This window comes from Mesorhizobium sp. B2-6-4 (assembly GCF_006441495.1).
Taxonomy (GTDB): Bacteria; Pseudomonadota; Alphaproteobacteria; order Rhizobiales; family Rhizobiaceae; genus Mesorhizobium.
In genome coordinates this window covers 1-57491 of the sequence record NZ_VFUE01000029.1, presented here as the reverse complement: position 1 = coordinate 57491, position 57491 = coordinate 1, and the positions used below count along the sequence as shown (strand labels likewise).

Sequence of the window (57491 nt, the reverse complement as noted above, 5' to 3'; positions counted from 1 at the left end):
GCCTTGGGCCCGTTGTTGCCGGCGGCGGCGACAAGAACCATGCCGAGCGCGCGTGCATTGCGGCAGGCGATGCCGAGCAGGTCGTTCTTCGGACCGACGAAACTCATATTGATGATGCGCACGTCCTGCTCGGCCGCCCAGTCGAGCGCAGCAAGGATGACGTCCATTGTCGACTTGCCGCCTTCGAAGGCACGTGCGTGATAGATCCTGGCGCCGGGCGCCATGCCCTTGAGCGCGCCGACGCCGGCGATCAGCCCATCGACCGAAGTGCCGTGGTCGCGCTTTTCGACCGGCACGTCGGGCATGGCGTCGAACTGGCCGGCGATGACCCCGGCCAGCGTCGGATTGGTGTCGTCGATGCCGGTATCGATTACCGCGACGCGGACGTTCTCGCCGCTCGCCTGGCTGGGTTCCAGCGCGATGCGCTCGAACGCATAGTTGACGATGCCCGCCGCCTGCTGAAGCGAATAGATATGGTTGGGCTCACGCCGCTGCGTGCGGCTGTCGGCGGCAAGCTGCGCCAGCACCACGCCGACGGGGCGGCGGTCGGGAATGCCGAAGCGCACAAGCGTGGTGCCGAGCAAAAATGATTGCCGCTGCGAGCGCACATCGAGGCCGAAGGAAGCGGCGATCTGCTGCACGGCGCCCGCATCGCCATCGACGGTCACCAGCACCTCGTCGGGCACGAAATCGCCGGCCACGGCGCGTGGCGGCTGAACGGCGATGAGATCGCTTGGCGAGACGATCGGCCCGCCCGAAGGCGGTCCGGCCTGCGTGCCGGCGGGCGGCGCCGCCGGGTCCGGCCGTGGCGTCGGCACCGGTGCCGCGGGAGCGGCCGGATTGGGGAACAGGTCGACGATCAGGGCGGGAAGAAACACGGCACCGGCCGCGCTGCCGCTGTCGCCGCCGTCCTTGCCACAGTCGGCGCCTGCCGCATCGGTGCCGTCGCGGCAGTCGATCTTTCGGTCGGCATTGGCGTCGTTGCCCTGCGCCGACGCAGGCCCGATGGCGATCGTCATCGCCGCCGCAAGGATTGCCGCAAATCGAATGACCGCCTCAGCCGCCATCGGCCGGTTTCCTTCCCTCGATCACGGTGTCGGTGAAAGGCTGGGCGGCAACAAGGCCGAGTTGCCTGGTGTAGTCGGCCGCGTTGGCGGCCGGAATGCCGAGCCGGAACACGCCCTCGGCGGTCGGTCCGTCCAGGATCTTCAGTCCGCTGCTGCCGAGAAAGGCGGCGATGTCGGACATTTTCGCGTCGGGCCTGAACTTGACCAGGGCGAACGGCATCTTCGCCATCTCGTCCTGCGCGCCCGCGATCTCGAAATTGCCGCCCTTGCCGCCGGGCTGCACGAACGACTGCACCATGACCAGCGCCAGCAGAGCCGCGGCCGCCGCCCAGGCGACGCCGACCGGCAGCGCCATGAAGCGGCTCCAGGCCTGCGCCAGCCAGGACGAACCGGCGGCGGCGCGCGCCGGGCCAGCCTCGGCATCGAGCGCCCTGGAAAAGCGGCTCAGCGCATCGGCCGGCGGACGGATCGCCTCATTGGCGGCCGCGGTGCTGGAGAATTCAGCCTCCGCCTCGCCAAGGGCGGCCATCGCCGTCGGATCGCTGGCCAGCCATTCCTCGACGGCCTCCAGTTCCGAGCCTTCCAGCGAACCGTTCAGGTAGAACGGCAGCAACGTTTCCATTTCGTCGCGGCGCGACATCTTTTCAGCGGCGCTCATGGCCACCCCCTGTCGTAACCGGCGGCCTTGAGGGCTTCGCCGAGTTTCTTGCGGGCATAAAACATGCGGGTCTTGACGGTCGCGACCGGGATGTCGAGCACCTCGCCGATCTCGGTCACCGATTGCCCCTGATAATAGGCGAGATCGATGACCACGCGATGCTCGCGCGGCAAGGCATCGATGAAGCGGCGCAAGGCAGTGCTCTTGTCCTCCTTCATGGCAACGATCTCGGGCGTATCGGCGCCGTCGGGCACCGCGGCTGCGGCCTCGTCGTCGATCCAGTCTTCCTTTTTCTTGCGCAACAGGGACAGCGCCTTGAAGCGGGCGATGCCGAGCAGCCATGTCGAGACTTCGGAACGTCCCTCGAAACCCGGCGCCTGGCGCCACAGTTCGAGGAACACCTCGTTCGCGATGTCGTCAGCCATCATTTCCGATCCCGTCTGGCGCGCCACGAAGCGGTATATCCGCGCGTGGTGGCGCATGAACAGGAGCCGCACGGCGGCCCGGTCGCCCTTCGCGACCCGCTCGACAAGCGCGCGATCGGTCTCCATCGCGCCGGTCATGACCGATCGAGCCGCCTGGCTCCTGCCTGCTCTGTCGCTGATCGGCTCAAAAAGGTTCATCCTCCGCCAAGGAATTTGCGGAGGCTAACCGAAGAAGATGAGCCTTGCCAGTGGGTGAAGGGGAAGCTAGCTCAGGAAAGGCTTCGCCTTCATCGTCGCCGGCACCGACACCCCCAGTCGGCTTAGAACCGTCGGCGCCAGCTGCAGCTGGTCGAGCAGTGTGTCGGCATCCGGTCCCTTGCCGGCGCCGAAATAATACAGCGCGAAATCCTGCATCTCCTCATCATGGCCGCCATGGTGGCCGCGGTCGGTCTGGCCGTGATCGGCGGTGACGATCACTTCATAGCCGGCGTCGCGCCAGCGCGGCAGGAAAGCGGCCAGCATGCCGTCCATCGCGTAGCACGCATGGTCCATCTCGTGACAGTCATGGCCGAAACGGTGGCCCATCGAGTCCAGCGTGCAAGTGTGCAGGATGCCGTAATCGATGCCGTGGCGGCTGCTCAGCATGGTCAGCGTGGCGAACAGGTCGACGTCGCTCGGCGTCATCTGGTTGCGCGCGTTGTAGCCGGTCATGGTGTGGAAGCGGCCATGCGTGATCGGCCCGCCCGGCTCGTCATACTCCATGTCCTCGACGAGGTCGAACGGGTAGGAACGGAAGAACTCCGACCAGTAGGAGTGGGTGACCGCGCCGGTTATTCCCCCGGCCCCGGTGACCTCCGAGAAGATGTCGGGCTGGCTGACGCGGAAGCGGTTCTCGTTGGAAAGAATGCCATGCGCCTGCGGCGGCACCCCGGTGTGGATCGAAGCATAACAGCAGGCCGAGGTCGACGGCAGCACCGAGCGCATCCTCCATACCCGCGCTTCGCCCGACTGCACCCAGCCTTCGAGGTTGCCCATCAGCCGGCGCCAGTTCCGGTAAGGCACGCCGTCGAGGATGATCAGCAACAGTTTGGTCTTGAGCGCCACGAGCTGCTCCATGCGATTGTGGGGGGAACGAGCACGCCGCGTGTCGCACGGACACGCGGCGTGCTCGGCAGGAACTTGATGTCAGGCGTTCAGCCAGCATTCGGCGAGCGCGTAGCCGTCCATCATCTCGCCGATCGGGCTCTTGGCGAAGCCGCCGATCTTGTTGGTGGCGGCGTCGATGAACTGGTTGAAGAAAGGCACGATCAATCCGCCTTCGTCGCGCATCAGCACGGCCATGTCGTGATAGATCGCCTTGCGCTTGTCCTGGTCGAGCTCGCCGCGCGCTGCAAACAGCATCTTGTCGAACTCGGGCCGCTTGAAACGCGTGTCGTTCCAGTCGGCGTTCGACACATAGCCGGTGGAATACATCTGGTCCTGCGTGGCACGCCCGCCCCAGTAAGACAGCGAGAAAGGCTGCTTGTTCCAGACCTCCGACCAATAGCCGTCGCCAGGCTCGCGCTTGATCTCGATCTTGATGCCGGCCTTGGCGGCACTCTGCTGATAGAGCTGTGCCGCATCGACGGCCCCGGGGAAGGCGACGTCGGAGGTGCGCAGCAGGATCGAGCCGCTGTGGCCCGACTTCTTGTAGAGCGCTGCAGCCTTTTCCGGGTCGAACTTGCGCTGTTCGATGGCCGAAAACAGCGGATAGGCCTCGTTGATCGGGAAGTCATTGCCGACCGAACCGTAGCCGCGCAGGATCTTTTCCAGCATCTCGTCGCGGTCCATGGCGAGCTTGAGCGCCATCCTGAGATCGCCGTTGTCGAAGGGCGCGGTGTCGCAGAACATGTTGAACGGGTAATAGCCCTTGCCCGAAACGTTCTCGATGCTGACGCCGGGGATGCGCTTGACGAGATCGACCACCTTCGGCTCGACGCGATTGATCATGTGCACCTGGCCGCCTTGCAGGGCCGCCAGCCGCGCCGTCGCATCGTTGATGACGACGATCTCGACCTGGTCGGCATGGCCCGCCTTGTCGCCCTGCCAGTAATTGGCGAAGCGCTCGCCGCCATGGCGCACGCCGGGCTGGTTGACGGTCACCTTATAGGGGCCGGCGCTGATGCCCGCGTTCGGATCGTCCTTGCCGCCATTGGGCTGGATGACGAGATGATAGTCGGCCATCAGATAGGGGAAGTCGGCATCGGCGTCGGCAAGCGTGACGACGACCTCCTTGCCGTTGGCCTTGATGCCCTTGATGTTCTTGAGAATGCCGAGTGCGCCCGACTTCGACTTCTCGTCGGCGTGGCGCTCGATGGTGGCCGCGACATCCTCCGCGCCGACCGTCTTGCCATTGTGGAACTCGATGCCGTCGCGGATCTTGATCGTCCAGGTCTTGGCATCCGGGGAAGCGCCGATGTCCTCGGCGATCAGGTTGACCAACCTGTTGTCGGGGGTGAGGCGAACCAGATATTCGCCCCACTGCTTGCCGAAGCTGAAGGTGACCTGGCTGAGGTTCAGCGCCGGATCGAGGCTGTTGGTCGATTCGCCGCCCTGCAGGCCGGCCTTGAGAATGCCGCCCTTGACCGGCGTCTGCGCGAAGGCTTTCCCGGCCAGCGTCGTTGCCAGCGCCGCCGACATGCCCAGCGCCGCGGTGCGCCCGAGAAAGTCACGCCGCGATATCCGGCCTTGGCCGGCGAGTTCAGCGAGATGGTCGAGTTCAGTCTTCATGTCCTACCCCTTTTTGAAACAACCGCACACAGGCGATGCCGTCCGAAGGACGTCTGGCCCTCCAGTGTTGCATCCGGATGACGTTCGTCATCTCCTTGACTGGCGAACCGCTGGCTAGTTCCCGGCGCTCGCCATGCGTCGCCCCTTGATCGCCTTTTCCAGCCAGCCGATCTCCATTTCCGGAACCGAGGACAGCAGGAGGTCGGTATAGGCATCGAAAGGCGGTGTGAGCACCTTGCTTTTGGAACCGTAACGGACCACCTCGCCGCGATACATCACCGCGATCGAATCGGCGATCGACCTTACCGTCGCAAGGTCGTGGGTAATGAAGAGATATGCGACCTTCTCGTGCTGCTGCAGGTTCAACAAAAGCTTGAGAATGCCGTTGGCCACCAGCGGGTCGAGCGCCGAGGTCACCTCGTCGCAGATGATCAGCTTCGGTTTGGCGGCGAGCGAGCGGGCGATGCAGACGCGCTGCTTCTGGCCGCCCGACAGCTCCGCCGGATAGCGGTCGAGGAAGCCTTTGCCCATCTCGATCTCGTCGAGCAATTCGGCGACGCGCCGGTCGCGCTCACGTCCCCGCATGCCGAAATAGAACTCCAGCGGCCGGCCGATGATGGTGCCGACGGTCTGGCGCGGGTTCATGGCCACGTCGGCCATCTGGTAAATCATCTGCAGCTGCCGCAGATCCTCCTTCGGCCGGTCGGCAAGCCGGTTGGCAAGCGGGCGCCCGTCGAAGGTCACCGTGCCCTGTTCGGGCGGCAGGAGCCCTGTGATGGCGCGCGCCAGCGTCGACTTGCCGGAGCCGGACTCGCCGACCACCGCCAGCGTCTGGCCGGGATAGATATCGACGGAGACGTTCTTCAGCACCTTGACATGACCGCCGCCATAAGCGGCGGTGACGTTCTTCACGGACAGGAATGGCGAGACGCCGGGTTTCTGCTCGGCGTGTTCGATCTCGTGCACTGACACCAAAGCGTTGGTGTACTCCTGGCGCGGTTCCTTGATGATCTGGCGGGTGCCGCCCCATTCGACCAGACGGCCGTGGCGCAGCACCATGATCTCGTCCGAAACCTGGGCGACGACGGCGAGGTCGTGGGTGATGTAGAGCGCGGCCACATGCGTGTCGCGGATGGCGTCCTTGATCGCCGACAGCACGTCGATCTGCGTCGTCACGTCGAGCGCCGTCGTCGGCTCGTCGAAGACGATCAGGTCCGGTTCCGAGCACAGCGCCATCGCCGTCATCACACGCTGCAGCTGGCCTCCGGAGACCTGGTGCGGGAAACGCTCGCCGATGGTTTCGGGATTGGGCAGGCTCAGCTTCTTGAACAGCGCGACGGCGCGTTTCTCGGCCTCCGCGCGCGTCGCCCTGCCGTGCAGGAGGGTGGCTTCGACAACCTGGTCCATCAGCCTGTGCGCCGGGTTGAACGCCGCTGCCGCCGACTGCGCGACATAGCAGACCTCGCGGCCGCGCAGCCTGCGGAAACCTTCCTTGCCGCCCTTGAGGATGTCGCGGCCGTTGAGGAGCACCTCGCCGCCGGTGATGCGCACGCCGCCGCGCCCATAACCCATCGAAGACAGGCCGATGGTCGACTTGCCGGCACCGGATTCGCCGATCAGGCCGAGCACCTTGCCCTTTTCCAGGGTCAGCGAGACGTCGTGGACGAGCGTGATGGTCTTTGGCGCTTCGCCCGGTGGGTAGACCATGGCTTCGATGCGCAGGTTGCGGATATCGAGGAGCGGGCTGGATTTCGCTTTGCTGTCGGCCATCATCCGCGTCCTCCTTTCAGGCTTGTCGTGCGGTTGAGCACCCAGTCGGCGACGAGATTGACCGAGATCGCAAGCGCCGCGATCGCGGCCGCCGGTATGAGCGCCGCGGCAATGCCGAAGACGATGCCGTCCTTGTTTTCCTTGACCATGCCGCCCCAGTCGGCATCCGGCGGCTGTACGCCGAGGCCAAGAAAGGAGAGCGTCGACAGGAACAGCACGGCATAGATGAAGCGCAGGCCGAGTTCCGAGACCAGCGGCGACAGCGCATTGGGCAGGATCTCGCGGAAGATGATCCAGGTGCTGCCTTCGCCGCGCAGCTTGGCGGCTTCGACATAGTCCATGACGTTGATGTCGACGGCCACCGCGCGCGACAGGCGGTAGACGCGGGTCGAGTCGAGAATGCCCATCACCAGGATCAGCGTCACCAGGTTTGTCGGCAGCACCGAGAGCACGACAAGGCCCATGATCAGCGTCGGGATCGACATCAGAAGATCGACGAGGCGCGACAGCAGCGTGTCGAACCAGCCGCCGAACACCGCCGCCGAAAAGCCGAGAATGGCGCCAAGCGAGAAGGACAACGCCGTGGCGAGCACTGCGATGAAAAGGGTGATGCGCGCACCATAGATCATGCGCGACAGCAGATCGCGGCCAAGGTTGTCGGTGCCCAGCCAGTGCGCCGCCGACATGGGCTCCCAGACGTCGCCGACGATCTCGCCATTGCCGTGCGGCGCAAGCCACGGCGCGAAGATGGCCGCCAGCACGAACAGGGCCGTCAGCACCAGGCCGACCAGCGCGGGCACGGGGATGCGTTTGATGTCGAGCATGCCCGCCCTCTTCATTTGGGATGCCTCAGGCGCGGATTGGCGACGATTGCCGCTATGTCAGCGATGATGTTGAGGCCGATATAGACGGCGGCGAAGATCAGTCCGACCGCCTGCACCACCGGCACGTCGCGCTTGGTGACGTGATCGACCAGATACTGCCCCATGCCGGGATAGACGAAGATCACTTCGACCACGACCACGCCGACGATCAGATAGGCGAGGTTGAGCATGACGACGTTGATGATCGGCGCGATGGCGTTCGGGAAGGCATGTTTGCGGATGACCGCGAAAGCCGAGAGCCCCTTGAGCTCGGCGGTCTCCACATAGGCCGATTGCATGACGTTTAGGATCGCAGCGCGCGTCATGCGCATCATATGGGCAAGCACCACCAGCGTCAGCGCCGCCGCCGGCAGCGCGATCGCCTGCATGCGTTCACCGAAAGGCATGCCGTCATAGACGGTCGAGATGGCGGGGAACCACTGATGCTGAACCGCGAAGTAGAAGACCAGCAAGTAGCCGATGAAGAATTCCGGGAAGGAGGTCGAGGCGAGCGCCAGTCCCGAGATCAGCTTGTCGACCCAGCCGTTGCGGTAGCGCACCGCGATCAGGCCAAGCGTTATGGCCAGTGGAATGGCCACGATCGCCGCCCAGAAGGCGAGGAAAAGCGTGTTCCACAGCCGGCCCTTGATCGATGTTGCGATATCCTGTCCGCTCGACATGGCGGTCCCGAGATCGCCGGTCAAAACGCCGCCGAGCCAGCGGAAATACCTGATATAGGCCGGATCGTTGAGCCCAAGCTGCTCACGCAGATTGGCGAGCGATTCCGGTGTCGCCGACTGCCCTAGGATGGCTTGCGCGACGTCGCCGGGCAGGATCTGTGTGCCGGCGAAGATCAGGACCGAGACGGCCAACAAAAGGAGGATGCCCAGCGCGACGCGCTGGGCCACCAGTTTCACGATGGGTGAGGACATCTGGGCAAGGCCGGCTCAGGCTTCGAGCCAGCACTTTGCCAGGGCATAGCCATTCATCAACTCCTGGTGCGGATCGTCCACCCAGCCGCCCACCTTGGCGCCGGTGGCGTCGATGAACTGGTTGAACATCGGCAGGATCAGGCCGCCTTCGTCGCGCACCATGACGGCCATGTCGTGATACATCGCCTTGCGCTTGGCCTCGTCCAGCTCGGCGCGCGCCGCCAGCACCATCTTGTCGAAATCCGGGCGCTTGAAACGCGTGTCGTTCCAGTCGGCGGTCGACAGGTAGGCGGTCGAGTACATCTGGTCCTGGGTCGAGCGTCCGCCCCAATAGGAGGCGCAGAAGGGCTGCTTGTTCCAGACCTCGTTCCAGTAGCCGTCGCCCGGCTCGCGCTTGAGCTCGATCTGGATGCCGGCCTTGGCCGCGCTCTGCTGGAAAAGCTGGGACGCGTCGACGGCGCCGGGAAAGGCGACGTCGGAGGTCCTGAGCAGCACCGCGCCGTCATGCCCCGACTTCTTGTAGTGGAACTTGGCCTTGTCCGGATCGTATGTGCGCTGCTCGATCTCGGTGAACAGCGGGTAGGCGGCATTGATCGGGAAATCATTGCCGAGCGAACCGTAACCGCGCAGCACCTTCTTCAGCATTTCTTCGCGGTCGATCGCCAGCTTCAGCGCCATCCTGAGGTCGTTGTTGTCGAACGGCGCCGTATTGCAGTGCATGATGAAGACGTAGTGGCCCGGTCCCGCATGGTTGCGGATGGTGACGCCCGGCACGCGTTTGATCAGGTCGACGATCTTCGGCTCGACGCGGTTGACCATGTTGACCTGGCCGCCCTGCAGGGCGGCCGTACGGGCCGTAGCGTCGTTGATGACGATGATCTCGATCTGGTCGGCATGGCCCATCTTGTCGCCCTGCCAGTAATTGGCGAAGCGCTCGCCGCCATGGCGCACGCCGGGCTCGTTGGTGGTGACCTTGTAAGGGCCCGCCGAGATGCCGGCATCGGCCTTGTCCTTGCCGCCATTGGGCTGGACGATCAGGTGGTAGTCGCTGAGCAGGTAGGGCAGATCGGCATTGGCCTCCTTCAGCGTCAGCACCACTTCCTTGCCGCTGGCCTTGATGCTTTCGATGCCTTTCATGTAGCCGAGCGCGCCGGACTTCGACTTCTCGTCCGAATGACGCTCGAGCGTGGCGGCGACGTCTTCGGCGGTCACCGTCTTGCCATTGTGGAATTCGACGCCGTCGCGGATCTTCAGTGTCCAGACCTTGGCATCGTCGGACGAGCCGATCTCCTCGGCGATGCGGTTCTCGAGCTTGCCCTCGGGGGAAAGCTCGACGATCAGTTCGCCCCACATCTTGCCGAAGGCGAACGGCACCTGCGTCATGAACAGGGCTGGATCCAGGCTGTTGGTGGACTCGCCGCCAACCAGGCCTGCCTTGAGCGTGCCGCCCTTGACCGGGCCGGCTGCGCGCGCCGCGCTCGAAAGCAGTGAGTTGGCGAAGGTCGCGGTGACGCCGAGCGCTGCCGCCCGGCCGAGAAAATCCCGACGGCTGAGCTTGCCTGAGGCGACGCGTCGGCTAAGGAATTCCAGTTCGTTTGACATTTTGAGTTCCTCACTCTGTTGGTTCGACCTTAGTGATCGTTTTCTTGTTTCTTGTGAGGGGAATAATGACCGCAAGGGAAAGCGGTAAGCAAGACCGAATGCGACATGCCGTGGCGTAAATGGCACGTCGCAATTGGACCAATGCCTTGCCGCTCAAACAAGCGAGCGCGGAACCGCCTGTTCAAAATCGCGTTCGAAGACGAGTTTTTCGCCTTCGTAAGCTTCAATTCGGGCGCTTACGATGAAGTTTTTGGCGTCCGAGCGTATTTCGGCCGATGTTTCGGTGCGCACCGACCATCCGCTTCGCGACAGGGTTTGCGTCCAATGCGTCCGTCCCCCAGCCGACAACGGATCGTCCGGATGGATCGTCCAGGTCTCGCGGGCGATGCTGCCGTTCGCCAGGCCATGTGCAAGATCGCGCACCTCGCCGAAATCGTCTTCTATGGAAAGCGTGACGATGCCGGTCTTCTCGTCGCGGTCGACGCGGCGTTCCGAATTGGCCGGGCGGATCGTCTCGGTTGCCCAGGGGGAAGCAGCCTCCGGCGCGGCGAACGTGACCTCGTCGCCCGTCGCCAGCGGGCGCAGCGGCAGCTTCAGCGTCGCCGCCGACAGGCTCAGGCGGACCGGCTCCGGCGAGGGCCAGATCATGGGCCAATAGGCGTTCGAGACGGCTATGCGCAAATGGTGGCCGGCCGGCACGCGATAGGCGCACTGGTCGAGCACGACGCGTGCCGAAACGCTCTCGCCGGGGACAAGCGCTTGCGGGAATTCGTGCGAGAGGCGATGCGTCAGGTTGAGCACGCCATAGGAGATCAGTTCGGAGGCGCCATCGGGATGCACGTCGCAAAGCCGCACCGCGATGTTGGCCTGCGGGCGGTCGCAGGATAACCGGACGTCGACTTCCGGTGCGCCGACGACGTCGATCGCCTCGGCGAGTTCCGGCTGGTCGAAACACACCGACAGCGCGTCGTCGGGACGCTGGTCGCCCGGCAATTCCGGGCCGAAGGTGAACGGGAAATACTCACCGCCGGCCAGCCCACAGCTTTGCGGCGAAGCGATGGTGACGGATTTACCGCCCGCCGGGATCAATTCGATCGTTCGCGTCTTGATGTCGGGCGAAGGCCACTGCCGCTCCGCCACCCAGCGGCCCGGCCGTTCCGGATGCCAGCGCGCTGGCCGCACGCTGTCCATCACATAGGCGCGGTAGGCCGGGTCGGCCTCGACGCCGGTCTCGACGCCCTTTAGCCAGCGGTCCCACCAGCGTAGCGCTTCCTGCAGGAAGCCGATTGCCGGCTGGGGCCCGGCATAATGCGGGTATTTGTGGATCCAGGGGCCGACGATGCCTTTGACCGGCGCCTCGATGTTGGCGACGAGATGCGAGATGGTGTTGCGGTAGCCGTCATGCCAGCCGCCGATCGACAGCACCGCGGCCTTGACGGCGGAGAAATCCTCGCAGATCGAGCCGCGTTTCCAGTAGGCGTCGCGGTGCTGGTGGCCAAGCCAGAGCGGCAAAAGGAACGACTGGTTCTCCAGTCGGCTGAGCCACAGGTCGCGCCATCTGTTGTCGCCCGCCAGCAGCGGGTCCGGCGGCCGTGACGAATAGGACAGCATTGTCGAGGCCCAGCCGAAATTTTCCAGTAGCAGGCAGCCGCCCTTGTAGTGGATGTCGTCGGCATAGCGATCAACGGTCGAGCACAGGCTGATCACCGCCTTGAGCGCCGGCGGCTGCATGGCTGCCACCTGCAGGCAGTTGAAGCCGCCCCAGGAAATGCCCATCATGCCGACATTGCCGTTGCACCAGGGTTGGGCGGCCGCCCAGGCGATGACGTCGCAGGCATCCTGCAATTCCTGCTCGGAATATTCGTCGTCCATCAGCCCTTCGGAATCGCCATTGCCGCGCATGTCGACACGGATCGAGGCATAGCCGTGGCCGGCGAAATAGGGATGCGTCAGCTGGTCGCGAAAGATGGTGCCGTCGCGCTTGCGGTAGGGCAGGTGCTCGAGGATGACAGGCACCGGATCGTCGCCGGCATCTTCCGGCATCCACACCCGCGCCGACAGCCGGCAGCCATCCGGCATGACGATGTCCATATCAGGGAATTCGACGACCTTGCGGGGAAACTCGGTGACGGTTTTCATGGCGCGCATAACGCCTCGCGGCGCGGCAAGTTTCAATCGCCATTCGCGACTGGAGCAGCGGAATATGCGACCTGTGCCGCTGCTTGGTGCCCTCAGTTCAGCGGAATGTCGTTCTCGGCCTTGTTCGCCTGGTAGTCGCCAGAGAGCGCTTCATAAAGTGCTGCAATCTTGCCGATGCGCGCCTCCAGCCGCCCGCGTTCCGCCTCGGGCAGCGCCCGCACCAGCTTGCGGATCGAAAAGCTCTTCCAATAGGCGTTCTCGGCATTGTAACCGCCGGGATCGAGGGTGAAGACCTCTTTCAGGATTTTCAGATCGTGCGGGATGGCAAAACTGTCGCGCGAATCCTCGTGGCTGAACAGATAGTAGAAATTGTCGAAACCGGTCCAGGTGATCGCCGACAGGCAGAGCGAACAGGGCTCGTGCGTGGCCAGGAAGATGGCCTCCTTGGTGTCGACACGTTCGGCTTTGGGCATTTCGTAGAAGCGTTTCAGGCAGTGCACTTCGCCATGCCAGAGCGGGTTTTCGATCTCGTTGTTGGTTTCGGCCAGCACCAGCGAGCGGTCGCCTTTCTTCAGGATCGCCGCGCCGAACAGCTTGTTGCCATGGGCGACGCCTTCCTGCGTCTTCGGCACGATGTCGTGCTCGATGACGTCGAGCAGGCGGTCGATCAGCGAAATGTCGGTCATCAAAGGATCTCGTCGGGGAGATGAATCTCGTAGGCGTGCGAAAAATGGAATTCTTCGAGATTGGAGCCGTCGCCGCCACGGTCGACGATCAGGAAATCCTGGGGCTCACCCAATGGCGTCAGTACGCCGTGCCATAGATTGCGTGAATAATTGATGCCTTGCCCTGGCTTGGTGATGAAGGCATGCGGCTCGGCCGGACCGTCCTTGCCGTCATGGCAGACGACGACCAGGAACGGTCGTGGCGACAGCGGGACAAAGGCCTGGCTGCCGAGCGGGTGACGCTCGACCATGGTCAGCGCCAGCGGCAATTCGTAAGGCGTGCCGCGCACCATCGAGATCAGCACGCGCGCATTCGGCCCCACGGCCTCGGCGGTCGCCAGATCATGGTAGCGCTCGGCCTTGCCGCCATTGATCGGGTAGTGGTTGTCGCCGCCCATGTCGATGACATCGCCGAACGGGGCAAAGCCCTCGCGGGTCAGCGGCCGCGCGACGATGCGGGTCACGGCGCACGCCCTGCGATCCCGGCACTGCCGAGTTTGGCGTGCCGGTTGACGTCCTTGTAGAGCAGATAGCGGAATTTTCCCGGTCCGCCGGCATAGCAGGCCTGCGGACAGAAGGCGCGCAGCCACATATAGTCGCCGGCCTCCACCTCGACCCAGTCCTGGTTGAGCCGGTAGACGGCCTTGCCTTCCAGGACATAGAGCCCGTGCTCCATGACATGGGTCTCGGCAAAGGGAATGACCGCGCCCGGTTCGAGGGTGACGATGGTCATGTGCATGTCATGGCGCATGTCGGCCGGATCGACGAAGCGCGTCGTCGCCCAACGGCCGTCGGTACCGGGCATCGGCGTCGGCCCGATGTCCTGCTCGTTGGTGAAGAAGGCTTGCGGGACCTCGAGGCCGCTGACGGACTCATAAGCCTTGCGTATCCAGTGAAAGCGGACAGCCGCATTGCTTTCGTTGCGAACAGTCCAGCCGCTCGACGGCGGCAGGAAGGCGAAGCCGCCCGGCCGCAAGACATGTCTTTCGCCGGCAAGCAGGACGGTCAGTTCGCCTTCGACCACGAACAAGGCGCCCTCGGCGCCGGCATCGGGTTCCGGCCGGTCGCTGCCACCGCCGGGCGCGATCTCGACGATGTACTGCGAAAACGTCTCGGCAAAGCCCGACAGCGGCCTCGACAATATCCAGACGCGGGTCTTGTCCCAGAATGGCAGGGCGCTGGTGACGATGTCCTGCATCACGCCCTTGGGGATGACGGCATAGGCCTCGGTGAAGACGGCGCGGCCGGTCAGAAGCTCACTCTGGCCGGAATGGCCGCCATGTGGAGCATAATAGGTTCGCTCGGGCATCCTGATCGTATCCATGGGTTCAAACCTATTGCGGAAGCATGTCCTTGAGGCGGAAGAGCGCGATGCGCTCGACCTGTTTGCAGGCGGTCTCGAATTCGACGCCGCGGCTGTTGCCGATGCGCCTTTCGAACTCCGCCAGGATTTCTTGCCTGGTCTTACCCTTCACCGCGATGATGAACGGGAAACCGAAGGTGGTGACGTAGGCGGCATTGAGCTTGGAAAACAGCTCGCGCTCCTTGTCGGTCAGCTCATCGAGGCCGGCCGAAGCCTGTTCCCTGGCCGATTCAGCCGTCAGCCGCCTGGCCCTTGCCAGCTTGCCGGCAAGGTCGGGATGGGCGTTGAGCACGCCGAGCCGCTCCGTTTCGCTTGCGGCGCGGAAAACGCGGCAGAGCGCATTGTGCAGGCCGCCGGCGCTGTCGTGCGCCGGGCCAAGTTCCAGCTCGTAGGCGCGCTCGGCTATCCACGGCGAATGTTCGAAAACGCCGCCGAAAGCATGCACGAAGGCCTCGAATTCCATCCTCGAAGGGCGCAGCACCGGCTGCTTGTATGGATGGGTCTCGCGCCAATGCCTGGCGATGTCGATACGCCGCGCCAGCCAGACCTTGTCGTGCGACTTCACATAGTCGACGAAGCGCTTCAGCGCCGCCACCCGCCCCGGCCGCCCGACGAGGCGACAGTGCAGGCCGATATTCATCATGCGCGGCCGCCCAGCCTTGCCTTCGGCATAGAGCGTGTCGAAACTGTCCTTCAGATAGGCGAAGAACTGGTCGCCCGAGTTGAAGCCCTGCGGCGTGGCGAAGCGCATGTCGTTGGCATCGAGCGTGTAGGGGATGATGAGCTGTGGCCTGTCGGTCCCCTCATCCGCGAACCAGTAGGGCAGTTCGTCGTCATAAGTGTCTGAGACGTAGTCGAAGCCGCCTTCCTCCGCCACCAGCCGCACGGTGTTGACCGACGTCCGGCCGGTGTACCAGCCCGTCGGGCGCGCGCCTGTCACTTCGTAGTGCAGCCGGATCGCCTCCTTGAGGTCGCGGCGCTCGTCCTCGGCGCTGTGGTCGCGGTAGTCGATCCATTTCAGTCCGTGCGAGGCGATCTCCCAGCCGGCATCCTGCATCGCCGTCACCTGATCGGGCGAGCGGGCGAGTGCCGTGGCGACGCCGTAACAGGTCACTGGCACCTCGGCCTCGGTGAACAGGCGAAGCAGCCGCCAGAAGCCTGCCCGCGCCCCATATTCGTAGATCGATTCCATGTTCCAATGGCGTTGGCCCGCCCAGGGAGCCGCGCCGACGATTTCCGACAGGAAGGCTTCCGAAGCCTTGTCGCCATGCAGGACGCAGTTCTCGCCGCCTTCTTCGTAATTGACGACAAATTGCACGGCCACATGCGCGCCACCGGGCCATTTGGGATCCGGCGGATTGGCTCCGTAGCCGCGCATGTCTCTGGTGTAACGCATCGTCCCTCCCACGGGGCATCGCCCGAAGTATGATCAGGATATCGAAAGGGTGCTTCTCGCATTCCCCCGAAAATTTTTGAAAGTGTTTTTGTCGCACTCCGCTCGACCGGGACTTATGCATCGCCTTTAATTGGCGCACAATTCATCAGCAATGTTTGGCTGTACCGGCCGGTTTGTTCGTATTGGAATGGGAGGCGGACAATGGCAGAAACGTCGAAAATCGATGGCGGGCGTCTGACGACCCATGTCCTGGATACGGCAACCGGCAAGCCCGCGGCGGGATTGTCGATCGCGCTCTACCGGATCGATGGCCCGGCCAGGACGCATCTGAAGACGGTCGCCACCAACGCCGATGGCCGTTGCGACGCACCGCTTTTGGCCGACGCGGATTTCCAGACCGGCGAATACGAGCTTGTGTTCGCCGCTGGCGACTATCTGCGGCGCCAGGGAACGAAACTGCCCGAGCCGGCCTTCCTCGACACCGTGCCGATCCGCTTCGGCATGGCGGATGCCGTGCACTATCATGTGCCGCTGCTCGTCTCGCCCTACGGCTATTCGACTTACAGGGGGAGCTGAGACGTGGCCGAGGTCAAGATCCGTAACGATATTCGTTTTATCCTCAACGGCAGGGATGTCGTGCTGTCATCCGTGGCGCCTGACGCGACCTTGCTCGACTGGCTGCGGCTCGACCGATCGCTGCGCGGCACCAAGGAAGGCTGCGCAGAGGGCGATTGCGGCGCCTGTACCGTGCTGGTCGGCAGGCTTTCCGCCGGCGAACTGGTCTATGAAAGTGTCAACGCCTGCATCCGCTTTCTGGGTTCGTTGGACGGCACCCATGTCGTGACGGTCGAGCATCTCCGTGGAACGCCGGGCCAGTTGCACCCGGTGCAGCAGGCGATGGTGGATTTCCACGGTTCGCAATGCGGCTTCTGCACGCCAGGTTTCGTCATGTCGCTTTACGGCTTGTGGATGAAATCACCGGAACCGTCGGACGCGGCCATCGAAAAGGCCTTGCAGGGCAATCTCTGCCGCTGCACCGGCTATGAGGCGATCATGCGCGCGGCTCGCGCCATCTCCAGCTACGGCAAAGCACAGAAGGATCCGCTGGCGCTGGAGCGTCAGTCGATCATGGCCAGACTCGAGGCGATGGGCGACGGCGCACGGATCGAGATCGGCGCCGGCAAGGCGCGGCTCGTCGTGCCGGCTGACGTTGACGATTTCGCCGCCGTGCTCGACAAGGAACCGGGCGCCACCATCGTCGCCGGCTCGACCGATGTCGGTCTCTGGGTGACCAAGCACATGCGCGATATTTCGCCTGTCATCTTCATCGGCAATCTCGACGGGCTGTGCGCCATTGCCGAGGACAAGGACGTGATCTCGATCGGCGCCGGCGTCACCTATTCCGATGCCTTCGCGATGCTGTCGAAACGCATCCCGGCGCTCGGGCCATTGTTCGATCGCATCGGCGGCGAACAGGTGCGCAACATGGGCACGATCGGCGGCAACATCGCCAATGGCTCGCCGATCGGCGACACACCGCCGCCATTCATCGCGCTCGGCGCGCGGCTGACGCTGCGCCGTGGAAGCAAGCGGCGCACGATCCCGCTCGAGGATTTCTTCATCGCCTATGGCAAGCAGGACCGGCAGGCCGGCGAGTTCGTCGAGGCCGTGCATGTGCCGGTTCCGGCAAACGAAACGAAGTTCGGCGTCTACAAGATCACCAAGCGCCGCGACGAGGATATCACCGCCGCCCTCGGCGCGTTTTTTCTGACCTTGGCCAGGGACGGCACCGTGGCCGATATCCGCATCGCCTATGGCGGCATGGCGGCGACGCCGAAGCGGGCTGCGGCGGTCGAGAAAGCTCTGCTCGGCAAACCCTGGACCGAAGAAACAGTCGAGGCGGCGATGACCGAATACCCAACGGATTTCACGCCGCTCACCGACATGCGGGCAAGCGCTGAATATCGGGCTTTGGCGGCGAAAAACTTGTTGCTGCGTTTCTTTGTCGAAACCACCGGCACCAGGGCACCGTTCCAGGTGTCGCGCAACGAGGCGGCATGATGAACAAGCACGCCAGCGCCAATTTAAAGGCCGAAAAGATCGTCGGCGGCGTCGCCACAGACCAGCGCCATGATTCCGCGCACAAGCATGTCAGCGGCAGCGCCGTTTACATCGATGATATGCCCGAACCGGCGGGCACGCTGCATGGCTGCCTCGGTTTGGCCACGGCCACGCATGCCACCATCGCCAAAATGGACCTGTCGGCGGCGCGCGCCGCCCCCGGCGTGATCGACGTGCTCACGGCAAAGGATGTGCCGGGCGAGAACGACATTTCGCCGACCGGGCGCCATGACGAGCCGGTACTCGCCGACGGCGAGGTACAGTTTTTCGGCCAGCCGATCTTTTGCGTGATTGCCGAGACGCGCGAGCAGGCGCGGCGCGCCACCAGGCTGGCAAGGGTCGAATACGAGGAATTGCCTTTCGTCACCGACATCGGCACGCTTGATCCGACCAGGGACAAACTCGTCACGCCGCCTCTGACGCTGAAACGCGGCGACGCGGCTGCTGCGATCCGTCAGGCCCCCCGCCGGCTAAAAGGAAAAATGCGCGTCGGCGGCCAGGAGCATTTCTACCTCGAAGGGCATATCGCGATGGCGGTTCCCGGCGAGGATCAGGACGTCACCATCTATTCCTCGACGCAGCATCCGAGCGAAGTCCAGCACATGGTTGGTCATGCACTCGGCGTGCCGAGCAACGCCATTACCGTGGAAATGCGTCGCATGGGGGGCGGCTTCGGCGGCAAGGAAACGCAGGGCAACCAGTTTGCAGCGCTGGCCGCGATCGCCGCCAAGAAGCATCATCGGGCAGTGAAAATCCGGCCCGATCGCGATGACGACATGATCGCCACCGGCAAGCGGCACGATTTCCTCATCGACTACGAGGCCGGCTTCGACGATGAGGGCAATATTCTCGGCGTCAACTTCATGTTCGCGGCGCGCTGCGGCTTTTCTGCGGACCTTTCCGGGCCGGTCACCGACCGCGCGCTGTTCCACTGCGACAATACCTATTTCTGGCCGGCTGTGCATGCACAGTCGGCGCCGCTCTACACCAACACGGTCTCGAACACCGCCTTTCGCGGTTTCGGCGGCCCTCAAGGCATGGTCGGCGCCGAGCGTATCATCGACGAGGTGGCGTTTGCCGTCGGCAAGGACCCGCTTGAGATCCGCAAGCGGAATTTCTATGGAACCGCCGACCGCAACGTCACGCCCTACCACCAGGCGGTCGAGGACAACATCATCCACCGCATCGTCGCGGAACTGGAAGAAAGCGCCAGCTATGCAAGGCGCCGGCGCGAAATCTCGGCCTTCAACAACAACAGCCGCTTCATCAAGCGAGGCCTCGCACTGACGCCGGTCAAATTCGGCATCTCGTTTACCGCCACGCATTACAACCAGGCCGGCGCGCTGGTGCATGTCTACACCGACGGTTCGGTGCATCTGAACCATGGCGGCACCGAGATGGGGCAGGGCCTCAACGTCAAGGTGGCGCAAGTGGTGGCGCAAGAGTTCCAGATCGATCTCGACCAGGTGAAGATCACCGCGACGACCACCGGCAAGGTGCCGAACACCTCGGCCACCGCCGCGTCGTCCGGCACCGACCTCAATGGAATGGCGGCGCAGAATGGCGCCCGCCAGATCAAGGACCGGCTGACCGATTTCGCCGCCGAGAAATACCAGGTGCCACGCGACCAGGTGCTGTTCCTGCCCAACAGGGTGCGAATCGGCAACCAGGAGATACCTTTCGCCGACCTCGTCAAGCAGGCCTATATGGCCCGCATCCAGCTTTCGGCGGCCGGCTTTTACAAGACGCCGAAGATCCACTGGGACCGCGACAAGGGCGAGGGCCGTCCTTTCTATTATTTCGCCTATGGCGCCTCCTGCTCGGAAGTCTCGGTCGACACGCTGACCGGCGAATACATGGTCGAACGCACCGACATCCTGCACGAGACGGGCCGCTCGCTGAACCGCGCCATCGACCTCGGCCAGGTCGAGGGCGGCTTTATCCAGGGCATGGGCTGGCTGACGACCGAGGAACTGTGGTGGGATGACAAGGGCCGGCTGCGCACGCATGCGCCCTCGACCTATAAGATCCCGCTGGCGTCGGACCGGCCCAAGATCTTCAACGTGACACTGGCCGATTGGCCGGAGGCCGGTGAGCCGACGATCCATCGCTCCAAGGCGGTCGGCGAGCCGCCCTTCCCGCTCGGCATGTCGGTGCTGCATGCCCTGTCCGACGCGGTGGCAAGCGTCGCCGACCACAGGATCTGTCCACGTCTCGATGCGCCTGCGACACCGGAACGCGTGCTGATGGCGATCGAGCGGCTGAAGAAAGAGGCGAAGACCTGACTCCGGCAAAACGTGCAAAACAGGCCGAAAAGGCCTATATTTCCCGACAGGGAATGTAAAAAATGAACACGACTGTGCAAAGCCTGAAAGCCTTTCTTGGCCAAACCGGCCGGGTCGCGCTCGTCGAGGTCGCGGCGACGAAGGGCTCGACGCCGCGCGAGAAGGGCGCCTTCATGCTCGTCTCGCAAGCAGCGACATCGGGCACGATCGGCGGCGGCCAACTGGAATATATGGCCATCGACAAGGCACGGCAGATGCTGGGCTCTTTACCCTCCTCCTTGCGGGGAGGGTCGGCGAGCGGACGCCGCGAAGCGGCGTCAGCGAAACGGGGCGGGGGAGCGGCGTTCACAGATCCCTCGACGACGACGTCGTCCAACCCTATCCACAACGGGGAGGGTGAAGAGACCCGCCCCGACGCCCGCGTGATCCTCGACGTGGCGCTCGGTCCGGAGATCGGCCAATGCTGCGGCGGGCGCGTCGAGGTGTCGATCCGCCTCGTCGATGCGACGTTGGCGCAGGAGCTGATTTCGGCCGCGGAAATCGAGCAGGCTGAACTGCCTTATGTCTACATCTTCGGCGGCGGCCACGTCGGGCAGGCGCTGGCCTCCGCGGTAGCGCTTCTCCCTGTGCGTGCCGTTGTCATCGAAACACGGGCCGACGCGCTAGACGGAATGCCGGAAGCCGTCGAGACGCGGCTGACCCCGATGCCTGAAGCCGAGGTGCGCAACGCGCCTGCAGGCAGCGCCTTCGCCATCCTCACCCATGATCATGCGCTGGACTTCCTGATTGTCGCCGAAGCCCTGAAGCGTGGCGACACCGCCTATGTCGGCATGATCGGCTCGAAGACCAAGAAAGCGACGTTCAGGAACTGGTTGCTGAAATCGGCGGAGGGTACGGAAGCGCAGTTTGCCCGCCTCGTTTCCCCAATTGGCGGTGACGCCGTGAAAGACAAGCGCCCATCCGTCATTGCCGCGCTAGCGGCCGCCGAGATCATGACGGCGCTGGTCAATCACGGCGCCGCGTCAAATGCCGGACGTCAGATGCCGCATGATAGGACGTTGGCCGGGTAAGGTCACGTCGCGGCTATACCGGTTGCTTCAAGCCCAGATGATCGCGCAGTGTGCGGCCCTCATAATCCCTACGAAACAGGCCGCGCCGCTGCAGCTCCGGCACGACCAGGGTGGCGAAGGCATCGAGTTCGCCGGGGAAATATGACGGCATGACGTTGAAGCCGTCCGCCGCACCGCCCTCGAACCGGGCCTGGAGTTCGTCTGCGATCTGCACCGCGGTCCCGACGATGCGCCAATGGCCGCGTGCGCCAGCGAAATGGCGGGCAAGCTGGCGGATGGAAAGGCCGTCGCGGCGCGATTGCTCGATGACCAGGGCCTGCCGGCTTTTCATGCCTTCGCTCTCCGGCAATTCGGGCAGCGGCCCGTCGAGCGGATAGCGCCGAAGATCGGAGATGCTGAGATAGCTGGACAGCAGCGCTACGCCGACGTCATCGGGGATCAGCTCCTGCAGCTCCTCGTATTTCGCCCGCGCTTCCGCTTCGGTTTCCGCCACCACCGGGGCGACGCCGGGCATGATCTTGATGTCGTCCGGTTCGCGTCCATAGGCCGCCAGACGGCCCTTGAGATCGTCGTAGAAAGCCTTCGCTTCCGCGAAAGTCTGCGCGGCGGTGAACACCACATCGGCGGTGCGAGCGGCGAGATCGCGGCCGACATCCGAGGCGCCGGCCTGAACCATGACCGGGGCGCCCTGCGGCGAACGCGGCAAATCGAGTGGATCGCACACCGAAAAGCTCTGGCCGTCATGGCCGGAGGCGCCGAGCTTGCCGTGCCAAAGCCTGGTGACGACTTCGGCGAATTCTCGTGCCCGTTCATAACGATCGGCGTGGGGTTTGAGACCCGTTGCGCCGAAGTTGGCGGCCTCGATCGGGCTGGCCGACGTGACCAAGTTCCAGCCGGCGCGCCCGCCGCTCAGCTGGTCGAGCGAAAGGAAGGTTCGTGCCAGCCCGTAAGGCTCGTTGTAGCTGGTCGAAGCCGTGGAGACGAGGCCGATGCGGCTGGTCTGGACAGCGAGTGCGGAAAGCAGGCTGATCGGCTCGAAGCCGATCGAACGCGAGGTCTGGCTGGCGATGCTGACATCGGCTTCGCGCAGGCCGGCCGCATCCTCGCAGAACAACAGGTCGAATTTCGCCGCTTCCGCCGTGCGCGCCAGCGCGACGTAATGATCGATGTCGATCCCGGCCTTCACATGGGCCTGGGGATGCCGCCAGGCGGCGATATGGTGGCCCGTCGCCCACAGAAAGGCGCCGAGCTTTATCTGGCGCGGGGTCATCGGTCGCCTCCGCCGCTGAGTCCCAGATGCGAGCGCAGCGTTGTGCCCCCATAGCTCTGTCGAATCACGCCGCGCCGCCGCAGCTCCGGCAGAACGCGATTGGTGAAATCGTCGAGCGCTGAAATGTGCGCGGACAGCCGGATGTTGAATCCGTCGCAATTGTTCGCCCGGAATTCTTCCTCCATCCTGTCGGCCAGCCCGGCGACGCCGTTGGCGGCGAGGGATATGTCAGCCAATATTCTCACGGCATCCGGTTCGCGCCCGGACGCGGAAACGCGGCGCCTGAATTCGTCATGGCGTGCCCTGCGCCGCGCTGCCTGCCTTTCGTCCAGCAGGATGACATCGGCTGTGCGCGCGGCAATGTCGAGGTCGCCTGCCGCCAGGCCGGACAGGACCAGAACCGGCGTATCCTGCGGCGAGCGCGCCACGTTCAGCGGTCCGCGCACGGCGAAGAATTCGCCCTTGTGGTCGAGTTGGTGCATTTTTCCGGGATCGTGAAAGCGGCCGCTGTCTTTGTCGAACAACAGCGCGTCCGCCTCCCAGCCATTCCACAAGCCCTGGACGATGCCGATGTATTCCTCGGAGCGGCGGCGAAACTCGTCGCTGGAAAATCCATCCGGCCGGCTGAAATTGGCCGCCTCGCTCGGCGCCTGCGCCATCGTTGCGTTCCATCCGGCGCGACCGTGGCTGATGATATCGAGCGAGGCGAACCGGCGCGCCAGATTGTAGGGCTGGTGGGCAACCATCGACGCGGTGGCGACCAGCCCGATCCTGCTCGTCACGGTCGCCAGTGCGGCAAGCAGGGTCGTCGCTTCGAACGGGTTGCCCGACCCGGCCCTGCCCGGCGGCGCATCGTCGAGAACAATCATGTCCAGCCCGGCCGCTTCCGCCCGCTGCGCGAAGCCGGCCAAGTCGCTGAAGGTGAGCGCGCCGGCCTGCCCGGCCGTGGAGGCAATGTTGAGCGAAACGGTGAGATGCATTGTGGCTAGCTCGTCAGTCGGCGCAAAGCCCATCGGCCATGAGGCGGCATCCGCGAACCTAAGTTCGCCTTCGCGCAAGGCAACCCTTGCGACTGGGCCAGGAGCCGCTCACTTGCCGACCAGTATGTCCTTGATCAGCCGCTGGCAGCGCTCGGCCATGAAATCCAGCAGCAGGCGCACCTTCGGGTCCTGCAGCTTCTTGTGCGGATAGACGGCGGCGAACTGCACCGGCGTCGGCGGCGTGCCGGCCAGGATGATCCTCAGCCGCCGGTCGCGGATGAACGGCTCGACCTCGAAGCGCGGCTTGTTGATGATGCCGCGCCCCGACAGCGCCCAGCCGGTCAGCACGTCGCCATCGTCCGTATCATAGGGCCCGTGCACCTCGAATTTCTGCGGTCCGTTCGGCGTCTGCAAGGTCCAGACATATTCGCGCGCGCCGGAATAGCGCAGCATCAGGCAATCGTGCTTCCTGCTGATCAGTTCCTGCGGCTCGGCCGGCTCTCCGCGCGCCTCCAGATATTTGGGTGCCGCCACCAGCACCCGCTCGCATTCCATGATGCCGCGCATCCTGAGGCTGGAATCTTCGATGATACCGAGTCGGAAGGCGACGTCGATGCCCTCTTTCATGATATCGACATTGTGATCCGAGAGCCTCAGCCGCACTTCGATATCAGGATATTTGTCGTGGAAATCGGGAATACCCGAGGCGACCAGGCGGCGGCCGAGGCCGAGCGGCGCGGTCACGCGGATGGTGCCGCGCGGCTGACCGGAAAGGGCCGAAACCGCGGCCTCCGCCTCGGTGATCGCTTCCAGCACCTGCTTGGCGCCGGTGTAGAACACCGTGCCATGCTCGGTCGGCATCAATTGTCGTGTCGTGCGGTTGAACAGCCGCACACCAAGGTGCTTCTCCAGCTCCTTGATTCGGTTGGAAGCAACCGCCGGCGAAATGCGCATGTCGCGCCCGGCCGCCGACAGATTGCCGAGCTCGACCACGCGGACGAAGACGGCGATGTTGTCGAGATAGGCCATGCGGTTCAGGGGCTTTCAATCAAGCTGTGTGCGAGCAACCTAGTATTTTCCAATTTTTTTTGAAAGTCATCGCACACCTCGCCTCTTTCCGTTTGCGCGCCACACCGTAAAGTCGCTTCATCGGCAGGGACGACTTCAATGATGGATTTCGCTATTTTCTGGGACTGGCTGAGCTTTGCCGTGCGCTGGCTGCACGTCATCACCGGCATCGCCTGGATCGGCTCGTCCTTCTATTTCGTCGCGCTTGATCTCGGTTTGCGCCAGCGACCGGGCATGCCTGTCGGCGCCTTCGGCGAGGAGTGGCAGGTGCATGGCGGCGGCTTCTATCACATCCAGAAATACCTGGTCGCGCCGGCCGAGATGCCGGAACACCTCACCTGGTTCAAATGGGAATCCTACGCCACCTGGCTGTCCGGCTTCGCCATGCTGTGCGTGGTCTACTATGCCGGGGCCGACCTGTTCCTGATCGATCCCAACGTGCTGCCGATGTCTGTGCCGGTCGGGATCGTCCTGTCGATGGCGACGATCGGCGTCGGCTGGGTGGTTTATGACCTGCTCTGCCGTTCGCCGCTGGGCAAAAGCGATACAGGCCTGATGCTGGTGCTCTACTGCGTGCTGGTGTTCATCGCCTGGGGACTGACCCATCTGTTCACCGGCCGCGCCGCTTTCCTGCATCTGGGCGCCATCACCGCCACGATCATGTCGGCCAATGTCTTCATGGTCATCATCCCCAACCAGAAGATTGTCGTCGCCGACCTCATCGCCGGCCGCAAGCCGGATCCGAAATACGGCAAGATCGCCAAGCAGCGCTCGCTCCATAACAATTACCTGACGCTGCCGGTGCTGTTTCTGATGCTGTCGAACCATTACCCGCTGGCGTTCGGCACTGAGTTCAACTGGATCATCGCCTCCCTGGTGTTCATCATCGGCGTGTTGATCCGCCACTACTTCAACACCGTGCACAAGCGCGCCGGCAACCCGCACTGGACCTGGCTGGGCGCCCTTGTCCTGTTCCTCATCATCGTCTGGTTGTCCACCGTGCCGAAGGTGTTGACCGGCGAACCAAAGGCGTCCGCCTCGGCGCAAGTCTATGTCGCCTCGGCCCATTTCGCGGCCGTGCGCGACACCGTGCTCGGCCGCTGCTCGATGTGCCATGCCCAGGAGCCGGTCTATGAGGGCATCTACCATGCGCCCAAGGGCGTGATGCTGGATACCGACGTCAACATCGCCGAGCATGCCCGCGAGATCTATCTGCAGGCCGGCCGCAGCCATGCCATGCCGCCCGCCAATGTCAGCCAGATCACAGACAAGGAGCGGGCACTGCTGGTGGCCTGGTTCGAAGGCGCGGGGAAATAAGCATGACATCGACGCTTCTGCGTGGCCGCACGCTGTCCTTCGCGCGCTGGCCTGAAAGCATCGATGATCATTCCGCCTGGCGCTACGAGGAGGATGGCGGCCTGCTGATCCGCGACGGCAGGATCGTCGCCGCGGGCGCTTACGTCGATGTTGAAAGGCAGGCAGGCGAGACAGCGAGAAGGATTGATCACCGGCCGCATCTGCTGCTGCCGGGCTTCATCGATGCCCATGTGCATTTCCCGCAGATGCAGATCATCGCCTCCTACGGCGCCGAACTGCTCGACTGGCTGAACGCCTACACTTTCCCGGAGGAGACGAAGTTCGCCAATGCGCAGCATGGCCGGCGCGTCGCGCGGCTATTCCTCGACGAGATGGTGCGCCACGGCACCACGACGGTTGCCGCCTACTGTTCCGTGCACAAGGCCTCCGCAGAAGCTTTCTTCGCCGAGTCGCATGATCGCAACATGCTCAACATTGCCGGCAAGGTGATGATGGATCGCAACGCGCCCGATGGCGTGCTCGACACGCCGCAATCGGGCTATGACGACAGCAAGGCGCTGATCAGCGAGTGGCACGGCAAGGGCCGGCAGCTTTACGCCATCACACCTCGCTTTGCGATCACCTCGTCGCCGGAGCAAATGGAGATGGCCGGCGCGCTGTGCCGCGAATACCCCGACCTGCACATCCAGACGCATCTGTCGGAAAACCATGCCGAGATCGCCTTCACGCAGGAGCTTTATCCGTGGTCGCGCGATTACACCGACGTCTACGAGCATTACGGGCTGTTGGGGAGAAAGAGCCTGCTCGGCCATTGCATCCATCTGTCGGAGCGGGAGGCGGACGCGCTTTCGGACAGCGGCTCCGTAGCCGTGTTCTGCCCGACCTCGAACCTGTTCCTCGGCTCCGGCCTGTTCGATTATCAGCGCTACCGCACCCGCGATAAAGCCCTCCGCATCGCCGCCGCCACCGATGTCGGTGGCGGCACCAACTATTCCATGCTGCGCACCATGGACGAGGGCTACAAGGTGATCGCGCTGAACGGCGAGAAGCTGAACCCGTTCCAGTCCTTCTGGCAGGTCACGCGCGGCAACGCCGAGGCGCTGTCGGTGGCGCAAAGGATCGGCACGCTGGAGGAAGGCACCGATGCCGATATCGTCGTGCTGGACGCCAGGGCGACGTCGTCGATGCGGCTCAGGATGGAGACCGTCGAGACGCTGGCGCAGGAACTCTTTCTCTTGCAGACGCTGGGCGATGATCGCGCCGTGCGCGAGGTCTATGTGGCGGGTCGGCCGGCAAAAACCGATTTGGCAATTTAGAACGTGACGGCGCGTTCCTTGCTTGACCCGGGCTTGACCCAGCGGCAACCATCCGTCAAAGCGTGCGGCGACGTTGAAAGGGGAACGACATGGCCGTTGCCGAAGACATCGCTCTGATCAAGAGACAGGAGGAAGTCCTTGTCTTTCCCGCCTTCGACGAGGCAGTCGCGTTCAGTATCGGGTCCGCGATCCGCGACAGGGCGCTCACCGAGAATCTCCCGGTCATAGTCGACATCAGGACCTTCGACCGGCCGCTGTTCTACGCCGCCATGCCGGGCTCGAACGCTTCCAATCCCGACTGGGCGCGGCGCAAGATCAACGTCGTCAAGCGGTTCCTGAAAAGCACTTACCGCATGGTGCTGGAACAGCAGCGCCCCGACCGCACTTTCAAGATCGGCGAGGGCCTGGATATTGCCGACTACGTGCTGGCCGGCGGCGGCTTTCCCGTCACGGTCAAGGGTGTCGGGGTCATCGGCGTCATCGCCGTCTCCGGGTTGCCGGAGCGCGAGGATCACGGCGTGGTGGTCGATGCGCTGTGTAGTCATTTGGGCATCGACAAGCGCGAGTTTTCGCTGCCGCCCGAGGAAAAATCGTGACGTTGACGCCGCCCCTCATCCGCCTGACGGCACCTTCTCCCCGTATAGTGACGGGGAGAAGGGATGCGCACCAGCGCCGGCGACCCCCTCTCTCCGTCTCTTTACGGGGAGAGGGTGAGGGGCAGCGCCGACGGTTGCTCAATTCGAAAGACGCCGATGGCGCCAAAGGATGACCTTGTTCGACCCCAAATCCTTTCTCGTTTCAATCTTCGACGCGGCCGTCGCCGCCGCCGATCCGGAAAAGACCATCCGCGATCATTTGCCGGCCAGGCCCAGGGGCCGCACCATCGTGATCGGCGCCGGCAAAGGCTCGGCGCAGATGGCGGCGGCCTTCGAGAAAGCGTGGGACGGTCCGATCGAAGGACTGGTCGTCACCCGCTACGGCTATGGCGCGAAATGTGAGCGCATTGAGATCATCGAGGCGGCGCATCCGGTGCCGGACGCCGCCGGGCTCGAGGCTTCGCGGCGGCTGCTCGGGAAGGTGCAAGGGCTGACCGCCGACGATCTGGTGGTGGCGCTGATTTCCGGCGGCGGTTCGGCGCTGCTGCCGTCACCGGCAACCGGCCTGACATTGGCCGACGAGATCGCCGTCAACGAGGCGCTGCTGGCGTCGGGCGCGCCGATCGCGGCGATGAACACCATCCGCAAGCATCTTTCCACCATCAAGGGAGGCCGGCTGGCCGCCGCCGCCTGGCCGGCCAAAATGGTGTCGCTGGTTGTCTCCGATATTCCCGGTGACAATCCGGCGCTGGTCGCATCCGGCCCGACCGTTCCCGACACCGGCAGCCGGGCGGATGCGCTGGCGTCGATATCAGCCTACGGCATGAACCTGCCGGCCTCGGTCATGGCGCATATCAATTCACCGGCCGCCGATGCACCAGTTCCCGGGGATGAGCGCTTTTCGCGCAACGAGGTGCATCTGATCGCCTCCGCCGGCGTGTCGCTCGAAGCAGCCGCAGCGGAAGCGAGCCGACAGGGCATCGAAGCTGTCATTCTCTCGGATGCCATCGAAGGCGAAGCCCGCGAGGTGGGCGGGGTTCACGCGGCCATCGCGCGCGAAGTAGCGACACGCAATCGGCCTTTCTCAAAGCCGGTGCTGATCCTGTCCGGCGGCGAGACCACGGTGACGCTGCGTGCCAAGGGGAAAGGCGGCCGCAACTCCGAATTCCTGCTCGCCTTCGCCATCGGCATCAATGATGTGAAGGGCATTCACGCCCTGGCCGCCGACACCGACGGCATCGACGGCTCTGAGGACAATGCCGGCGCCTTCGCCGATGGTTCAACGGTCTCGCGCATGCGCGCGGCCGGCATCGACGCCAAGGCGATGCTGGCAGGCAACAATGCCTGGACGGCTTTCAACGCGGTCGGCGATCTGTTCGTGCCCGGTCCGACCGGCACCAATGTCAACGATCTCAGGGCCATTCTGATTCGCTAATCGTTTGGATCAGGCAGCCATCAGCCGCTTCACCTGCTTCATGTCGTCAAGGAACCGTTCTCGCTCGGCCTCCTTGTCCGCACGGTCACGGATGCGCAGGATGAAGGAGGGATGGATGGTGATGAACACACGCATGCCATCTTCCCGCTCGATCGCCTGGCCGCGCATCTTCGTCACCGGAACCGCCTTGCCGAGCAGCGACAATGCCGCCGTTGCGCCAAGCGCCACGGCAAGGTTCGGTTTGATCAGTCCGAATTCCTGGTCGAGCCACCAGCGGCACGCCTGAATCTCGCCGGCGTTCGGCTTGGAATGAATGCGACGCTTGCCGCGCGGCTCGAACTTGAAGTGCTTGACCGCATTGGTGACGTAGACTTTCTGGCGGTCGACCCCGGCGTCTTCCAGTATGGCGTCGAACACCCTGCCGGCCGGGCCAACGAAGGGAGCGCCGGCGAGATCTTCCTGATCGCCGGGCTGCTCGCCGACGAAAATCACCTTGGCGCCGTCAGGCCCTTCGCCGAACACGGTCTGCGTCGCATCGCGCCACAGCGGGCAGCGGTGGCAAGCCTTCGCTACCTCACGCAGCTCCGAGATCGAGGTGACATCTGGCAGTGGCTCGTCGGACGGCCCGGAAATGCGCCTGGCCGGCCTCTTCGCTTCATGCGTTTGGCCTGTGGTCGCCATCATCCTGTCCTGTCGGTTCTGACACTGAAATGGACGGGAAGGGCGATGGTTCCTCCGAGGGCTCAGACCTCGTGCAGATAGAGGTGATAGTCCAGCTCGCTGACCGTGCGCGCCACGCGCAGGTATTCGGACTGCTTGATCGCCACGAAGGTGCGGTGCAGGTCTTCGCCAAGCGCGGCTTTGAGGAAGCTGGACGCTCTGGCCGCCTCGATCGCCGCGCGCCAGTCGACCGGCATGGTCGTGCGCGTCACCGCCGCCTCATAGCCGTTTCCGGTCGTCTCGGGGCCGGGGTCGAGGCCTTCGTCGAGCCCTTTGACGATGCCGGCAAGCACGGTTGCCGCGATCAGATAGGGGTTGGCGTCGACGCCCGACGGCCGATGCTCGATGCGCCGGTTCCTGGCGTCGCCCGCCGGCACGCGCAGCGCCACCGACCGGTTGTTGACGCCCCAGGTCGGCGCCACCGGTGCATAGGATTGGGAGACGAAGCGCCGCCAGGAATTGGCGTGCGGCGCAAACACCAGCATCGATTCCGCCATGGTCTGGATCAGGCCGCCCAGCCCGCGCAGCAGTGGCAGCGACCAACTCTCGCCACCGGCCTCCGAAAAAACGTTTCGGCCGGCCTTGTCCTGCAGCGAGACGTGGAAATGCATGCCGGAGCCGGCATATTTCTCGATCGGTTTGGCCATGAAGCAAGCCGTGACGCCATGGCGTCGCGCCTGCGCCCGAACCAGCCGCTTCAGCATGACGAGGTCGTCGGCCGCCCGCATCACATCCTTGCGGTAGTTCAGCGTCAATTCGTACTGGCCGGGCGCATATTCGGAAATCACGGTCTCGGCCGGAATGCCCTGTGCCTTGGCCGCGGCATAGATGTCGGTAAACAGCGGCTCCATGCCGTGCAGATGGTCGACCGAGTAGACCTCGGTCTTGCCCGAGACGCGGCCATCCAGCACGGCGTGCGCCGGCTGCACCTTGCCGTCGCTGTCGCGCTCATTGGCGAGGAGAAAAAATTCGAGCTCGAAGGCGCCGGCCGGGTACAGCCCCTTGGACGCCAATATGTCGACCTGCCTTGCCAGCGCCAGCCGCGGGTCCGATGACATCGGCGCGCCGTCGAGATGATACATCGCCATCAGCACCTGGCCGCGCGGCGGGTTGGTCCCGTGGAGCGGCACCAGCGTGCCAGGAATCGGCCAGGCGCGCAGATCGCCGTCGCCGGTGGTCCAGATCAGCCCGGTCTCGTGCACGTCCTCGCCGGTGATGTCGAGGCCGAGGATCGAGATCGGCATGTGCCGGCCGCCTTCGAAGATGGCTTTCAGCTCGTGCCGGCGCACGATCTTGCCACGGCCGACGCCGTTGGCATCGGTCAGCACGATATCGAAGGCTTCGATCTCAGGATGGGCGTCGAGAAAGGCCTGCGCCTCGGTGGGCGTCGAGCCCGAAGGTGAAGTCATGATGGAGCCCGGCCTGGCTTGCGCGCCTGTCTGTTGGGTGGCTTGTCTCATGCCGCAAGCTCCGCCGCAACTGCGCCGAAGGCGGTGATCAGCCGGTTGACCTGGGCGCCAGTGGTCGCCGGAGAGATCAGCATCATATTGTGGAAGGGCGCGATAAGCACGCCGCGATTGACCAGCGCGACATGGATGGCGGCTTCGAGTTCCGGCGCGTGCGCGGCCTCCGCCTCCGCCCCATTGCGCAGCGGGCCCGGCGCGCAGATGAATTCGACGCGGGCGCCGACGCGGGCGACATGCCATGGCAGGCGGTAGCGGTCGATGACCGTGGTCAGCCCGGCATCGAGCCGCCGCGCCAGATGATCCATGCGGTCGTAGTTCTCGGCCGTCATCACTTCTTCGAGCGCGGCGCGCATCGCGGCAAACTGCAGAGGATTGGCCGAGAGCGTCGTGCCCATGCCGGAATAACCCGGCTCTTTCGTCCTGTTGTAGTCGGCGTAGCGCGAGGCGACCTCTTCGCTCATGCCCCATACGCTTGCCGGTACACCACCGGCGATCGGCTTGCCTAGCACGAACAGGTCCGGCTCCAGCCCGTATTTCGCGGAATAGCCGCCCGGTCCGGTCGAGATCGTATGCGTCTCGTCGATCAGAAGCAGCGTGCCGGCCGCGCGGGTCAGCTTTCGCAGCGCCTCGTGGAAACCGGGATCGGCCAGCACCATGCAGGAATTGGTCAGCACCGGTTCGGCGATGACGCAGGCGACATCCTTGTCCCTGAGCGCTGCCTCCAGCGCGGCAACGTCGTTGAACTCGATGACCTTGGCCGTGCGGGTCAGGTCGCGGAATTCTCCGGCCAATCCGGGCCGGTTGGCCGGCTTGCCGTCGATCAGCCGCACCATCGTCTCGTCGACAGAGCCGTGATAACAGCCGTTGAAAACCAATATCTTTTCTCGCCCGGTGACGGCGCGGGCAACGCGCAGCGCGAAGCGGTTGGCATCGGTCGCCGTCGTGGCGATCTGCCAGAACGGCAGGCCGAAGCGCTGTTGCAGCAGCGGTCCAATGGCGAGCGCATCTTCCGAAGGCAGCATGTATGTCAGGCCGCGTCCGGCCTGCCGGCGGATGGCGCGCGCTATCGCCGGCGGCGAATGGCCGAACATCGATCCGGTGTCGCCGAGGCAGAAATCGTCGAGCCTGTTGCCGTCGATGTCGGTGATCGTAGCGCCTTTGGCGCTCTCGACCAGGATCGGAAACGGCGTCGGCCAGTCGTTCATCCAGTGCATCGGCACGCCACCGAAGAAGCCGGGCAGGCCGTTGCCGGCCTTGGCCTGCGATTTCGGCCGCGCCTTGCGGAAGCTGGCGCCTTCGGTATCCCGCAATGCGGCAATGCGGTCGCGGCTGACGCCGCCAATGGACGTGTGGGCGCTGTGCATGAAACCCCTCTCTGGCGCAGTAGTGGAGTAGTGGGGTAGGCGCTCAACGGCCCGGATGCTCTAAACCCGCTCCCATATTGCCCTACTCCCCTACTCCCCTAACCCGTGATGTCGATAACGCCGCAGTCGCCGGCGGCACTGCCGAAGGCGATGCGGCGTTCTTCCCTGTCCCACATCATCGAGGTGATGGCGCCCTTGCCGGGGCGACGCAACAGCACTTCCTTGGCGTCGGAAAAACGCACCGCCATCACCATGCCGTCCTCATAGCCGATGGCGACGACATCCTGGCTGGGATGGCAGGCGACTGAGGTCACCATCGCATTGCCGCGCGTACCGAGTTCCAGCGGCGCCTTGCCCATTGGCCCGTCCTTGCCTGAAAACGGCCAGACGATCGCCGCCGGCGCGCCGGAACTCGCCAGCCACTTGCCTTTCACGCTCCATGACAGGCTTTTGACCTTGGCGGGATAGCCGCTCATGCGCATGTGCTTGCCGTCCGCCAGCTTCCAGCCGTGCAACGCGTTTTCCTGCATGGTGGTGACCAGGAAGGCGCCATCCGGCGAGAAGGTGATGCCGGTATGGGCGCCGGCCCATTCGAGCTCCACCGGCTTGCCCTCGGCGGCCGGGAAATGCAGCGTCGCGCCATTGTAGCGCGCGACGCCGAAGCGCATGCCCTTGGGCGAAAATGCCAGCCCCTCGACCGAACGCGGATGGGCGAACTCTTTTGTGTGGCCGTCGGCAAAGCGCACATAGGCGGTCTTGCCTGTAGCGTAGGCGATGGCGCCTTGCGGGCCAGCGGCGACGCTGGTGACCCACTTCTTGCCCGCGCTCGCCAATTCCTTGGCCTCGCCGCCCGCTTTCACCGCAAACACCTTGCCGTCTTCGCCGCCGGTGAGCAGCCGGTCATTGGCGGCATCGTGGAAGGCCGCGAGCAGCCCGTCATTGGCCTGCACCGTCTTGTGGCCATTGTCGAGCCGATGGACGGTGCCGTCGGCCAGCGCGAAATGCGGCACGTCGCGGAGGAAGGCGGCGGCAAGGCAATGGCCTTCGAGATCAAGCGGGGCGACGGTCGGCATGTAGGACAGGTCCATTCCAGATTGTTGCTGGTCGTCTCGGGAGCCGCCAGCGCGCCAGGCGCGGCCCCACCCTCTCCCGCAAGGGGAGAAGGAAGAGCGGGCAGCGCTACCGCCATAAAGTCCGGAAATCAAGCGGCCTGGCAGGCCTCGAAGCTCTTCCTCAGCCGTTCGGGGTCCAGTTCGCGACCGATGAACACCAGCCGGCTCTCATGCTTCTCGCCGTCTTTCCAGGCGCGCTGGTGGTCGCCCTCGATGATCATGTGCACGCCCTGGATGACGTAGCGCTCGTCGTCGCCCTTCAAGGCGATGATGCCTTTCAGGCGCAGGATGTTCGGCCCCTCCATCTGGGTGACCTTCTCGATCCAAGGGAAGAATTTCTTCGGATCCATCTCGCCTCCCCGCAGCGAAACCGACTGCACCGTCACGTCATGGATGTCGGATGGGTGCGCGTGATGGTCGTGTCCATCGTGGTCATGATCGTGCCCGTCATGATCGTGGTGGTGATGATCGTGGTCGTGGTCATGATCATGATCATGACCATGGTGGTCGTCATGCGCCTCGAGGAAATGCGGGTCGTTCTCCAGCGCCCTGGACAGGTCGAAGGCGCCGCGGTCGAGCACTTCCGACAGCGCCACGCCGGCGCGGGTGGTGCGATGGATCCTTGCGGCCGGGTTGATGGCGCGGATCGTCGCTTCGACCTTGGCCAGTTCTTCTGGTGTGACGAGGTCGGTCTTGTTGAGCACGACGACGTCGGCGAAGGCGATCTGGTCCTCGGCTTCCTTGGAATCCTTCAGCCTGAGCGGCAGGTGCTTGGCGTCGACCAGCGCCACCACCGCGTCGAGTTTGGTCTTGGAGCGCACGTCGTCGTCCATGAAGAAGGTCTGCGCCACCGGCACCGGATCGGCGAGACCCGTGGTCTCCACCACGATGGCGTCGAAGCGGCCGGGCCGGCGCATCAGGCCCTCGACGACGCGGATCAGGTCGCCGCGCACCGTGCAGCAGACGCAGCCATTGTTCATCTCGTAGATTTCCTCGTCGGACTCCACGATCAGGTCGTTGTCGATGCCGATCTCGCCGAATTCGTTGACGATGACGGCGTAGCGCCTGCCGTGGTTTTCCGACAGGATGCGGTTGAGCAGCGTCGTCTTGCCGGCGCCGAGATAGCCGGTCAGAACGGTTACGGGGATCTGCGTCTGTGCGTCGCTCATGGCTTGCCTCGAATGGATGGGCCTTGAAAGATTTCGGCGGCCTCGAAAGGGATTGTCGGCTCCATATAGGATGCGCGGCGGGCTTTTGCACGAGGCAAACCGCGAATGGCTGCGGTCCAATCCCTAGGTCAGCGTCTCGTCGAACTAGGCGGCTGGCGGCGCCCTGCAGGCCATGCGGTATCGGTGCGCAAAAAGAGCCTGTGGACGACCACGGCCGGCCGATCCACCGCAATCGCTTTCGCGAAAAGTCGTTTGTCATCTAACTGAAATAATCATCTGGCATTAGCCACGGCGGGTACCGCAATGCTTGCCGGCAAAGCTGTTTCAGGCGCCGGAATCTTTTTTGATCGTCGATTGCCAACCGGCCGGCTGCGTCTATGCTGCCCGCACCGGTATGGCCGAAGAGGGATGACCATGGCCAAGGCGGACAAGACTGCGACAATGAGCCGGCTGCATTCGGCGGCAAGGCTGGCAAGAACAGCGCTTGCGGCACGGCTGCTGGCGCATGGCTTCTATGCCGGCCAGGACCAGATCATGCTGGCGCTCGACCGCGAGGACGGCCAGACCCCGGGCAATCTGGCTGGCCGGCTCGGCGTGCGCCCGCCCACCATCACCAAGACCATCAATCGGCTGCAGGCACAGGGTTTTCTGCAAAAGCGCGCCTCCGACGCCGATGCCCGCCAGGCGCATATCTTTCTCACCGACACCGGTCGCGAGACCATCCGCGCCATCGAAAAGTCGGTGAAGAAGACCGAAAAGCAGGCGCTGAAGGGCCTCGACAAGAAGGATCAGAAGGCGCTGTTCAAATTTCTTGCCCGCATCGAGGCCAATCTTTCGAACGAAGAACTGGCCTTGATCGACGACGATGCCGAGTCGGACGACTGACCGCCGATCCCGGTGATCAGGCCGCCGCGGCGGACCCACGGATCAGCGAAGACCAGCGTCCCGGCGTCATGCCGAATGCCTTCTTGAATTGCCTGTTGAAGTGGCTTTGGTCGCTGAAACCGGCCTCGGCCGCGATCTGTGCCAGCGGCTCGCCGGCGGCGATCATGCGCCGCGCGCGCTGAAGCCGGCGCATCAAAAGGAAACGATGCGGGCTGGTGGAGAAAGCGGCGCGGAAATGCCTGGACAAGGCATAGCGGTCGAACCCGGTAACCGCCTCCAACTCGTCGGATCGCACGGGCCGGGCAGAGTTTTCCGTGAGATAGTCGCGCGCCAGAGCGGCCGCCCGCCAGGCCGTTCCCGGCACCGCTCTCGCCGGCTGGCCGGCATGGCGGGCGAGCCCTTGCAGCAGTTGCGCCAGGAAGTCGGCGACGAACAGCTCGTCGAGTTCCTCCTCCAGTGGACCCAGCGCCGAAAGCAAGGTCGCGCGCAGGCGTTCGTCCGCCACCACGGCTTGCCCGACGAAAGGCAACGATGCGCCACCGAGGCAGTCCAGCATCAGCGACGGTTCCAGATAGAGGATCCTGTAGCGCAGCCTGTCCTCGGTTCCCGCGCCGCCATCATGCAGTTCGTCGGGATGCAGGACGATGATCTGGCCGGGCAGGCTATGCCGCGCGGCCCCGCGATAGCGAAAGCTCTGCACGCCTTGCAGCGTCACCCCGATCGCATAGGTGTCGTGGCGATGCAGGTCGAAGGCGCTGCCGTGGAATCGCGCCTCGATGCGCTCCATGCCGGCGGGGTCGCGGGCGGCAATGATGCAGTTTTCCGCAGCCTCCGCGCACAAACGTCCAAGACCCTGGAACGCCTGGCTGCCTAGATCGAGCGACATCGCTTCCTTTCGCCTTGAAAGGGGCACAACCCCGAATGGTCACTGTCTCATGTTCGATACGAAATTTGCAATCGTGCTCAGGGATGATCTGCCGGTCTGGCAAAAACTCAACGTCACCGCATTCCTGACCAGCGGCGTCGTCGCGCAGTTCCCCGATATCATCGGCGAGCCCTATCGTGACCGCGCCGGCAATGTCTACAACCCGCTGTCGATCCAGCCCGTCATCGTGCTGTCCGCCGACCAGGTGACACTCGGCGCGATCCACAGCCGCGCCCTGGAGCGCGGAGTAACGAGCTCGCTCTATGTCGAGGAGATGTTCTCGACCGGGTTCGACGCCGCCAACCGCGCCGTCTTCGCCGAATTCGCGCCGGAAGACGCCAAGGTTGTCGGCATCGCATTACGCGCCGACAAGAAGACGGTCGACAAGATCACCAAGGGTGCTCGCATGCATCCCTGACGACCCGGGCCTGAGCCTGTCCGCAGCTCTTGTTGTGCCAGCCGCTTTTGGCTTGCCGCACGCCCGCAATTGCCGCAAAAGGTGGGCCTCAGCCCAGCTTTCCATCCGGCCTGCAAGTGAGTGCTCCCCAAACATCTTCAGAAAGCGCGACGCCGCCGGTGGCGATCCTGTGCATGCTTTCCACCTATGTCTTCTTCACCTTTCTCGACACCAGCAGCAAATACCTCGTCCTAGCCGGCGTCTCCGCGCTTGTCGTCGCCTGGGTGCGCTTTGCCGTGCATGTCGTGCTGGTCGGCGCGCTGTTGCGCGGCTGGCGTGAACCGGCGCGGTTCCGTCCGGCCAACCTGCCGGCTCATGTCCTGCGCGGGCTGTTCCTGTTCGGCTCGACCATCTTCAACGTGCTGGCGCTGCGGTCCCTGCAACTGGCCGAGACGACATCGATCTATTTCTTCGGGCCGATGGTCATCACCGCACTTGCCGGCCCGCTGCTTGGCGAATGGGCGGGCTGGCGGCGGTGGCTGGCGATCCTGGCCGCGTTCGCCGGGGTTCTGATCATCACAAGGCCGGGGGTCGGCGTTTTCGGCATCGGCCATCTGTTCGCGCTCGGCTCGATGCTGTCGAACTGCTTCTATGTGATCATGACCCGGCGCATGTCGGCGACCGAGACATCGGAAAGCCTCATCCTGTTTTCGGCACTGGCCCCGGCGGTGGTGCTCCTGCCCATGCTGCCGTTCTCGTTTTCCCTGCCGCATGATGGCTGGCACTGGTTCATCCTGCTCATGCTCGGCGTCTTTGGCGGCGTCGGTCATTGGCTTCTGGTGCAGGCCTATCGCATGGCCACCACCACCGCGCTCGCCCCCTATCCCTATTCGCAGATGGTGTGGATGATCCTTTCCGGGCTCATCGTCTTCAAGCAGTTCCCCGACCGCTGGACGCTCGTCGGCGCCGCCGTCATCGTCGCCAGCGGTCTCTACATCGTTCATCGCGAGCACCGGCTGCGCCTGCGCAATCGTGCGGTGCTGGACGTCGAGGCGGAAGCGCTGGCAAAAAAACTTTGATTTAGCCTCGAAGGGTGGCATAAGGCCGCCTTTAAACAGTTTAAAAAAACGACGGGGGAGGGGAAGGCTGGCACAGAAGATCAAGCTGTCGACGATCGCGGATGCGCTCGGCGTGTCCACGGCCACGGTATCGCTGGCGCTGCGCGACAGCCCGCTGGTGGCAGGCGGCACCCGTGACCGCATCAAGGAACATGCCCGCGCCATCGGCTACATCTACAACCGCCGTGCCGCCAGCCTGCGTACCTCGCGTTCGGGCATTGTCGGCGTCGTCGTGCATGACATCATGAACCCGTTCTTCGCCGAGATACTGCGCTCGATCGAAAGCGAGCTCGACCGCAGCCGCCAGACCTTCATCCTGTCCAATCACTACGACCAGCTCGAGAAGCAGCGCACTTTCATCGACACGCTTTTGCAGCTCGGCGCCGACGGCGTCATCATGTCGCCGGCCATCGGCACTCCGGCCTCGGATATTCTGATGGCCGAGGAAAACGGCCTGCCGGCGGTGCTGATCGCGCGCACCGTCGAGGGCGCCGACGTGCCGGTTTTTCGCGGCGACGATGCCTACGGCACGGGGCTTGCCACCAATCACCTGATCTCGCTCGGCCACAAGCGCATCGCCATGATCGGCGGCACCGACCAGACCTCGACCGGCCGCGATCGCTACCAGGGCTATGTCAACGCCATGGAGGCCGCCGGGCTGGAAGTGCGGCCGGCCTGGCGCATCCCCGGCCCGCGCACCAAGCAGGCTGGCTTCGAGGCCGCCGGACAGTTTCTGGCCCTGAAGGACAAGCCGACAGCCGCCTGCTGCTGGAACGACCTCGTCGCCATCGGCCTGATGAACGGCATCGCGCGCGCCGGCCTGGTGCCCGGCCTAGACATATCGGTCACCGGCTACGACGATCTCGAGGAGGCGGCAATCGCCACGCCGGCGCTGACCACCGTGTGGAACGGTCAGCGCGAGGTTGGCCGCCGCGCCGCCAGCGCCCTGCTCGACAAGCTGAACGGGCAGACGGTGCGGCCCTCTCAGGAACTGATCAAGCCGGAACTGCATGTGCGACAGTCGACCGGCAAGCCGGTGGAGCGTGCATGACAAGGCCCGAGCAACTGCAAACCGTCGCCATCCTGGTGCCGGGGCATTTCAACGACCACGCGGTCGAGCGCATCGACCGGACATTCAGGCGTGTCGGGATCGAGCGCGCCGAGCCGTCCCTGGTCACCGATGATATGCGCGACAACGTGCGCGCCATCGCCTCGTTCGGCGGCATCAGCGCGGCCTTCATGGATGCATTGCCGAAGCTTGAGATCGTCGCCAGTTTCGGCGTCGGCTATGATTCGGTCGATGCCCGCCACGCTGGCGATCACGGCATCATGGTCACCAACACGCCGGATGTGCTGACCGAGGAGGTCGCCGACACCGCCATCGGCCTGCTGATCAACACCGTGCGCGACCTGCCGCGCGCCGAAACCTGGCTGCGCGACGGCAGCTGGCAGCGCAAGGGCAACTATCCCTTGAGCCGGCTTACCTTGCGCGGCCGCAGCGCCGGCATTTTCGGCATGGGCCGCATCGGGCTCGCTATTGCCCGCCGGCTGGAGGCGTTCGGATTGCCCGTCGCCTATCACAACCGGCGCCGGGTCGAGGGCCTGTCCTATCCCTATCATCCGACGCTGAAGGGCCTCGCCGAAACAGTCGACACGCTGATTTCGGTGGTCCCGGGCGGCGCCTCGACGGAAAAGGCGGTCGATGCCGAGATACTGTCGGCGCTTGGCGCCAACGGCGTCTTCATCAATATCGGGCGCGGCAGCACGGTCGACGAGGCGGCGCTTGCGACAGCCCTCGCCAAGGGCACTATCGCCGCCGCCGGGCTCGATGTCTTCGCCGACGAACCGAACGTGCCGCGGGCGCTGCTTGACGCGACCAATGCCAGTCTGTTGCCGCATGTCGGTTCGGCGTCGGAGCACACACGTCGCGCCATGGCGGATCTGTGCGTCGACAATCTGGTGTCCTGGTTCAGCGAGCGCCGGTCGATCACACCTGTGCCCGAGACCGCGCATGTGAAGGCGCGCGGCTGAGCGGTCGGGCTGCCATATTTATTAACGTCAGCTTAACCCTTTGAAATCATTCTTCATCCTGTCCGTACGCATGGATGAGGATCACCATGAAAACGCTTTCCGTACTGATCGGAGCCGCCGCCCTGTTTGGCGGCGTTCAGCTGTTTCATGGCGGCACTGGCGAAAGCGTCGCTGAAGAGGCCGCGCCGCCCGACACCTACAGGCTGGTCGCCAATGGTGATGAGGGGGTTTGCGCAATCAAACGCGGCGCCACCGTCTCGGACGGCCTGTCGCTTTTGACGGTGGCTCCGAACTGCCGCCGACTCATGCCAGGCATCGAGCGGGCGAAATTCTGGCGCGAGCAGGAGGACGGCACGGTCGCCTTCAGCGTCAACGGCGTCGATCCGATCGTCACCTTCGCGGTCGCCGATGGCGACGGATTCGAATCCTACGCTCCTGCACTGCCGCTGCTGTCGCTGGCGGCCGCCGGGGACCCGAGCACCGACGACTGATTACTCCGCCGCCGCGCGGGCGCCGGCCTTGGCAGCCGCATGCAGGCGAACCGCGTCGCCGAAGGCCCGGAAGATCTTGGCCGAGTTACTATCCGACTTGACCCAGTATTCGGGATGCCACTGGACACCGACCGCGAAAGCGCGGGCATCCTTTACAGAGACCGCCTCGACGGTGCCGTCGTCGGCCACGGCTTCGATCTGCAGCTTCGAACCAAGCCGGCCGATTGCCTGGCGGTGCAAAGAGTTGACCTTCATGTCGCCGGCCCCAAACACACTGGCCAGGCAACTGCCCGCCTTGATCGAAACGGTCTGGTGAATCGCGAAACGTTCGTCCTGATTGTCGCTCACCGGCGCGCGGTGGTCGAGCGAGCCTTCACGCTCCTGGATTTCAGTGCCCAGCGTGCCGCCCAGCGCCACGTTCATCTCCTGGATGCCGCGGCAGATGGCAAGCAGCGGCACGCCACGCTCGATCGCTTTGCGAATCAGCGGCAAGGTGGTGGCGTCGCGTGCCGGGTCATAGGGGCCGTTCGCCTCGCTGGCATCGCCGCCATAGAGCGAGGGGTCGACATTGGATTTCGAGCCGGTCAGCATGACGCCGTCGACCGACGACAGCAGCTCATCGAAATCGAGCCGATCGCCGAACGAGGGCACCAGCACCGGAAACACGCCGGCGCCGGCGATCGCCGCCTCCAGATATTGCTGTGGGGCGGCATGCCAGGTGTAGTTGTCGAATTGACGGACGTCGGTCGATATGGCGACGAGCGGCTGCTGCATTTTGGCTTTGTTTTCCATCTGGGCCGGGGAATCCTGCCTTCAAAATAGGCGATCCCAGCACATTTTTCCATGACAAGTTTCGGTCCGTCGGATGGGCCACCAAACGGCCCGTTAGACTATAGTTGCAAGGCCCTGCGCACACGCCGTCAAATCAGGCCGCCACGCTGGACTCGACTCCTTGCCCGTGTATTGTTTCGCCCAGCCGTGCGGGGCATCGAGCATGCGCCGCACGTCGGTTTGTTGATCCAAAAGGGAGGACTTCATGGATCGTCGTTCATTCATCCGCAAGGCCGGGACGACCGGCGTTGGCGCCGCTGTGGCCGCCGCCACGCTCGCCGCGCCGGCCATAGCCCAGTCCAATCCAAAGGTGACCTGGCGGCTGGCGTCGTCCTTTCCCAAATCGCTCGACACGATCTATGGCGGCGCCGAGGTCTTCTCAAAGATGCTTTCGGAAGCCACCGACGGCAACTTCCAGATACAGGTCTTCGCCGCTGGCGAGCTGGTGCCCGGCCTTCAGGCGGCCGACGCCACGACCGCCGGCACGGTCGAGGCCTGCCACACGGTGGCATATTATTACTGGGGCAAGGATCCGACCTGGGCGCTGGGCGCGGCGGTTCCGTTCTCGCTCAACGCGCGCGGCATGAATGCCTGGCACTATCATGGCGGCGGCATCGACCTGTTCAACGAATTTCTCGCCACGCAAGGCTTGTTCGGCCTGCCTGGCGGCAATACCGGCGTGCAGATGGGCGGCTGGTTCCGCAAGGAGATCAACACGGTGGCCGACCTTTCCGGCCTCAAGATGCGCATCGGCGGCTTCGCCGGCAAGGTTGTGCAGAAGCTCGGCGTCGTGCCGCAGCAGATCGCCGGCGGCGACATCTACCCGGCGCTCGAAAAGGGCACCATTGACGCAGCCGAATGGGTCGGCCCCTATGACGACGAGAAGCTCGGCTTCTATAAGGTTGCGCCCTACTACTACTATCCAGGCTGGTGGGAAGGCGGCCCGACCGTCCACCTGATGTTCAACAAGGCGAAATACGAAGAGCTTTCGCCGACTTACAAGTCGCTGCTGCATACCGCCGCGCAAGCCGCCGATGCCAACATGCTGCAGAAATACGACTATCTCAATCCTGCGGCGGTGAAGCGGCTGGTGGCCGGCGGCGCCAAACTGCGTCCGTTCAGCCAGGAGATCATGTCCGCCTGCTTCGAGAAGGCCAATGAGGTCTACGCCGAAATGGAAGCCTCGAACGCGCCGTTTAAGAAGATCTGGGACTCGATCAAGGGCTTCCGTAAGGAGCACTATCTCTGGGCGCAGGTGGCCGAGTACAATTACGACACCTTCATGATGGTCCAGCAGCGCAACGGCAAGCTGTAAGGTTTTTCTGCCTCCTTTCGAAGACCCCGGACTCGGTAGTCCGGGGTTTATTCGTTGGGCGTCGGTGCTGGAAACATCGATAGTCGAAGGCGTCGAAACTTGCGCCGCAGGGCCGGGGGTCGAACGGGTTCGAAGCGACAGCGGCACTCAGCCTCGGTCCGGCACCACCACCACCTTGACCTCGCCGGCGGCAGGCGGGTTGGCGATTACCGCGGCGGCCTCTTCCAGCGGCACCTGCCTGGAGATCAGCCGGTCGATCTCGATCGCGCCCGAAGCGATCAGCTCGGCGGCGCGGCGGTGCGTGTAGGGATTGAGGAAGGAGCCGAGAACCTTCAACTCGCGAAACAGAAGATCGAAGGGCTCGAACGCCGCCTTCATGCCTTGCGGCACCACGCCGACAATGACGACCGTGCCGCCGGCCCTCGCCAGCCGCAGCGACTGCTCGACCGTTTCCTGGACACCGGCACATTCGAGCACCACGTCGACACCGCCGGGCACCAGTCCCGCTGGCCCGGAGATGGCATCGATGACGTCGGCGGCGCTTGCGTCGACCGTTGCCGTCGCGCCGAGCTCCTCGGCCAGTGCGCGCCGTGAGGCCTGTCGCGTCGACAGGATGATGGTCGTCGCCCCTGCAAGCCTTGCCAGTTGCACTGTGAGCAGGCCGATCACGCCGCCGCCAAGTATGGCGACCGAGGAGCCGGGCTTGATCTCGGCCAGATCCACGCCGTGGAGACAGCAGCCGAGCGGCTCGCAGAAGGCGCCGTGCGTCGGCTTCAAGTCCGCGGGCAGGATGAAGGCCTGTTTTTGCGGCAACACGACGTAGTCGGCGAAACCGCCGTCGCGATGGATGCCGATGGCATTGAGATTGCTGCACAAGTTAACGCGGCCGGCATGGCAATGGCGGCAGCGTCCGCAGGCGATGTTGGGGTCGCCGGTGACGCGGTCGCCGAGCGAGAAGCCGCTCACCGAATGTCCCATTGCCTCGACGATGCCGGAGAACTCATGGCCGGGTGTTACCGGCGGCCGGCAGGGAAACTCGCCGTGGAAGAGATGCCGGTCCGTGCCGCAGACGCCGCAGGACTCGATGCGCACCAGCAGATCGTCAGGCCCGGGAACCGGCTTGGCGACCTCGCGCAGCGTGATGCTGCCAACCGCTTCCAGCCGTACCGCTTTCATGATTTTGCGACCTCCGGCATCAGTTGAAGTTCGGCGGCTGCGACAGATCCGGCTGTGGTGCCGCCGGTTTGGCGGGCGCCGTGTCGCCGAAGTTCGGCGGTTGCGACAGGTCGGGTGCGGCAGGCGCGGCGGGCGGCGCGGCGCCAGTGGCGGGTGCGGTTCCGGTACCGGCCGGCGGCGTGCCGAGCGGCGTCAGTCCCGGCACCTCCGGCACCGTATAGTCGATCGTGCCGGAATCGACCGCTGTGCCCTTGTAGTGCATCACCATTTGCGGGAAGGCGATGGTGAGCCCGATCATGATCACCTGGATGCAGACGAACGGCACGGCGCCCCAATAGATCTGGCCCGTGGTCACCGGCGCGATCTGCTTGCCGGTCAAGCGGTCGAGATAGGGCACCCGGGCGGCGACCGAGCGCAGGTAAAACAGCGCGAAGCCGAAGGGTGGATGCATGAAGCTGGTCTGCATGTTGACGCCCAGAAGCACACCGAACCAGATCAGGTCGATGCCGAGCTTGTCGGCGGCCGGTGCCAGCAACGGCACGATGATGAAGGCCAGTTCGAAGAAATCGAGGAAGAAGGCAAGCACGAAGACCAGAATGTTGACGCCGATCAGGAAGCCGACCTCGCCGCCCGGCAGCGAGGTCAGGAGATGCTCGACCCAGATGTGGCCGTTGACGCCGTAGAAGGTGAGGGAGAAGACGCGCGCGCCGATCAGGATGAACAGCACGAAGGACGACAGCCTTGTCGTCGAAGCGAGCGCCTGCTTGACCACGTCGAGCGACAGCCGGCCTTTGATCGCCGCCATCGCCAGCGCGCCGACAGCGCCCATGGCGCCGCCCTCGGTTGGAGTGGCGATGCCAAGGAAAATGGTGCCCAGCACCAGGAAGATCAACGCCAATGGCGGGATCAGCACGATCACGACCTGCTGCGCCAGCCGCGACATCATGTTGATTTTCAGGCGCTGATCGGCGATCGCAACGATATAGATCACGGCCACGCCGATGCTGGCGCCGAGGATGTCGGCATTGTCGCCATGGGTCGGTGCGAGATAGCGGTAGGCCGCGTAGGAGATCGCCACCGTCGCCAGCAACGCCACCAGCAGCGACACGACGCCATGGCCGAGCGTGCGTGCTTCCAGCGGCAGCGCCGGCATCGAATTCGGCCGGACGATCGTCATGATCAGGATGTAGAGCATGTAGAGGCTGGTCAGCACGATGCCGGGGATCAGCGCGCCCGCATACATGTCGCCGACCGAGCGGCCGAGCTGGTCGGCGAGCACGATCAGCACCAGCGACGGCGGGATGATCTGGGCGAGCGTTCCGGACGCGGCGATGACGCCGGACGCCAGCCGGCGGTCATAGCCGTAGCGCAGCATGATCGGCAGCGAGATCAGCCCCATGGCGATGACCGATGCCGCCACCACGCCGGTCGTCGCGGCCAGCAGCGCGCCGACGAAGATCACGGCATAGGCAAGCCCGCCGCGGATCGGCCCGAACAGCTGGCCGATCGTATCGAGCAGGTCTTCCGCCATCCCCGATCGCTCGAGCACGATGCCCATGAAGGTGAAGAAAGGGATCGCCAGCAGCGTGTCGTTCGACATCACCCGGCTGCCGTAGAAATTATCCGGCAACGCATGCAGCAGCGGCCAGGCGAGATTGATCGAGCCGCCCGAATAGGGTGAGACCAGGACTCCGATGAAAAAGAACAAAAGTCCGTTGGCGGCGAGCGAGAAGGCGACGGGATAGCCGATCAGTAGGAAGAGGACCAGCGAGGCGAACATGATCGGCGCCATGTTCTGGGCGATGAACTCGATCACGAGCGCACCTCGTCGGCCAGTGCCTTGGCTTCGAGTTCCGCCTGCTCATGCGCCGATATGAACGGGGTCGGGTCGTCCATGTCGCCGCGCATGATGGCGATCTTCTTGATGATCTCGGAGATCCCCTGCAGCGCTAGCAGGAAGAAGCCGACCAGCAGGATCGCCTTTGCCGGCCAGATGATCAGCCCGCCGGAATTGTTCGACATTTCGCCGCTGCGGAACGACAGCGACACATACGGGACGAAATAGATCACCATCAGCGTCACGAACGGCATCAGGAAAAAGACATGGCCGAAAAGGTCGATCCAGTGCTGCACGCGGCGCGGGAACAGGCCATAGACGATGTCGATGCGGATATGGTCGTTCTGCTTCAGCGTGTAGGCCGCCGCCAGCATGAAGGCGGCGCCGAACAGGTACCATTGCAGCTCCAGCCACGCATTCGACGAGGTGTCGAACACCTTGCGGATGGTCGCGTTAGCGGCGCTCACTAGGATTGCCAGCAGGATCAACCACGATATCCATTTGCCGATGAACTCGTTCACACGGTCGATCGTCCTGGATAGAGCGAGAAGCCCTGCCATGCATTCCTCCCTTTTGTCCGAGGCGCGACGGCTCCCCGTTGTTTTACGCCGCGCCGCTGTGGCCTAACCGTATGCCGTGCGTGGCAGGACGGGTCAACACAGGAGCGGCGCTGTCAACGCGGTTGTGAGACGAGGAAGCCGACGAAGCGCAGGGCTGCGGCGCAGGGCTCGGAAAACCGGAACCGGCTTCCGGCAGGGTTCGTGGGCAAAATCAAAGCGTTAAGGCGGTCGTTTCGTTGCCGAAACAGGCTTATCGGTGGCAGGCGTCATGCAACCAAAGTCTGATGCGGATCACGCGATCTTGGTCTGGTCGCGGCCAGCGCCGATCAGCACCAGCATGGCGACGAGGAACAGGTACATCCATGCGTCGCGCCATTCCACCGGGAAATAGCCGGCCCACAGCGACTCGGCCATGCCGAAGGCGGCAGCGCCCAGGGCCGCCCGCGGCGGTGAGAGATAGCCGCCGACCGCCGTCACGAACAGGATCTTCAGCCCGTAGACGAGGCCGGAACCGAAACTGACATTGCCGTAATAGAGGCCGGCCATGACGCCGGCCAGCGCGGCGCAGAAACCGCCGAACAGCACTGCGTGGCGGAACACGGCGCGCACATCGACGCCGCACATGGCGGCCGCCTTGGGATCGTCGGAGACGGCGCGCCAGCGCCGGCCGAAATTCGAATGGGCAAAGCCCCAAGCCGCAAGCGCCACCGCCCCCAGCACCACGGCGCAATCGAGCAGCTGGATCAGCGTCAATGTCGCCTTGAAGCCGGCATTCTGCGCGAAAACGACAGGTTGCGCCAGCATAGGCGGCAGCCACAAATCATGCGTGTCGGCGGCGATGCGGCCTGCTTCCGACAAAACCAGCAGGATGCCAAGCGTGGTCACCACGATCGCGTTGGGCGAGCGGTCGGCCAGCGGTTCGAAGACGCTGCGCGACAGGACGCAGCTGATAAGCGCGGCGTAGAGGAAAGCCGCTGCGATGCCGAGCACCACCGCCGCCGTCAGCGTCAGCCACAGCACCTGGTAGCCGAAGGCGGCGGTCAGGATCATCGTCTGTCCGCAAAAGGCGAACAGCGCGCCATAGGCCAGGTTGGTGCGGTGCAGGATACCGTTGGTCAGCACATAGCCGAACGCCAGCAGCGCATAGAGTGCGCCTGAATGCAGCCCGTTCAGGACCTGCTGGAACAGATACAGCATGCGAAAATCCTCGGGGCATGTCGCCCAAAGCGCATAGCGGTTTTGGGACGACGATACGCTCCAGACAGAGAGCGGCAATACCCGCTTCAGGGCAGACTTGCATCGTCGAATCTAACTTGTCAAATGCCATTTATCAGTTAGATTTCGGACATGACGGTATCCTGGACCCCGCACCGCTTCACCGGCGGCCTGCTCGCGCTCGACACGGCGAACACCGTCGTGCTGCGTGCTGATCCGGAGAGGACCTTCGACCGTTTTGACGATCCGCGCGAGATCGCCCACTTCGCGGACGCGGCGAGCGGCTTTCGCGCCGCCGAGCTTGGCGGCAGGCGGCTGGCGGTCTCCGCGCCGGCTGCAATCGCGCCTGTCGTGCTGGCGATCCGCGAGGCGACGGACCGGTTGTTTCGCCACGCGGTGTCGAAAGGCACGGTCGCTACCGATCATCTCTCCGGCCTCCTGGCGGCCTGCGCCGACGGTCTTGCCGGCAGTCGGACCGAGATCGCAACGCCCGGAAAGCCGTTCGGCGATCCGGCAACGCCGATCGCATTCGAAGCGGCACTGGCGGTTTCCGCCCTGTCGCTGCTGCGCGAGGACACGGTCGCCAGGCTCAGGATCTGTCCCAACTGCACCTGGCTGTTCGTCGACCGCAGCCGTAATTCCAGCCGCCTTTGGTGCGACATGGCGGTCTGCGGCAACCGCCAGAAGGCAAGCCGCCACTATCGCCGCCGCAGGGCGGCCAATGAGGTCAACAATGTCCAGGATTAGCTCTCGTTCAGCCCTGCTCGGCATGGCGCTGATCGCGGCGATGGCGCTCGGCGCCTGCCGCGACACCGCTAAGGACGGTGAAGGCAAGTTGTTCGAGATTTCGGGCAAGATATTCGTCTTCAACTATCGTCTTGCCAGGGCGACCTATGTCGTGACGCTGCGGCCCCTGCGCCCGATGGGAGAGGGCCAGGTCGCGGTCGCCAGCTTCCAGGATCCGGCCGGCGGCGCGCCGTTGGTGGTCGAGCAGAAGGTCTGGCCCAAGCTCGACAAGGTGACGCTGGAGAGCCCGGCTTTGACCTGCGTCGTCAAGAACAAGCCTTATACGATCGCCATCGCTATCAAGGGTTCCGACGGCGCGGTCCTGCAGAAGATCGACACCACGCTGATGTCCACCGAAGACCAGTCCATCCTGCCCGACCGGCCGCTCGTCATTGACCAACTCTACACCGCCAATCCCGATCTCGTAGGCCACCCCGACGGCAAGCTGCCGGGCGAGCCGAAGCCCGACTGCTCCAAGGGGACCTGACGCTCGCCGCCAAGCCGAAAGGCAAGCGAAATTTTCGTACGCCGGACATTGCTCGCGGGGCGATTTCATACCGGGCAAGGGATGACGGCGGATCGTTCGTTGCGCGTTGCCTGGCACGTCCGATTTCGTTTGACCTGTCTTGCAAGGGGAGAAAGGATGCGTCATCCGATCCCGACGCTGGCTGCCTGCCCCCGCGCGGCCTCCGCAGAGGAAATGCCTGATGACGCTGCACGACGTCGCGCTCGACGACAAGTTCGACCTGGGGAAGGAACGCATCTTCCTGTCCGGCGCCCAGGCGGTCATCCGCATGCTGCTGATGCAGCGCGAGCGCGACCGCCGCGCGGGCCTGGACACGGCCGGCTTCGTCTCCGGCTATCGCGGTTCGCCGCTGGGCGGCCTCGACATGCAGCTGTGGAAGGCAAAAAAACAGCTCGCCCAAGCCGACATCGTCTTCCAGCCCGGACTTAACGAGGAACTCGCCGCTACCGCCTGCTGGGGATCGCAGCAGACGGAACTGCTGGGCGAAGGCACCCATGACGGCGTTTTTTCGGTTTGGTACGGCAAGGGTCCGGGGGTCGACCGCTCCGGCGACGTCTTCCGCCACGCCAATCTGGCCGGCTCGTCGAAACATGGCGGTGCGCTCGCTTTGATGGGCGACGACCACATGGCCGAATCCTCGACCAACGCGCATGCCACCGAATTCCTGTTCGTCGACGCCATGGTGCCGATCCTCAACCCGGCCGGTGTCCAGGAGATAATCGATTACGGGCTCTACGGTTTTGCCATGTCGCGCTTCGCCGGCACATGGGCGGCCATCAAATGCGTCAAGGACAACATCGAATCGACGGCCTCGGTCGATGCCTCGATCGAGCGTCTGAACATCGTTAATCCCGAGTTCGACATGCCGCCCGGCGGCCTCAACATCCGCCACGAGATCGACATGCTCGGCCAGGAGGAGCGGCTGCATGAGTACAAGCGCGCCGCCGCGTCGGCCTTCATCCATGCCAACGGGCTGAACCGCGTCGTCTTTACGGGCGGCCGCAATCCCAGGATCGGCATCATCACCATCGGCAAAAGCTATCTCGACGTCCGCCAGGCGCTCGAGGATATCGGCATCGACGAGGCGGCCGCCGGCCGCATCGGCGTGCGGCTGTTCAAAGTCGGTTGCCCCTGGCCGCTCGATTTCCAGCACATTGCCGAGTTCGCGCGCGGCCTCGACACCATCGTCGTCGTCGAGGAGAAGCGTTCGCTGATCGAGGTGCAGCTTCGCGAGAGCCTCTACGGCACCGCCACGCAGCCCGTCATCGTCGGCAAGAAGGACGAGCGCGGCGACTGGCTGTTTCCGGCCAAGGGCGCGCTCGACCCAAACGAGATCGCCATTGCCCTTGGCGAAAGGATCGTGAAAACCATCGGTCCGTCGGAAGAGATTTCAGCGCGGGTGGCGAAGCTGCGCCAGTTCCAGGCCATGCTCGCAGACGCGTCGGACATCGGCTCCCGCACGCCCTTCTTCTGTTCCGGCTGCCCACACAATTCCTCGACCAAGGTGCCGGATGGCTCGATCGCCGCGGCCGGCATCGGCTGCCATTTCATGGCGCTGTGGATGGACAGGAACACTGTCGGCTTCACCGCGATGGGCGGCGAGGGGGCGCAGTGGGTCGGCCAGGCGCCCTTTTCCAAGCGCGACCACATTTTCCAGAATCTCGGCGACGGCACCTACAACCACTCCGGCACGCTGGCGATCCGCTTCGCGCTGTCGTCGGGCGCCAACATCACCTATAAGATACTCTATAACGACGCGGTGGCCATGACCGGCGGCCAGCCGCATGAAGGCGGCCTGACGGTGGACATGATCGCCAGGCAGGTGCGAGCCGAAGGGATCGAGCGCATCGCCATCGTCACCGACGAACCCGACAAATATGCCGGCAAGGTCGAGTTCCCGGCCGGCGCCACCATCCATCACCGCGACGATCTCGATCTCGTCCAGCGCGAGCTGCGCGGCGTCAGCGGGGTTTCGATCCTGCTCTACGACCAGACCTGTGCCGCCGAAAAGCGCCGCCGTCGCAAGCGCGGAACCTTTCCCGATCCCGACAAGCGGGTCTTCATCAACGAACTGGTCTGCGAGGGCTGCGGCGACTGCGGCGTCCAATCGAACTGCGTCTCCATCCAGCCGGTGGAGACCGAGTTCGGCCGCAAGCGCCGGATCGACCAGTCGAGCTGCAACAAGGATTTTTCCTGCGTCAATGGCTTCTGCCCGTCCTTCGTCACGGTGCATGGCGCCAAGATCCGCAAGGCCGAAGGCATCGCCGGCAAGACCGATCCGCTCGACGGCGTTCCAGCAGCCGCCGAATTCCCGCTCGGCGAACAGGGCTGGGCGGCGATCATCGACGGCGTCGGCGGCACCGGCGTCGTCACCGTCGGCGCCGTGCTCGGCATGGCGGCTCATCTCGAAGGCAAGGGCTGCGGCATGATCGACATGGCCGGGCTTGCCCAGAAGGGCGGTTCGGTGTTCACCCATGTCCGCATCGCCCGCACGCCCGATGACATCCACGCCATCCGTGTCTCGGCCGGCAAAGCCGATCTCGTGCTCGGCTGCGATCTCGTCGTGTCGGGCGCCAAGAAGGTGCTGGCCGCGGTGCGCGAGGGCCACACCATCTTCCTCGCCAACACTGCCGAGATCATGCCGGGCGAGTTTGCCCGCTCGGCCGATTTCTCGCTGCCCATCGAGCGCTTGAAGAAGGCGATCCGCACTGCTGCCGGCGACGACAGGGCGCATTTCTTCGACGCTACCCGCACAGCCACCGTCCTGTTCGGCAATTCGCTGGGCGCCAACATGTTTATGCTCGGCTTCGCCTTCCAGCATGGCGGTCTGCCGCTGTCGGCCCAAGCCGTCGAAAAGGCGATCGAATTGAACGGCGAGGCGGTGGGGATGAACATCGCCGCCTTCCGCTGGGGCCGCCGCGCCGCGCATCAGCCGGACTTCGTGCGTGGCCTCGTCCAGCCGGGCAAGGACGGCCAAGCCGCCACCATTGCCCAGACGCTGGACGAAGTCATTGCCCGCCGGGTCGCTTTCCTTTCCGCCTATCAGAACGCCGCCTATGGCAAGCGCTACGCCGGCAGGATCGCTGCCCTGCGCGCGGCCGAAGCCAAGGCAGCGCCCGGTTCGAGCGCCGTGACGGAAGCGGCGGCCAGGAACCTGTTCAAGCTGATGGCGATCAAGGACGAATACGAGGTGGCGCGGCTCTATACCGACGGCTCCTTCGCCGCCGAACTCGGCAAGCAGTTCCAGAGTTACGAAAAACTCGAATTCCACCTGGCGCCGCCGGTTCTGGGCCGTCGCGGCAATGACGGCAAACCGAGGAAATCGAGCTTCGGTCCCTGGATGATGAAAGGGTTTCGCATGCTGGCGGCGATGAAGGGCCTGCGCGGGACAGCATTCGACCTGTTCGGCTACACCGCCGAGCGGCGCATGGAGCGGCAATTGCTGGCGCAATATGAGGCCGACCTGCAACGCGTCGCCAACTCGCTGGCGCCGGACACCATCGAGGCCGCCACGGCCCTCGTCTCGGTGCCGGCACTCATCCGCGGTTACGGCCATGTTCGGCAAGCCAGCGCTCAAAAGGCGGCCGGCGAGCGCCAAAGGCTGCTCGAGCGCCTGTCCGGCACGTCAGCGAGGGCGGAACTCCAGGCCGCCGAGTGATGGCCTTGTTTACCTAAAGCCCGATTCTCCCAGTCTGTCCTGCTTTGCGCGCCTTCGGTAAGCCGCCCAAAACCGCTGTTCTAAGCCTTTCTTAAGGCGGATGTGAGATGACGAGGCCTAGCGTTGGGCCGACGACATGGGCAGAACAAAGACCGAAAACATCCCAGCGGATGTTTATATCCAGTTTGTGCGGTCGTTGTTCGACAACGCCCACATGCTGGTGATCGGTGGCGTGTGCTACTGGATCCTCGGACTAATGATCTACTTGCGCACGAACAATCCGTTGTTCCTGGCTTTCTCTTTTGTTTTGCTGTCCATCTGCCTTTACCGCTATTTCGGCATTCGCGCCTTCCGGAAGGCAGGCGGTGTAATAGCCGACGTCCAAGAGGCGCATCGGTGGGAGCGCAACTACATCCTCAAGGGCAGCGTGCAGGGCCTCACATTGGGCGCACTGTGCTTCATATCGATCTATGTCTATCCCGATCCCTTTGCCGAACTGGCCGCGACGTCGCTGGCCATCGCGACCTTGGTGACGGTTGTTGGCCGGAACTACGGCTCTCCCATTATGGTGCGGGTTTTTTCCGTGACCTTCATTGGTCCGGCAGCACTTGCACTTTTGCTGCGCATGGATGTGCCTTCGGTCATTCTCGGGCTGATGATCATCCCGTTGACTTTCGTCACGATCAACAGCGCCGACCACGTCCGCGATGTGCTTTTCTCGGCCGTCATCGGCCACAAGGAAGCGAGGAAGCTCGCGCTCAGATTCGATCGCGCGCTCAATACCATGTCGCATGGTCTCGTCATGCTTGGCCCGGACGGTCGGGTGGCGGTCGCCAATGCCGAGGCCGCGCATCTGATGTCGCTCAAATCGGCCGATGCGCTGCTTGGGCGGTCAATCCATGGTCTCTTGATGCGCGGCGTCGTGGGCGGCATGCTGGCCCCAAAGGACTGCCGCTACATCGAAGCCCAGCTGACGCGTGCATTGCGCGAGGGCCGCGACCGTAAGGTCCTGGTTTCGCTCGCCAATGGCCAACATTACGAATTCTCCGCCCGCGAAGGCAGCCAGGAACTCGGAGTCATCACCTTCGAGGACGTGACGGCGCGCGTCGAGGCGGAAGACAAGATCCGCTTCATGGCCCGCTATGACAATCTCACCGGCCTGCCCAATCGCGCCTATTTCCACGAACTGATCGGCGAGGCGATGGCGTCAGGCGACCGTGACCGCCTCTGCGGCCTTGCCGTGCTCGACCTCGACGATTTCAAGAGCGTCAACGACACGCTCGGGCATCCGATCGGCGATGGATTGATCTACGCGGTGGCCGAGCGTCTTGCCGCCATTGCGGGACAAGGCATCACCGTCAGCCGCTTCGGCGGCGACGAATTCATGGTTTTCTTCGACCGTATAGAGGATGAAAGCCATCTGACCCTTCAGATCGACGAGATCTTTGCAGCGTTGCAAGGGGAGGTGGACGTCGCCGGCCACGGGCTGCGCATCCAGGCCAGCGCCGGCGCCGTGCTGTCGCGGGTCAGGGATACCGACGTCGACGCCATGATCGTCAAGGCGGACCTGGCGCTCTATAAGGCCAAGGAGCTCGGCAAGAACGGCTGGCGGCTGTTCGAGGCCGCCATGGACGCTGCGTTCCGCAACCGCCAGCTGATGAAGGCGGATCTGCGCAGCGCGGTGGAAGGCAAGGCCCTGCGCGTCGTTTACCAGCCGATCGTGGCGATGAGCACGATGCGCATCGCCAGCTGCGAGGCGCTGTGCCGATGGGACCATCCCGACCTCGGGCCGATTTCGCCCGGCATCTTCATTCCGCTGGCGGAGGAAATGGGCATCATTTCCGAGATTAGCACCTTCGTGCTGCAGGCAGCCTGCACCGAATGCGCCAAATGGCCGGACCACACCAGCGTCTCGGTCAATCTCTCCGCCAAGGATTTCCGCAACCGGGACGTCATCCAGAAGGTTCGCGACGCTCTGGTCAGCTCCGGCCTTGCCGCCGGCCGGCTGGAGATCGAGGTCACCGAAACTGCGCTGCTCGATGACAAGTCGCTGACACGTCAATATATCGAGGAACTGAAGCAGATCGGTGTGCGCATCGCACTTGACGATTTCGGTACCGGCTATTCGAGCCTGAGCTATCTGCATAAGCTGCCGCTCGACAAGATCAAGATCGATCGCTCCTTCCTGATGGACGTCACCCAGAGCAAGCGTTCGCTGGAGCTACTGAAGGGCATTGTCAATCTGTCGCGGCCGCTTGGACTTTCGGTGACTGTCGAAGGCGTCGAGACCTTTGAGCAGCTCAAGATCCTTGCCTTGCAAGTGAAACCGGATCTCGTGCAGGGCTTCCTGTTCGGTGCCGCGCTCAGTGCGTCGGGTATCGAGACGATGTCGAATGTCACCTGGCCATTTGCCGCTGACCTGCGTCGCACCGGTAAACGGACGGTCCGTTAGCGCCGTAATTTTCGACTTCGCTCGATTGGATTCCCCGCGCGTTGCGAATCGCAGACGCTCTTTGATGTCGAACTCAATCGTTCGATGAGAGGATACGGTTCCGCCGTGATTTTGCCTTTGCGCAATGCTGCTGAAAGGTCTTCCTCACTACGCAGATGTATCGGAGGCATGATCCACATCCTCTCAGTGGCAATCGCTCGGACGATTGCTCAGTAAGATATTCTCAAGCGGCTCCCGGCCATTAAGGTTAACGGAATGTAAATCAACAAGATCTAAATTTCGGCTTGTGTCTCATTTCAACTCGAATAGCCTATCCTAGGTCGAATTCGAGGACAGACGATGGATGCTGCAACAGCTACAAGGAATGCGTCTGGCGGGGTAAGCACAGCCGGGGATTCGGTGCTGAATCGATCGATGATGCAACTGCTTGAGCATGTCGATTATCGCCTCATTACCGGGGGCGAGGATTTGGAAGCGATTTACCGGCTTCGCTATAAGTCCTATCTGCGCTCCGGCATGTGCGGCCCGCTCGCCAGCGGCATGTTCGAGGATCGCTGGGACAATCTACCCAATTCCTACCGATTCGGTGTCTATTGCTACGGCGAATTGGTGAGCACAATCCGCTTCCATTACATTTCTATCGAGCACCCGAATTCGCCCTCCGTTGATGCCTATCCGGAAATACTGATCGAGCGGCTTGCCCGCGGAGAAACCTTCATCGACGGAACCCGCTTCGCAACCGATCCTGATGCCGCGCCGGCACCCGGAGTGCTGCCGTTTCTGACACTCAGGCTTGCCATGGTGGCCTCGCTCTATTTTGGCCAGAACTCTGTGCTGACGCCGGTCAAGGTCGAGCATTCCAATTTTTATTCTCGTTACTTCAATGCCGTGCAGAGGACCGAGGCTAAGGAGTTTCCGGGCGTTCTTACCCGGATCGCCCTGTTCGAAATCCCCGCCGGCGAAAATATGCGCCTGACGCTCGAACGTTTCCCATTCTTCAGGTCGACGCCCATGGAACAGCGGTTGATGTTCGCCAATCCGGCCATCAATCGGCTGACGCCCTTGTCTATCGTGCCGACGGCGAAATATTATCGTGAGGCCGCCTGAGGCCCCTGATTTTGCAAAGCTCCGGAGCTTTCCGGCCAGATCCGCGTTTGATGACGGCGGCGCGTTGACGCTCCGCGTCTTCATTTCGACGTATCTGCCAAAAGGACCCCGACATGCATATTTCCCAGCTCGCGCTCACGCCGCTTATCTCGCTGATCGCCGGGGTGCTGATCCTGGTCATGCCACGGCTGCTGAACTACATCGTCGCGCTCTATCTGATCATAGCCGGCCTGCTTGGATTGTTTCCGCACCTCGCCGGCTAAAGACGGACAGCGCGGTTGACGCGCCAGCCGGCTTCGTCCGGGATTGCGCGAAAACAAGCAGCCGGAGCGGTTCGGCGATTCTGCCGAACGCAGGGGCGCTTTGCTTCAAATTTCCCTTGAGGCAGTTGTAGGCTGCGATGCGGCAATAGCGCCATTGCTCTCGGCGCGGCTTTTCGCTATGTGCCTGAAAGATGTCTTCGAAGGGGTATTCCTATGGCTGAGCACACGCCGACCGGTCCTGTCGAACTGGGCGCGAAGATGGACTATGCCGAGCACGACCGCACCTATGCGGGCTTCCTCATGCTGGCCAAATACGGATCACTCTTCTGCGGCGCCATACTTCTGGCGATGGCTTTCGGTTTCTTCGCGGGCGGCTTCTTCTCGGCGACTATCCTGTTCGTCCTGATCATGGCCGTCGGCGCCTTCATTCTGCGATAGTCTTTCCAAAACCCCATTGCCTTTGACGTCGCCGGATGCCCCGGCCGACACTTTGCGCAAACAGGTTCCAGCCGAAAGGATCATGCGGTGGGACAGACGGTTTTCATCCCTCGTGAGCTCGATGCGAACGAGCCGCGCGTCGCGGCTTCGCCCGATACGGTGAAACGGCTGGCCGGCCTGGGTCTTGAAGTGGTTGTGGAGGCCGGTGCCGGCACACGGTCGCGCATTCCCGATGAGGAGTTCGCCAAGGCGGGCGCTTCGATCGGCAAGGCCGGCGATGTGGCCAAGGCCGACGTGATTCTGAAGGTGCGCCGGCCGACTGATGCGGAGCTGAAAAGCTACAAGTCAGGCGCTGCGGTCATCGCCATCATGGATCCGTATGGCAATGACGCCGCCGTCGCGGCACTGGCCAAGGCCGGGGTGACGGCCTTTGCGATGGAATTCATGCCGCGCATCACGCGCGCCCAGTCGATGGACGTCTT

General features: G+C 63.9%; 50 protein-coding genes and 1 pseudogene (1 of these 51 running past the window's edge). 23 read left to right on the top strand and 28 right to left on the bottom strand.

Features of this window, described 5'->3' with window-relative positions; all coding sequences use genetic code 11:
* The 14 genes from FJ426_RS28790 to puuE all read right to left on the bottom strand — a co-directional run.
* On the bottom strand, positions 1-1067 hold the 5' portion of the coding sequence (locus tag FJ426_RS28790) for a S8 family serine peptidase (protein ID WP_140525608.1). 355 nt of this gene lie to the left of the window's left edge; only the first 1067 of its 1422 coding nucleotides appear in the window; its start codon is at positions 1065-1067; the stop codon falls past the left edge of the window.
* Positions 1057-1725, bottom strand: a complete 669-nt coding sequence (locus FJ426_RS28785; protein ID WP_140501198.1) for an anti-sigma factor — start codon at positions 1723-1725, stop codon at positions 1057-1059. Before FJ426_RS28785 ends, FJ426_RS28790 begins: the two co-directional genes overlap by 11 nt.
* Positions 1722-2288, bottom strand: a complete 567-nt coding sequence (locus FJ426_RS28780; RefSeq protein WP_140512795.1) for a sigma-70 family RNA polymerase sigma factor — start codon at positions 2286-2288, stop codon at positions 1722-1724. Before FJ426_RS28780 ends, FJ426_RS28785 begins: the two co-directional genes overlap by 4 nt.
* A 126-nt stretch (positions 2289-2414) precedes the next feature.
* On the bottom strand, positions 2415-3254 hold the full coding sequence (locus FJ426_RS28775) for an alkaline phosphatase family protein (RefSeq protein ID WP_140558768.1): 840 nt from the start codon (positions 3252-3254) through the stop codon (positions 2415-2417).
* A gap of 81 nt (positions 3255-3335) precedes the next feature.
* Entirely contained in the window at positions 3336-4919 is a 1584-nt protein-coding gene (locus tag FJ426_RS28770) for an ABC transporter substrate-binding protein (protein ID WP_140558767.1), read from the bottom strand.
* Positions 4920-5033: 114 nt separating this feature from the next.
* A complete protein-coding gene (locus FJ426_RS28765; RefSeq protein ID WP_140501254.1) occupies positions 5034-6689 on the bottom strand; it encodes an ABC transporter ATP-binding protein in 1656 nt (551 codons plus the stop codon).
* Complete coding sequence (locus tag FJ426_RS28760; protein WP_140501190.1) at positions 6689-7513, bottom strand: ABC transporter permease; 825 nt, start codon at positions 7511-7513, stop codon at positions 6689-6691. Before FJ426_RS28760 ends, FJ426_RS28765 begins: the two co-directional genes overlap by 1 nt.
* Positions 7514-7524: 11 nt before the next feature.
* Positions 7525-8484 (bottom strand): ABC transporter permease, encoded by a 960-nt coding sequence (locus tag FJ426_RS28755; RefSeq protein WP_140512803.1) that lies wholly within the window; start codon positions 8482-8484, stop codon positions 7525-7527.
* A gap of 15 nt (positions 8485-8499) precedes the next feature.
* Entirely contained in the window at positions 8500-10086 is a 1587-nt protein-coding gene (locus tag FJ426_RS28750; protein WP_140512805.1) for an ABC transporter substrate-binding protein, read from the bottom strand.
* A gap of 153 nt (positions 10087-10239) precedes the next feature.
* Positions 10240-12225: a CocE/NonD family hydrolase gene (locus tag FJ426_RS28745; protein WP_140559798.1), complete on the bottom strand. Its 1986-nt coding sequence runs from the start codon at positions 12223-12225 to the stop codon at positions 10240-10242.
* 92 nt (positions 12226-12317) lie between these two features.
* Positions 12318-12911: a nucleoside deaminase gene (locus FJ426_RS28740; RefSeq protein WP_140559797.1), complete on the bottom strand. Its 594-nt coding sequence runs from the start codon at positions 12909-12911 to the stop codon at positions 12318-12320.
* Positions 12911-13414, bottom strand: a complete 504-nt coding sequence (locus FJ426_RS28735) for an ureidoglycolate lyase (protein ID WP_140501180.1) — start codon at positions 13412-13414, stop codon at positions 12911-12913. Before FJ426_RS28735 ends, FJ426_RS28740 begins: the two co-directional genes overlap by 1 nt.
* Positions 13411-14274, bottom strand: coding sequence for a bifunctional allantoicase/(S)-ureidoglycine aminohydrolase (locus FJ426_RS28730; protein ID WP_140501178.1), 864 nt, complete (start codon positions 14272-14274; stop codon positions 13411-13413). The genes FJ426_RS28735 and FJ426_RS28730 overlap by 4 nt, the downstream gene beginning before the upstream one ends.
* Before the next feature lie 10 nt (positions 14275-14284).
* Positions 14285-15709: an allantoinase PuuE gene (puuE, locus tag FJ426_RS28725; protein ID WP_140559796.1), complete on the bottom strand. Its 1425-nt coding sequence runs from the start codon at positions 15707-15709 to the stop codon at positions 14285-14287.
* 201 nt (positions 15710-15910) lie between these two features.
* Between puuE and uraH the strand changes: the two genes are divergently transcribed.
* The 4 genes from uraH (at position 15911) to xdhC (ending at position 21185) form a co-directional block, all read left to right on the top strand.
* On the top strand, positions 15911-16285 hold the full coding sequence (uraH, locus tag FJ426_RS28720; protein ID WP_140501174.1) for a hydroxyisourate hydrolase: 375 nt from the start codon (positions 15911-15913) through the stop codon (positions 16283-16285).
* A 3-nt stretch (positions 16286-16288) separates the two neighbouring features.
* Entirely contained in the window at positions 16289-17770 is a 1482-nt protein-coding gene (gene xdhA, locus FJ426_RS28715) for a xanthine dehydrogenase small subunit (protein ID WP_140559795.1), read from the top strand.
* Complete coding sequence (gene xdhB / locus FJ426_RS28710; protein ID WP_140559815.1) at positions 17770-20115, top strand: xanthine dehydrogenase molybdopterin binding subunit; 2346 nt, start codon at positions 17770-17772, stop codon at positions 20113-20115. The genes xdhA and xdhB overlap by 1 nt, the downstream gene beginning before the upstream one ends.
* Positions 20116-20177: 62 nt before the next feature.
* Entirely contained in the window at positions 20178-21185 is a 1008-nt protein-coding gene (gene xdhC / locus FJ426_RS28705; protein WP_140825665.1) for a xanthine dehydrogenase accessory protein XdhC, read from the top strand.
* Positions 21186-21198: 13 nt separating this feature from the next.
* Here the strand turns inward: xdhC and FJ426_RS28700 are convergent, their stop codons facing one another.
* The 3 genes from FJ426_RS28700 to FJ426_RS28690 all read right to left on the bottom strand — a co-directional run bounded on the left by FJ426_RS28700 (position 21199) and on the right by FJ426_RS28690 (position 24464).
* Entirely contained in the window at positions 21199-22455 is a 1257-nt protein-coding gene (locus FJ426_RS28700) for an LLM class flavin-dependent oxidoreductase (protein WP_140559793.1), read from the bottom strand.
* Positions 22452-23435, bottom strand: coding sequence for an LLM class flavin-dependent oxidoreductase (locus FJ426_RS28695; protein WP_140559792.1), 984 nt, complete (start codon positions 23433-23435; stop codon positions 22452-22454). The genes FJ426_RS28700 and FJ426_RS28695 overlap by 4 nt, the downstream gene beginning before the upstream one ends.
* A gap of 108 nt (positions 23436-23543) precedes the next feature.
* The gene (locus FJ426_RS28690) at positions 23544-24464 is read right to left on the bottom strand and encodes a LysR family transcriptional regulator (RefSeq protein WP_140558761.1); all 921 of its coding nucleotides are present in this window, start codon (positions 24462-24464) and stop codon (positions 23544-23546) included.
* Positions 24465-24602: 138 nt separating this feature from the next.
* Here FJ426_RS28690 and FJ426_RS28685 point away from each other — a divergent pair, with 138 nt between their 5' ends.
* From FJ426_RS28685 to FJ426_RS28670, 4 genes are all read left to right on the top strand, one after another.
* On the top strand, positions 24603-25820 hold the full coding sequence (locus FJ426_RS28685; protein ID WP_140559791.1) for a urate hydroxylase PuuD: 1218 nt from the start codon (positions 24603-24605) through the stop codon (positions 25818-25820).
* 2 nt (positions 25821-25822) lie between these two features.
* The gene (guaD, locus tag FJ426_RS28680) at positions 25823-27136 is read left to right on the top strand and encodes a guanine deaminase (protein WP_140559790.1); all 1314 of its coding nucleotides are present in this window, start codon (positions 25823-25825) and stop codon (positions 27134-27136) included.
* An 89-nt stretch (positions 27137-27225) separates the two neighbouring features.
* The gene (locus tag FJ426_RS28675; RefSeq protein WP_140559789.1) at positions 27226-27732 is read left to right on the top strand and encodes a heme-degrading domain-containing protein; all 507 of its coding nucleotides are present in this window, start codon (positions 27226-27228) and stop codon (positions 27730-27732) included.
* A gap of 169 nt (positions 27733-27901) precedes the next feature.
* A complete protein-coding gene (locus tag FJ426_RS28670; RefSeq protein ID WP_140559788.1) occupies positions 27902-29167 on the top strand; it encodes a glycerate kinase in 1266 nt (421 codons plus the stop codon).
* 9 nt (positions 29168-29176) lie between these two features.
* Here the strand turns inward: FJ426_RS28670 and FJ426_RS28665 are convergent, their stop codons facing one another.
* The 5 genes from FJ426_RS28665 to FJ426_RS28645 form a co-directional block, all read right to left on the bottom strand.
* Positions 29177-29914: a UdgX family uracil-DNA binding protein gene (locus FJ426_RS28665; RefSeq protein ID WP_281405505.1), complete on the bottom strand. Its 738-nt coding sequence runs from the start codon at positions 29912-29914 to the stop codon at positions 29177-29179.
* Positions 29911-31296, bottom strand: a complete 1386-nt coding sequence (locus tag FJ426_RS28660) for a glutamine synthetase family protein (protein WP_140559814.1) — start codon at positions 31294-31296, stop codon at positions 29911-29913. The genes FJ426_RS28665 and FJ426_RS28660 overlap by 4 nt, the downstream gene beginning before the upstream one ends.
* A gap of 47 nt (positions 31297-31343) precedes the next feature.
* Positions 31344-32717: an aspartate aminotransferase family protein gene (locus FJ426_RS28655; RefSeq protein ID WP_140558757.1), complete on the bottom strand. Its 1374-nt coding sequence runs from the start codon at positions 32715-32717 to the stop codon at positions 31344-31346.
* Between the two features lie 98 nt (positions 32718-32815).
* Positions 32816-33790 carry a WD40 repeat domain-containing protein gene (locus FJ426_RS28650; RefSeq protein WP_140525596.1) on the bottom strand — a complete coding sequence of 325 codons (975 nt, stop codon included), beginning with the start codon at positions 33788-33790 and terminating at the stop codon, positions 32816-32818.
* Between the two features lie 128 nt (positions 33791-33918).
* Positions 33919-34998: a GTP-binding protein gene (locus tag FJ426_RS28645; protein WP_140501147.1), complete on the bottom strand. Its 1080-nt coding sequence runs from the start codon at positions 34996-34998 to the stop codon at positions 33919-33921.
* Between the two features lie 414 nt (positions 34999-35412).
* Here FJ426_RS28645 and FJ426_RS28640 point away from each other — a divergent pair, with 414 nt between their 5' ends.
* Positions 35413-35883 (top strand): MarR family transcriptional regulator, encoded by a 471-nt coding sequence (locus FJ426_RS28640; RefSeq protein WP_140501145.1) that lies wholly within the window; start codon positions 35413-35415, stop codon positions 35881-35883.
* A 16-nt stretch (positions 35884-35899) separates the two neighbouring features.
* On the opposite strand, the gene FJ426_RS28635 is transcribed toward FJ426_RS28640, so the two are convergent.
* On the bottom strand, positions 35900-36769 hold the full coding sequence (locus tag FJ426_RS28635) for an AraC family transcriptional regulator (RefSeq protein ID WP_140559786.1): 870 nt from the start codon (positions 36767-36769) through the stop codon (positions 35900-35902).
* A gap of 49 nt (positions 36770-36818) precedes the next feature.
* On the opposite strand from FJ426_RS28635, the gene FJ426_RS28630 reads away from it, so the two are divergent.
* The 5 genes from FJ426_RS28630 (at position 36819) to FJ426_RS28610 (ending at position 40845) form a co-directional block, all read left to right on the top strand.
* On the top strand, positions 36819-37226 hold the full coding sequence (locus FJ426_RS28630; protein ID WP_140512837.1) for a DUF2000 family protein: 408 nt from the start codon (positions 36819-36821) through the stop codon (positions 37224-37226).
* 173 nt (positions 37227-37399) lie between these two features.
* A complete protein-coding gene (locus tag FJ426_RS28625) occupies positions 37400-38284 on the top strand; it encodes a DMT family transporter (RefSeq protein ID WP_181165295.1) in 885 nt (294 codons plus the stop codon).
* 67 nt (positions 38285-38351) lie between these two features.
* Positions 38352-39374 (top strand): LacI family DNA-binding transcriptional regulator, encoded by a 1023-nt coding sequence (locus FJ426_RS28620; protein ID WP_140501249.1) that lies wholly within the window; start codon positions 38352-38354, stop codon positions 39372-39374.
* On the top strand, positions 39371-40354 hold the full coding sequence (locus FJ426_RS28615; RefSeq protein WP_140559785.1) for a 2-hydroxyacid dehydrogenase: 984 nt from the start codon (positions 39371-39373) through the stop codon (positions 40352-40354). Before FJ426_RS28620 ends, FJ426_RS28615 begins: the two co-directional genes overlap by 4 nt.
* 86 nt (positions 40355-40440) lie before the next feature.
* Complete coding sequence (locus tag FJ426_RS28610; protein WP_140559784.1) at positions 40441-40845, top strand: hypothetical protein; 405 nt, start codon at positions 40441-40443, stop codon at positions 40843-40845.
* Here the strand turns inward: FJ426_RS28610 and FJ426_RS28605 are convergent, their stop codons facing one another.
* The gene (locus FJ426_RS28605) at positions 40846-41619 is read right to left on the bottom strand and encodes a gamma-glutamyl-gamma-aminobutyrate hydrolase family protein (RefSeq protein ID WP_140513543.1); all 774 of its coding nucleotides are present in this window, start codon (positions 41617-41619) and stop codon (positions 40846-40848) included.
* A gap of 262 nt (positions 41620-41881) precedes the next feature.
* Here FJ426_RS28605 and FJ426_RS28600 point away from each other — a divergent pair, with 262 nt between their 5' ends.
* A complete protein-coding gene (locus FJ426_RS28600) occupies positions 41882-42991 on the top strand; it encodes a TRAP transporter substrate-binding protein (protein ID WP_140525590.1) in 1110 nt (369 codons plus the stop codon).
* A 147-nt stretch (positions 42992-43138) separates the two neighbouring features.
* Here the strand turns inward: FJ426_RS28600 and FJ426_RS28595 are convergent, their stop codons facing one another.
* From FJ426_RS28595 to FJ426_RS28580, 4 genes are all read right to left on the bottom strand, one after another.
* Positions 43139-44167 carry a zinc-dependent alcohol dehydrogenase family protein gene (locus FJ426_RS28595; protein WP_140559783.1) on the bottom strand — a complete coding sequence of 343 codons (1029 nt, stop codon included), beginning with the start codon at positions 44165-44167 and terminating at the stop codon, positions 43139-43141.
* 19 nt (positions 44168-44186) lie between these two features.
* Positions 44187-45983 carry a TRAP transporter large permease subunit gene (locus FJ426_RS28590; RefSeq protein ID WP_181167623.1) on the bottom strand — a complete coding sequence of 599 codons (1797 nt, stop codon included), beginning with the start codon at positions 45981-45983 and terminating at the stop codon, positions 44187-44189.
* Positions 45980-46564 carry a TRAP transporter small permease subunit gene (locus FJ426_RS28585; protein WP_140501131.1) on the bottom strand — a complete coding sequence of 195 codons (585 nt, stop codon included), beginning with the start codon at positions 46562-46564 and terminating at the stop codon, positions 45980-45982. The genes FJ426_RS28590 and FJ426_RS28585 overlap by 4 nt, the downstream gene beginning before the upstream one ends.
* A 291-nt stretch (positions 46565-46855) precedes the next feature.
* Complete coding sequence (locus FJ426_RS28580; RefSeq protein WP_140512846.1) at positions 46856-47761, bottom strand: branched-chain amino acid ABC transporter permease; 906 nt, start codon at positions 47759-47761, stop codon at positions 46856-46858.
* A gap of 150 nt (positions 47762-47911) precedes the next feature.
* On the opposite strand from FJ426_RS28580, the gene FJ426_RS28575 reads away from it, so the two are divergent.
* The 8 genes and pseudogenes from FJ426_RS28575 to FJ426_RS28540 all read left to right on the top strand — a co-directional run.
* The gene (locus FJ426_RS28575) at positions 47912-48526 is read left to right on the top strand and encodes a CGNR zinc finger domain-containing protein (protein WP_140559782.1); all 615 of its coding nucleotides are present in this window, start codon (positions 47912-47914) and stop codon (positions 48524-48526) included.
* Positions 48501-49052: a hypothetical protein gene (locus tag FJ426_RS28570; protein ID WP_140558751.1), complete on the top strand. Its 552-nt coding sequence runs from the start codon at positions 48501-48503 to the stop codon at positions 49050-49052. The genes FJ426_RS28575 and FJ426_RS28570 overlap by 26 nt, the downstream gene beginning before the upstream one ends.
* 220 nt (positions 49053-49272) lie before the next feature.
* Positions 49273-52749, top strand: coding sequence for an indolepyruvate ferredoxin oxidoreductase family protein (locus tag FJ426_RS28565; RefSeq protein ID WP_140559781.1), 3477 nt, complete (start codon positions 49273-49275; stop codon positions 52747-52749).
* Between the two features lie 136 nt (positions 52750-52885).
* Positions 52886-55201 (top strand): EAL domain-containing protein, encoded by a 2316-nt coding sequence (locus FJ426_RS28560; protein WP_140525585.1) that lies wholly within the window; start codon positions 52886-52888, stop codon positions 55199-55201.
* A 339-nt stretch (positions 55202-55540) separates the two neighbouring features.
* A complete protein-coding gene (locus FJ426_RS28555; protein WP_140501119.1) occupies positions 55541-56308 on the top strand; it encodes a hypothetical protein in 768 nt (255 codons plus the stop codon).
* 113 nt (positions 56309-56421) lie between these two features.
* Positions 56422-56571 (top strand): DUF3096 domain-containing protein, encoded by a 150-nt coding sequence (locus FJ426_RS28550; RefSeq protein WP_140501117.1) that lies wholly within the window; start codon positions 56422-56424, stop codon positions 56569-56571.
* Positions 56572-56784: 213 nt separating this feature from the next.
* Positions 56785-57009, top strand: a complete 225-nt coding sequence (locus FJ426_RS28545) for an aa3-type cytochrome c oxidase subunit IV (protein ID WP_140501115.1) — start codon at positions 56785-56787, stop codon at positions 57007-57009.
* A gap of 87 nt (positions 57010-57096) precedes the next feature.
* Positions 57097-57491, top strand: a pseudogene (locus FJ426_RS28540) (NAD(P)(+) transhydrogenase (Re/Si-specific) subunit alpha); the annotation flags it as partial.

Coding starts and splice junctions, on each gene's coding strand:
- FJ426_RS28785 (WP_140501198.1), bottom strand. CDS start 1,725: ATGAGCGCCGCTGAAAAGATGTCGCGCCGCGACGAAATGGAAACGTTG.
- FJ426_RS28780 (WP_140512795.1), bottom strand. CDS start 2,288: ATGACCGGCGCGATGGAGACCGATCGCGCGCTTGTCGAGCGGGTCGCG.
- FJ426_RS28770 (WP_140558767.1), bottom strand. CDS start 4,919: ATGAAGACTGAACTCGACCATCTCGCTGAACTCGCCGGCCAAGGCCGG.
- FJ426_RS28765 (WP_140501254.1), bottom strand. CDS start 6,689: ATGGCCGACAGCAAAGCGAAATCCAGCCCGCTCCTCGATATCCGCAAC.
- FJ426_RS28760 (WP_140501190.1), bottom strand. CDS start 7,513: ATGCTCGACATCAAACGCATCCCCGTGCCCGCGCTGGTCGGCCTGGTG.
- FJ426_RS28755 (WP_140512803.1), bottom strand. CDS start 8,484: ATGTCCTCACCCATCGTGAAACTGGTGGCCCAGCGCGTCGCGCTGGGC.
- FJ426_RS28750 (WP_140512805.1), bottom strand. CDS start 10,086: ATGTCAAACGAACTGGAATTCCTTAGCCGACGCGTCGCCTCAGGCAAG.
- FJ426_RS28745 (WP_140559798.1), bottom strand. CDS start 12,225: ATGAAAACCGTCACCGAGTTTCCCCGCAAGGTCGTCGAATTCCCTGAT.
- FJ426_RS28740 (WP_140559797.1), bottom strand. CDS start 12,911: ATGACCGACATTTCGCTGATCGACCGCCTGCTCGACGTCATCGAGCAC.
- FJ426_RS28730 (WP_140501178.1), bottom strand. CDS start 14,274: ATGGATACGATCAGGATGCCCGAGCGAACCTATTATGCTCCACATGGC.
- puuE (WP_140559796.1), bottom strand. CDS start 15,709: ATGCGTTACACCAGAGACATGCGCGGCTACGGAGCCAATCCGCCGGAT.
- uraH (WP_140501174.1), top strand. CDS start 15,911: ATGGCAGAAACGTCGAAAATCGATGGCGGGCGTCTGACGACCCATGTC.
- xdhB (WP_140559815.1), top strand. CDS start 17,770: ATGAACAAGCACGCCAGCGCCAATTTAAAGGCCGAAAAGATCGTCGGC.
- xdhC (WP_140825665.1), top strand. CDS start 20,178: ATGAACACGACTGTGCAAAGCCTGAAAGCCTTTCTTGGCCAAACCGGC.
- FJ426_RS28700 (WP_140559793.1), bottom strand. CDS start 22,455: ATGACCCCGCGCCAGATAAAGCTCGGCGCCTTTCTGTGGGCGACGGGC.
- FJ426_RS28695 (WP_140559792.1), bottom strand. CDS start 23,435: ATGCATCTCACCGTTTCGCTCAACATTGCCTCCACGGCCGGGCAGGCC.
- FJ426_RS28690 (WP_140558761.1), bottom strand. CDS start 24,464: ATGGCCTATCTCGACAACATCGCCGTCTTCGTCCGCGTGGTCGAGCTC.
- FJ426_RS28685 (WP_140559791.1), top strand. CDS start 24,603: ATGATGGATTTCGCTATTTTCTGGGACTGGCTGAGCTTTGCCGTGCGC.
- guaD (WP_140559790.1), top strand. CDS start 25,823: ATGACATCGACGCTTCTGCGTGGCCGCACGCTGTCCTTCGCGCGCTGG.
- FJ426_RS28675 (WP_140559789.1), top strand. CDS start 27,226: ATGGCCGTTGCCGAAGACATCGCTCTGATCAAGAGACAGGAGGAAGTC.
- FJ426_RS28670 (WP_140559788.1), top strand. CDS start 27,902: ATGACCTTGTTCGACCCCAAATCCTTTCTCGTTTCAATCTTCGACGCG.
- FJ426_RS28660 (WP_140559814.1), bottom strand. CDS start 31,296: ATGACTTCACCTTCGGGCTCGACGCCCACCGAGGCGCAGGCCTTTCTC.
- FJ426_RS28655 (WP_140558757.1), bottom strand. CDS start 32,717: ATGCACAGCGCCCACACGTCCATTGGCGGCGTCAGCCGCGACCGCATT.
- FJ426_RS28650 (WP_140525596.1), bottom strand. CDS start 33,790: ATGCCGACCGTCGCCCCGCTTGATCTCGAAGGCCATTGCCTTGCCGCC.
- FJ426_RS28645 (WP_140501147.1), bottom strand. CDS start 34,998: ATGAGCGACGCACAGACGCAGATCCCCGTAACCGTTCTGACCGGCTAT.
- FJ426_RS28640 (WP_140501145.1), top strand. CDS start 35,413: ATGGCCAAGGCGGACAAGACTGCGACAATGAGCCGGCTGCATTCGGCG.
- FJ426_RS28635 (WP_140559786.1), bottom strand. CDS start 36,769: ATGTCGCTCGATCTAGGCAGCCAGGCGTTCCAGGGTCTTGGACGTTTG.
- FJ426_RS28630 (WP_140512837.1), top strand. CDS start 36,819: ATGTTCGATACGAAATTTGCAATCGTGCTCAGGGATGATCTGCCGGTC.
- FJ426_RS28625 (WP_181165295.1), top strand. CDS start 37,400: ATGCTTTCCACCTATGTCTTCTTCACCTTTCTCGACACCAGCAGCAAA.
- FJ426_RS28615 (WP_140559785.1), top strand. CDS start 39,371: ATGACAAGGCCCGAGCAACTGCAAACCGTCGCCATCCTGGTGCCGGGG.
- FJ426_RS28610 (WP_140559784.1), top strand. CDS start 40,441: ATGAAAACGCTTTCCGTACTGATCGGAGCCGCCGCCCTGTTTGGCGGC.
- FJ426_RS28605 (WP_140513543.1), bottom strand. CDS start 41,619: ATGCAGCAGCCGCTCGTCGCCATATCGACCGACGTCCGTCAATTCGAC.
- FJ426_RS28600 (WP_140525590.1), top strand. CDS start 41,882: ATGGATCGTCGTTCATTCATCCGCAAGGCCGGGACGACCGGCGTTGGC.
- FJ426_RS28595 (WP_140559783.1), bottom strand. CDS start 44,167: ATGAAAGCGGTACGGCTGGAAGCGGTTGGCAGCATCACGCTGCGCGAG.
- FJ426_RS28585 (WP_140501131.1), bottom strand. CDS start 46,564: ATGGCAGGGCTTCTCGCTCTATCCAGGACGATCGACCGTGTGAACGAG.
- FJ426_RS28580 (WP_140512846.1), bottom strand. CDS start 47,761: ATGCTGTATCTGTTCCAGCAGGTCCTGAACGGGCTGCATTCAGGCGCA.
- FJ426_RS28575 (WP_140559782.1), top strand. CDS start 47,912: ATGACGGTATCCTGGACCCCGCACCGCTTCACCGGCGGCCTGCTCGCG.
- FJ426_RS28570 (WP_140558751.1), top strand. CDS start 48,501: ATGAGGTCAACAATGTCCAGGATTAGCTCTCGTTCAGCCCTGCTCGGC.
- FJ426_RS28565 (WP_140559781.1), top strand. CDS start 49,273: ATGACGCTGCACGACGTCGCGCTCGACGACAAGTTCGACCTGGGGAAG.
- FJ426_RS28560 (WP_140525585.1), top strand. CDS start 52,886: ATGGGCAGAACAAAGACCGAAAACATCCCAGCGGATGTTTATATCCAG.
- FJ426_RS28555 (WP_140501119.1), top strand. CDS start 55,541: ATGGATGCTGCAACAGCTACAAGGAATGCGTCTGGCGGGGTAAGCACA.
- FJ426_RS28550 (WP_140501117.1), top strand. CDS start 56,422: ATGCATATTTCCCAGCTCGCGCTCACGCCGCTTATCTCGCTGATCGCC.
- FJ426_RS28545 (WP_140501115.1), top strand. CDS start 56,785: ATGGCTGAGCACACGCCGACCGGTCCTGTCGAACTGGGCGCGAAGATG.